This window comes from Enterobacter sp. R-1.6.2 (assembly GCF_035064085.1).
Lineage (GTDB): Bacteria > Pseudomonadota > Gammaproteobacteria > Enterobacterales > Enterobacteriaceae > Enterobacter > Enterobacter asburiae_B.
In genome coordinates this window covers 296,264-353,934 of record NZ_JASEYI010000001.1, presented here as the reverse complement: position 1 = coordinate 353,934, position 57,671 = coordinate 296,264, and the positions used below count along the sequence as shown (strand labels likewise).

Annotated in this window: 52 protein-coding genes (2 of these 52 running past the window's edge); 35 read left to right on the top strand and 17 right to left on the bottom strand. The window is 57.6% G+C overall.

The window, feature by feature from the left end:
• The 3 genes from QMN93_RS01610 to rnd form a co-directional block, all read left to right on the top strand.
• Positions 1-569, top strand: partial view of a Slp family lipoprotein gene (locus QMN93_RS01610; RefSeq protein ID WP_033145820.1) — the 3' portion only. It extends 13 nt beyond the left edge of the window; 569 of the gene's 582 nt are visible here — the last part of the coding sequence; the start codon falls outside the window, past its left edge; its stop codon occupies positions 567-569.
• A gap of 203 nt (positions 570-772) precedes the next feature.
• Positions 773-2,458: a long-chain-fatty-acid--CoA ligase FadD gene (gene fadD / locus QMN93_RS01605; protein ID WP_023312189.1), complete on the top strand. Its 1,686-nt coding sequence runs from the start codon at positions 773-775 to the stop codon at positions 2,456-2,458.
• 71 nt (positions 2,459-2,529) lie between these two features.
• Positions 2,530-3,657 carry a ribonuclease D gene (gene rnd, locus QMN93_RS01600; RefSeq protein ID WP_182383715.1) on the top strand — a complete coding sequence of 376 codons (1,128 nt, stop codon included), beginning with the start codon at positions 2,530-2,532 and terminating at the stop codon, positions 3,655-3,657.
• Positions 3,658-3,733: 76 nt separating this feature from the next.
• On the opposite strand, the gene minE is transcribed toward rnd, so the two are convergent.
• Genes minE through minC form a run of 3 tightly spaced genes read right to left on the bottom strand, consistent with a single transcriptional unit; the run spans position 3,734 to position 5,550 of the window.
• Positions 3,734-4,003, bottom strand: coding sequence for a cell division topological specificity factor MinE (gene minE / locus QMN93_RS01595; RefSeq protein ID WP_008500504.1), 270 nt, complete (start codon positions 4,001-4,003; stop codon positions 3,734-3,736).
• A gap of 3 nt (positions 4,004-4,006) precedes the next feature.
• On the bottom strand, positions 4,007-4,819 hold the full coding sequence (minD, locus tag QMN93_RS01590) for a septum site-determining protein MinD (protein WP_029742160.1): 813 nt from the start codon (positions 4,817-4,819) through the stop codon (positions 4,007-4,009).
• A gap of 23 nt (positions 4,820-4,842) precedes the next feature.
• Positions 4,843-5,550 (bottom strand): septum site-determining protein MinC, encoded by a 708-nt coding sequence (minC, locus tag QMN93_RS01585; protein ID WP_023312186.1) that lies wholly within the window; start codon positions 5,548-5,550, stop codon positions 4,843-4,845.
• A 123-nt stretch (positions 5,551-5,673) separates the two neighbouring features.
• Here minC and QMN93_RS01580 point away from each other — a divergent pair, with 123 nt between their 5' ends.
• The 3 genes from QMN93_RS01580 to QMN93_RS01570 all read left to right on the top strand — a co-directional run bounded on the left by QMN93_RS01580 (position 5,674) and on the right by QMN93_RS01570 (position 7,190).
• Complete coding sequence (locus QMN93_RS01580; RefSeq protein WP_029742143.1) at positions 5,674-5,949, top strand: YcgL domain-containing protein; 276 nt, start codon at positions 5,674-5,676, stop codon at positions 5,947-5,949.
• A 47-nt stretch (positions 5,950-5,996) separates the two neighbouring features.
• Positions 5,997-6,656, top strand: coding sequence for a fumarylacetoacetate hydrolase family protein (locus QMN93_RS01575; protein WP_029742142.1), 660 nt, complete (start codon positions 5,997-5,999; stop codon positions 6,654-6,656).
• 93 nt (positions 6,657-6,749) lie between these two features.
• The gene (locus QMN93_RS01570; RefSeq protein WP_033145818.1) at positions 6,750-7,190 is read left to right on the top strand and encodes a YcgN family cysteine cluster protein; all 441 of its coding nucleotides are present in this window, start codon (positions 6,750-6,752) and stop codon (positions 7,188-7,190) included.
• A 115-nt stretch (positions 7,191-7,305) separates the two neighbouring features.
• Here QMN93_RS01570 and dsbB read toward each other — a convergent pair whose 3' ends face one another.
• Complete coding sequence (dsbB, locus tag QMN93_RS01565) at positions 7,306-7,836, bottom strand: disulfide bond formation protein DsbB (protein ID WP_023312182.1); 531 nt, start codon at positions 7,834-7,836, stop codon at positions 7,306-7,308.
• Between the two features lie 143 nt (positions 7,837-7,979).
• A complete protein-coding gene (gene nhaB / locus QMN93_RS01560; protein WP_193139463.1) occupies positions 7,980-9,518 on the bottom strand; it encodes a Na(+)/H(+) antiporter NhaB in 1,539 nt (512 codons plus the stop codon).
• Positions 9,519-9,718: 200 nt separating this feature from the next.
• On the opposite strand from nhaB, the gene fadR reads away from it, so the two are divergent.
• On the top strand, positions 9,719-10,438 hold the full coding sequence (gene fadR / locus QMN93_RS01555; RefSeq protein ID WP_023336056.1) for a fatty acid metabolism transcriptional regulator FadR: 720 nt from the start codon (positions 9,719-9,721) through the stop codon (positions 10,436-10,438).
• A 112-nt stretch (positions 10,439-10,550) separates the two neighbouring features.
• Here fadR and QMN93_RS01550 read toward each other — a convergent pair whose 3' ends face one another.
• Positions 10,551-12,083, bottom strand: coding sequence for a SpoVR family protein (locus QMN93_RS01550; RefSeq protein ID WP_023293929.1), 1,533 nt, complete (start codon positions 12,081-12,083; stop codon positions 10,551-10,553).
• Positions 12,084-12,404: 321 nt separating this feature from the next.
• Between QMN93_RS01550 and QMN93_RS01545 the strand changes: the two genes are divergently transcribed.
• Entirely contained in the window at positions 12,405-13,703 is a 1,299-nt protein-coding gene (locus QMN93_RS01545) for a D-amino acid dehydrogenase (protein ID WP_033145816.1), read from the top strand.
• A gap of 9 nt (positions 13,704-13,712) precedes the next feature.
• Positions 13,713-14,783: a catabolic alanine racemase DadX gene (dadX, locus tag QMN93_RS01540; protein WP_193139461.1), complete on the top strand. Its 1,071-nt coding sequence runs from the start codon at positions 13,713-13,715 to the stop codon at positions 14,781-14,783.
• 97 nt (positions 14,784-14,880) lie between these two features.
• Here the strand turns inward: dadX and QMN93_RS01535 are convergent, their stop codons facing one another.
• Both QMN93_RS01535 and ldcA read right to left on the bottom strand, forming a co-directional pair.
• Positions 14,881-16,614, bottom strand: a complete 1,734-nt coding sequence (locus tag QMN93_RS01535) for a potassium/proton antiporter (protein ID WP_045887993.1) — start codon at positions 16,612-16,614, stop codon at positions 14,881-14,883.
• A gap of 97 nt (positions 16,615-16,711) precedes the next feature.
• Positions 16,712-17,626 carry a muramoyltetrapeptide carboxypeptidase gene (gene ldcA, locus QMN93_RS01530; protein WP_063930921.1) on the bottom strand — a complete coding sequence of 305 codons (915 nt, stop codon included), beginning with the start codon at positions 17,624-17,626 and terminating at the stop codon, positions 16,712-16,714.
• Positions 17,627-17,733: 107 nt separating this feature from the next.
• On the opposite strand from ldcA, the gene emtA reads away from it, so the two are divergent.
• Positions 17,734-18,345: a membrane-bound lytic murein transglycosylase EmtA gene (emtA, locus tag QMN93_RS01525; protein ID WP_033145813.1), complete on the top strand. Its 612-nt coding sequence runs from the start codon at positions 17,734-17,736 to the stop codon at positions 18,343-18,345.
• Between the two features lie 37 nt (positions 18,346-18,382).
• Here the strand turns inward: emtA and QMN93_RS01520 are convergent, their stop codons facing one another.
• Positions 18,383-19,114 carry a flagellar brake protein gene (locus QMN93_RS01520; protein WP_023312174.1) on the bottom strand — a complete coding sequence of 244 codons (732 nt, stop codon included), beginning with the start codon at positions 19,112-19,114 and terminating at the stop codon, positions 18,383-18,385.
• Between the two features lie 208 nt (positions 19,115-19,322).
• Here QMN93_RS01520 and QMN93_RS01515 point away from each other — a divergent pair, with 208 nt between their 5' ends.
• Both QMN93_RS01515 and QMN93_RS01510 read left to right on the top strand, forming a co-directional pair.
• Positions 19,323-19,577 (top strand): GlsB/YeaQ/YmgE family stress response membrane protein, encoded by a 255-nt coding sequence (locus tag QMN93_RS01515; protein ID WP_008502662.1) that lies wholly within the window; start codon positions 19,323-19,325, stop codon positions 19,575-19,577.
• A 113-nt stretch (positions 19,578-19,690) separates the two neighbouring features.
• Positions 19,691-21,793: a TonB-dependent siderophore receptor gene (locus tag QMN93_RS01510; protein WP_193139459.1), complete on the top strand. Its 2,103-nt coding sequence runs from the start codon at positions 19,691-19,693 to the stop codon at positions 21,791-21,793.
• Positions 21,794-22,289: 496 nt separating this feature from the next.
• On the opposite strand, the gene QMN93_RS01505 is transcribed toward QMN93_RS01510, so the two are convergent.
• Both QMN93_RS01505 and QMN93_RS01500 read right to left on the bottom strand, forming a co-directional pair.
• Positions 22,290-23,975, bottom strand: a complete 1,686-nt coding sequence (locus tag QMN93_RS01505; RefSeq protein WP_058841376.1) for an alpha,alpha-trehalase — start codon at positions 23,973-23,975, stop codon at positions 22,290-22,292.
• A 102-nt stretch (positions 23,976-24,077) separates the two neighbouring features.
• Positions 24,078-25,034, bottom strand: a complete 957-nt coding sequence (locus QMN93_RS01500; protein ID WP_193139456.1) for an AraC family transcriptional regulator — start codon at positions 25,032-25,034, stop codon at positions 24,078-24,080.
• A 115-nt stretch (positions 25,035-25,149) separates the two neighbouring features.
• On the opposite strand from QMN93_RS01500, the gene QMN93_RS01495 reads away from it, so the two are divergent.
• Complete coding sequence (locus tag QMN93_RS01495) at positions 25,150-26,337, top strand: MFS transporter (protein WP_029740089.1); 1,188 nt, start codon at positions 25,150-25,152, stop codon at positions 26,335-26,337.
• A 48-nt stretch (positions 26,338-26,385) separates the two neighbouring features.
• Here QMN93_RS01495 and QMN93_RS01490 read toward each other — a convergent pair whose 3' ends face one another.
• From QMN93_RS01490 to QMN93_RS01475, 4 genes are all read right to left on the bottom strand, one after another.
• Positions 26,386-26,865: a type VI secretion system tube protein TssD gene (locus tag QMN93_RS01490; protein WP_048977923.1), complete on the bottom strand. Its 480-nt coding sequence runs from the start codon at positions 26,863-26,865 to the stop codon at positions 26,386-26,388.
• Between the two features lie 209 nt (positions 26,866-27,074).
• Positions 27,075-27,779, bottom strand: coding sequence for a hypothetical protein (locus QMN93_RS01485; RefSeq protein WP_193139454.1), 705 nt, complete (start codon positions 27,777-27,779; stop codon positions 27,075-27,077).
• 281 nt (positions 27,780-28,060) lie between these two features.
• A complete protein-coding gene (gene gap / locus QMN93_RS01480; protein ID WP_193139452.1) occupies positions 28,061-29,071 on the bottom strand; it encodes a type I glyceraldehyde-3-phosphate dehydrogenase in 1,011 nt (336 codons plus the stop codon).
• Positions 29,072-29,149: 78 nt separating this feature from the next.
• Complete coding sequence (locus tag QMN93_RS01475; RefSeq protein ID WP_193139449.1) at positions 29,150-30,130, bottom strand: GlxA family transcriptional regulator; 981 nt, start codon at positions 30,128-30,130, stop codon at positions 29,150-29,152.
• 149 nt (positions 30,131-30,279) lie between these two features.
• Between QMN93_RS01475 and QMN93_RS01470 the strand changes: the two genes are divergently transcribed.
• Positions 30,280-31,251, top strand: a complete 972-nt coding sequence (locus QMN93_RS01470) for a fatty acid desaturase (protein ID WP_193139447.1) — start codon at positions 30,280-30,282, stop codon at positions 31,249-31,251.
• Complete coding sequence (locus tag QMN93_RS01465; RefSeq protein ID WP_193139445.1) at positions 31,244-32,002, top strand: phosphate/phosphite/phosphonate ABC transporter substrate-binding protein; 759 nt, start codon at positions 31,244-31,246, stop codon at positions 32,000-32,002. Before QMN93_RS01470 ends, QMN93_RS01465 begins: the two co-directional genes overlap by 8 nt.
• Here QMN93_RS01465 and QMN93_RS01460 read toward each other — a convergent pair.
• Positions 31,981-32,877, bottom strand: a complete 897-nt coding sequence (locus tag QMN93_RS01460; RefSeq protein ID WP_193139988.1) for a LysR family transcriptional regulator — start codon at positions 32,875-32,877, stop codon at positions 31,981-31,983. The genes QMN93_RS01465 and QMN93_RS01460 overlap by 22 nt on opposite strands.
• Before the next feature lie 22 nt (positions 32,878-32,899).
• Positions 32,900-35,188 carry an FdhF/YdeP family oxidoreductase gene (locus QMN93_RS01455; RefSeq protein WP_193139442.1) on the bottom strand — a complete coding sequence of 763 codons (2,289 nt, stop codon included), beginning with the start codon at positions 35,186-35,188 and terminating at the stop codon, positions 32,900-32,902.
• Positions 35,189-36,189: 1,001 nt separating this feature from the next.
• On the opposite strand from QMN93_RS01455, the gene QMN93_RS01450 reads away from it, so the two are divergent.
• The 20 genes from QMN93_RS01450 to tssH all read left to right on the top strand — a co-directional run.
• Positions 36,190-36,684, top strand: a complete 495-nt coding sequence (locus QMN93_RS01450; RefSeq protein WP_033145802.1) for a hypothetical protein — start codon at positions 36,190-36,192, stop codon at positions 36,682-36,684.
• 23 nt (positions 36,685-36,707) lie between these two features.
• Complete coding sequence (gene tssJ / locus QMN93_RS01445) at positions 36,708-37,211, top strand: type VI secretion system lipoprotein TssJ (RefSeq protein ID WP_023312162.1); 504 nt, start codon at positions 36,708-36,710, stop codon at positions 37,209-37,211.
• A gap of 28 nt (positions 37,212-37,239) precedes the next feature.
• Positions 37,240-38,583: a type VI secretion system baseplate subunit TssK gene (tssK, locus tag QMN93_RS01440; RefSeq protein ID WP_193139440.1), complete on the top strand. Its 1,344-nt coding sequence runs from the start codon at positions 37,240-37,242 to the stop codon at positions 38,581-38,583.
• Positions 38,584-38,600: 17 nt separating this feature from the next.
• Positions 38,601-39,839, top strand: a complete 1,239-nt coding sequence (locus QMN93_RS01435; RefSeq protein ID WP_033145801.1) for a DotU family type VI secretion system protein — start codon at positions 38,601-38,603, stop codon at positions 39,837-39,839.
• A 2-nt stretch (positions 39,840-39,841) separates the two neighbouring features.
• Positions 39,842-43,462: a type VI secretion system membrane subunit TssM gene (gene tssM / locus QMN93_RS01430; RefSeq protein ID WP_193139438.1), complete on the top strand. Its 3,621-nt coding sequence runs from the start codon at positions 39,842-39,844 to the stop codon at positions 43,460-43,462.
• 16 nt (positions 43,463-43,478) lie between these two features.
• The gene (gene tagF, locus QMN93_RS01425; RefSeq protein WP_023312158.1) at positions 43,479-44,195 is read left to right on the top strand and encodes a type VI secretion system-associated protein TagF; all 717 of its coding nucleotides are present in this window, start codon (positions 43,479-43,481) and stop codon (positions 44,193-44,195) included.
• Positions 44,196-44,206: 11 nt separating this feature from the next.
• Positions 44,207-45,223 carry a type VI secretion system protein TssA gene (tssA, locus tag QMN93_RS01420; protein WP_323619144.1) on the top strand — a complete coding sequence of 339 codons (1,017 nt, stop codon included), beginning with the start codon at positions 44,207-44,209 and terminating at the stop codon, positions 45,221-45,223.
• A 75-nt stretch (positions 45,224-45,298) separates the two neighbouring features.
• Positions 45,299-45,823 carry a type VI secretion system contractile sheath small subunit gene (gene tssB / locus QMN93_RS01415; RefSeq protein WP_182383702.1) on the top strand — a complete coding sequence of 175 codons (525 nt, stop codon included), beginning with the start codon at positions 45,299-45,301 and terminating at the stop codon, positions 45,821-45,823.
• A gap of 3 nt (positions 45,824-45,826) precedes the next feature.
• Positions 45,827-47,326 (top strand): type VI secretion system contractile sheath large subunit, encoded by a 1,500-nt coding sequence (gene tssC, locus QMN93_RS01410; RefSeq protein WP_014884232.1) that lies wholly within the window; start codon positions 45,827-45,829, stop codon positions 47,324-47,326.
• Between the two features lie 345 nt (positions 47,327-47,671).
• Positions 47,672-48,154: a type VI secretion system tube protein Hcp gene (locus QMN93_RS01405; RefSeq protein WP_008502640.1), complete on the top strand. Its 483-nt coding sequence runs from the start codon at positions 47,672-47,674 to the stop codon at positions 48,152-48,154.
• 58 nt (positions 48,155-48,212) lie between these two features.
• Positions 48,213-48,704, top strand: a complete 492-nt coding sequence (locus QMN93_RS01400; RefSeq protein ID WP_121424099.1) for a type VI secretion system amidase effector protein Tae4 — start codon at positions 48,213-48,215, stop codon at positions 48,702-48,704.
• Entirely contained in the window at positions 48,701-49,054 is a 354-nt protein-coding gene (locus tag QMN93_RS01395; RefSeq protein WP_182383701.1) for a T6SS amidase immunity protein Tai4 family protein, read from the top strand. The genes QMN93_RS01400 and QMN93_RS01395 overlap by 4 nt, the downstream gene beginning before the upstream one ends.
• Positions 49,055-49,141: 87 nt before the next feature.
• Positions 49,142-50,905 (top strand): type VI secretion system-associated FHA domain protein TagH, encoded by a 1,764-nt coding sequence (tagH, locus tag QMN93_RS01390; RefSeq protein ID WP_182383700.1) that lies wholly within the window; start codon positions 49,142-49,144, stop codon positions 50,903-50,905.
• Positions 50,902-51,699: a PP2C family serine/threonine-protein phosphatase gene (locus tag QMN93_RS01385; protein WP_014884226.1), complete on the top strand. Its 798-nt coding sequence runs from the start codon at positions 50,902-50,904 to the stop codon at positions 51,697-51,699. Before tagH ends, QMN93_RS01385 begins: the two co-directional genes overlap by 4 nt.
• 16 nt (positions 51,700-51,715) lie before the next feature.
• Positions 51,716-52,714 carry a hypothetical protein gene (locus tag QMN93_RS01380; protein WP_033145791.1) on the top strand — a complete coding sequence of 333 codons (999 nt, stop codon included), beginning with the start codon at positions 51,716-51,718 and terminating at the stop codon, positions 52,712-52,714.
• A gap of 9 nt (positions 52,715-52,723) precedes the next feature.
• Positions 52,724-53,536, top strand: a complete 813-nt coding sequence (locus QMN93_RS01375) for a type VI secretion system accessory protein TagJ (protein ID WP_193139434.1) — start codon at positions 52,724-52,726, stop codon at positions 53,534-53,536.
• Positions 53,529-54,092, top strand: a complete 564-nt coding sequence (tssE, locus tag QMN93_RS01370; RefSeq protein WP_182383699.1) for a type VI secretion system baseplate subunit TssE — start codon at positions 53,529-53,531, stop codon at positions 54,090-54,092. The genes QMN93_RS01375 and tssE overlap by 8 nt, the downstream gene beginning before the upstream one ends.
• Before the next feature lie 2 nt (positions 54,093-54,094).
• A complete protein-coding gene (gene tssF, locus QMN93_RS01365; RefSeq protein WP_039263601.1) occupies positions 54,095-55,966 on the top strand; it encodes a type VI secretion system baseplate subunit TssF in 1,872 nt (623 codons plus the stop codon).
• Complete coding sequence (tssG, locus tag QMN93_RS01360; protein WP_193139432.1) at positions 55,963-57,006, top strand: type VI secretion system baseplate subunit TssG; 1,044 nt, start codon at positions 55,963-55,965, stop codon at positions 57,004-57,006. Before tssF ends, tssG begins: the two co-directional genes overlap by 4 nt.
• Before the next feature lie 38 nt (positions 57,007-57,044).
• Positions 57,045-57,671, top strand: partial view of a type VI secretion system ATPase TssH gene (gene tssH, locus QMN93_RS01355; RefSeq protein ID WP_193139430.1) — the 5' portion only. The gene runs 1,989 nt beyond the window's last position; the window shows 627 of its 2,616 coding nt (coding positions 1-627); the start codon lies at positions 57,045-57,047; the stop codon falls past the right edge of the window.

The window sequence follows — 57,671 nt, the reverse complement described above, 5'->3', positions numbered from 1 at the left end:
CTAAAGTAGTACGCCTTATTATGGCAGGCGCAGTTGCCATAGCACTGAGCGGATGCGTTTCCGTTCCTGATGCGATTAAGGGCAGCAGCCCGACGCCACAGCAGGATCTGGTTCGGGTGATGAATGCGCCTGAGCTTTACGTCGGCCAGGAAGCGCGCTTTGGCGGTAAGGTCATAGACGTACAAAACCAGCAGGGGAAAACCCGCCTCGAGATCGCGACCGTTCCGCTGGACAGCGGCGCGCGGCCGGTACTGGGTGAGGCCTCTCGCGGGCGTATCTATGCGGACGTCAGCGGTTTCCTCGATCCGGTCGATTTTCGCGGGCAGCTGGTGACCGTCGTCGGGCCGATTACCGGCGCCGTGCAGGGCAAAATCGGCAGCACGCCGTATAAATTTATGACCATGCAGGTCAACGGGTATAAACGCTGGCGGCTGGCACAGCAGGTGATCATGCCGCCTCAGCCGATGGATCCGTGGATGTGGGGTCCACATCCTTATCGTTACGGCTACCCTGGCTGGGGCTGGTATAACCCGGGTCCTGCACAGGTTCAGACGATCGTTACTGAGTAACTTACTGTTATTGTTAGAAAAGAGACAGCGGCTCAGCCGCTGTCTCTGTTTTTTTACGGATAAAACGAAAAAAAAGAGTGACGCGCTTCGCAACCTTAAATCTGAACAATTAATAAACTGGTACGCTGAGTTAATATAATGTTAACAAACTGTTTATTATCGGGGTTGTGATGACGACGAACACTCATTTCAGAGGTGATGCATTGAAGAAGGTTTGGCTTAACCGTTATCCCGCAGATGTTCCTGCTGAGATCAATCCTGACCGTTATCAATCCCTGGTGGAATTATTTGAGCACTCGGTAAGGCGCTACGCGGACCAGCCCGCATTCGTGAATATGGGCGAGGTCATGACGTTCCGTAAGCTTGAGGAGCGTAGCCGGGCGTTTGCGGCGTATCTTCAGGAAGGGCTGGGGCTGCAAAAAGGGGACCGCGTCGCGCTGATGATGCCGAACCTGCTGCAATACCCGGTGGCGTTGTTCGGTATCCTGCGAGCCGGGATGATTGTCGTCAACGTCAACCCGCTGTACACCCCGCGCGAGCTGGAGCATCAGCTGAACGACAGCGGCGCGGCCGCGATTGTCATTGTGTCCAACTTCGCCCATACGCTGGAAAAAGTGGTCGACAAAACCCAGGTTAAACACGTCATCCTGACGCGCATGGGGGATCAACTCTCCACCGCCAAAGGCACGCTGGTTAACTTTGTCGTTAAATACGTCAAGCGCCTGGTGCCAAAATACCACCTGCCGGACGCCATCTCCTTCCGCCGCGCGCTGCATGCGGGCTACCGTATGCAGTATGTGAAACCCGAAGTGGTCGCGGAAGATCTTGCGTTTCTGCAATACACGGGCGGGACTACCGGCGTCGCCAAAGGGGCCATGCTTACCCACCGCAATATGCTGGCAAACCTTGAACAGGTGAACGCCACCTACGGGCCGCTTCTGCATCCGGGCAAAGAGGTGGTGATCACCGCGCTTCCGCTGTATCACATCTTTGCGCTGACCATGAACTGCCTGCTGTTTATTGAACTGGGTGGCCAGAACATCCTCATCACCAACCCTCGCGATATCCCGGGCCTGGTGAAAGAGCTGGCGAAATATCCGTTCACCGCCATGACCGGGGTGAACACCCTGTTTAACGCGCTGCTTAATAACAAAGAGTTCCAGCAGCTGGATTTCTCCACGCTGCATCTCTCTGCGGGCGGTGGCATGCCGGTTCAGCAGGCGGTCGCCGAGCGCTGGGTGAAGCTCACCGGTCAGTATTTGCTGGAAGGCTATGGGCTGACGGAATGTGCTCCGCTGGTCAGCGTGAACCCACACGATATCGACTATCACAGTGGAAGCATTGGTCTGCCGGTTCCTTCCACCGAGGCCAAACTGGTCGATGATAACGATAACGAAGTCGCGCCGGGCGAGCCGGGTGAGCTTTGCGTCAGAGGTCCGCAGGTGATGCTGGGTTACTGGCAGCGTCCCGATGCGACCGACGAAATCATTAAAGACGGCTGGCTGCACACCGGTGATATCGCGGTAATGGATGACGAGGGCTTCCTGCGCATCGTCGATCGCAAGAAAGACATGATCCTGGTCTCCGGCTTCAACGTCTATCCGAATGAGATCGAAGACGTGGTTATGCAGCACAGCGGCGTACTTGAAGTGGCGGCTGTCGGCGTCCCTTCCGGCAGCAGCGGTGAAGCGGTTAAGATATTTGTGGTCAAGAAAGATCCTTCCCTGACGGAGGAGGCGCTGGTAACGTTCTGCCGTCGTCAGCTGACGGGCTACAAGGTGCCGAAGCTGGTTGAATTCCGCGATGAGCTGCCGAAATCCAACGTCGGAAAGATATTACGACGAGAATTACGTGACGAAGCCCGTGGCAAAGTAGACAATAAGGCCTGAGCTTCACGCTAATCGCCCAGACGCCGGTTAAGCCGGCGTTTTTTATGGGCGCAAACAAAAGAGAACCCGTTTTGAATTACCAGATGATCACGACCAACGACGAGCTGGCTTCGCTGTGCGAAGTGACGCGCGACTTTCCTGCCATTGCCCTGGATACCGAGTTTGTCCGTACCCGGACCTATTATCCGCAGCTGGGTTTGATTCAGATGTATGACGGTAAACACGTGTCGCTGATTGACCCGCTCGGCATTACCGACTGGACGCCGATGCGTGACCTGCTGCTCGATACCGCCGTGACGAAATACCTGCACGCAGGCAGTGAGGATCTGGAAGTCTTTCTGAACACCTTTGGCATCATGCCCCAGCCGCTGATTGACACGCAGATCCTCGCGGCATTCAGCAATCGTCCGCTCTCATGGGGCTTTGCTGCCATGGTGGAGGAGTATACGGGCCTGACGCTGGATAAAAGCGAATCCCGTACCGACTGGCTGGCGCGCCCGCTTACAGAGCGTCAGCTGGAGTATGCGGCGGCAGACGTGTTTTACCTGCTGCCGATTGCGGGACAGCTGATGAAAGAGGCAGAAGCCTCCGGCTGGCTCGCTGCTGCGCTGGACGAGTGCCGTATGACCCAGCAGCGTCGTCAGGAAGTGGTTGACCCGAAAGAGGCCTGGCGCGATATCAGCAACGCCTGGCAGCTGCGCACGCGTCAGCTGGCATGCCTGCAGCTGCTGGCAGACTGGCGCTTGCGTAAAGCGCGCGAGCGCGATCTGGCCGTTAACTTTGTGGTTCGCGAAGAGCATCTCTGGGCGGTCGCGCGCTATATGCCAGGCAGCCTGGGCGAGCTGGACAGCATTGGGCTTTCGGGCAGCGAGATCCGCTTCCACGGTAAAACCCTGCTGGCGCTGGTCGCCAAAGCGCAGGAGCTGCCGGAAGATGCGCTGCCGGAACCGCAGCTGAACCTGATGGACATGCCGGGCTATCGCAAAGCGTTTAAGGATATCAAAGCGCTGGTGCAGGCGGTTGCAACGGAAAGCAAGCTGAGCGCGGAACTGCTCGCCTCACGTCGTCAGATTAACCAGCTGCTGAACTGGCACTGGAAGCTGAAGCCGCAGAATGGCGTGCCGGAGATGATGGCGGGATGGCGCGGGGAATTGATGGCCGATCGCCTGAATACGCTGCTGGACGGTTACCCGCGATAAAAAAAATATGCCGGGCGATATACCCGGCATATTTCCCCGGTGGCGCTGCGCTTACCGGGGCGGCGAAAACACAAACCTACGGACGCGACTCTTCCGCTTCCGGGAGCGTAACGTTCAGCTCCAGAATCGAAATATCCCCGTCTTTTTGTTCCAGCTGCACCGTGACCATCTCCGGGTCAATCTGCACATACTTACAGATCACTTCCAGGATGTCCTTACGCAGCTGCGGCAGGTAGTGAGGCTCGGCGTCGCTACGACGACGCTCCGCAACGATAATTTGCAGACGTTCTTTTGCGATGTTGGCGGTGTTCTTTTTCCGCGAGAGAAAAAAGTCCAGTAATGCCATAACTTATCCTCCGAACAGGCGTTTGAGGAAACCTTTCTTCTCTTCTTCAATGAAGCGGAAAGGACGTTCTTCTCCCAGCAGACGGTCAACGGTATCGGCGTAAGCTTTACCTGCATCTGCCAATGTATCAAGGATCACTGGCTCGCCCTGGTTAGAGGCGCGTAACACGGACTGATCTTCCGGGATAACGCCCACCAGCTTAATGCGCAGGATCTCCAGCACGTCTTCCATGCTCAGCATGTCACCTTTGTTCACGCGGCCCGGATTGTAGCGGGTGAGCAGCAGGTGTTCTTTAATCGGGTCTTCGCCATTTTCCGCACGACGGGATTTAGAAGCGAGGATGCCCAGAATGCGGTCTGAGTCACGCACGGATGAAACTTCAGGGTTGGTGGTGATGATCGCTTCATCAGCGAAGTAGAGCGCCATCAGGGCACCGGTTTCGATGCCCGCAGGGGAGTCGCAGACAATGAAGTCGAAATCCATTTTTTTCAGATCGTCGAGCACCTTTTCCACGCCTTCACGGGTCAGGGCGTCTTTGTCACGCGTCTGAGAAGCCGGGAGAATGTAGAGGTTCTCGGTGCGCTTGTCTTTGATCATCGCCTGGTTAAGCGTGGCATCGCCCTGAATGACGTTTACGAAGTCATACACGACGCGACGCTCACATCCCATGATGAGGTCGAGGTTACGCAGACCGATATCGAAGTCGATAACGATGGTTTTCTTTCCCTTCTGGGCCAAACCAGTAGCGATGGCCGCGCTGGAGGTGGTCTTGCCAACGCCTCCTTTACCCGAAGTAACAACAATAATGCGTGCCATAGAAATTCCTTGTTAAAAAGGGATCAATTCAACGGTTGAACGGTCAACGCGTCGTCTGCCAGAAGCAGGCGAGCCGCTTTGCCATAAAATTCGGCTGGGATCTTGTCGCTCAGCCAATATTCACCTGCGATGGACACCAGTTCCGCCGTCAGGTGAGTACAAAATATTTGCGCATCTCGATCGCCACTTGCACCTGCGAGCGCACGTCCACGCATCATACCGTATACGTGAATATTGCCATCTGCAATCAGCTCAGCGCCAGCACTGACGTGGCTTGTAACAATCAGATCACAGTTTGGTGCATAAATGCGCTGACCGGAACGAACCGGCACATCAATCATTCGCGTTTTTGTGACGGTAGTAACGTTTTGCACCGCAGGAGGGGGCGTTTGCACGGCAACGGGTGCCGCACGCGAGGCTTTTTCTTTGCCCTCATTCAGAAGAGGCAGCCCCGCACGCTCAATTTCCGCTTTCAGCTCAGTATCTTTGCAGCCGCTGATGCCCACGATACGCAGTCCGGTCGAGGAGACGGCCTGCTGGAGAAGTTTCCAGTTAACCGGAGCCTCAAGACCGCTGACGTTGATAACAACAGGGGCGTGCTTCAGAAAGGCGGGAGCCTGGGCGATTTTGTCTTCTAACGCCTGACGAATAACCTCGGGTTTTGCATCATGCAAATGTACCACTGATAAGGTGAAGCTACTGCCTTTAAGCTCGATGGGCGTGTTTGACATCCTGGCCTTACTCAATTTGCTATTAACCGCAACCACTCGCTGCGATATTCCGAAGAGTATCAGGCATGTTATAGTCAGGAGTATATTGAGGCAAGCAACCACCCATTAATTCAGAGTAAAAACATGTTTTGTGTGATCTACAGAAGTACAAGCCGTGACCAGACCTATCTTTATGTCGAAAAGAAAGACGATTTTTCACGCGTGCCTGAAGAATTAATGAAGAACTTTGGCCGACCACAGCTGGCGATGCTGCTGCCGCTTGATGGTCGTAAGAAACTGATTAATGCCGATCTGGATAAAGTGAAAACGGCCTTAGCCGAGCAAGGCTATTATTTACAGCTTCCACCGCCACCCGAGAATTTATTAAAACAGCATCTTGAGGCGAACGGTAAAAAATAGTCTCAACTGTTTTTGGGCACAACACATCAACCGTTTAGGGGTCGACCATGTATCAACATCATAACTGGCAAGGTGCATTACTGGATTATCCCGTCAGCAAAGTGGTTTGCGTGGGCAGCAACTACGCAAAACATATTCAGGAGATGGGCAGCGCGACGCCAGAAGAACCGGTCCTGTTTATTAAGCCTGAAACGGCGCTGTGCGATATCCGCCAGCCGCTGGCGCTGCCGCAGGGGCTGGGCTCGGTGCATCACGAAGTTGAACTTGCCGTGCTGATCGGCGCGACGCTGCGCCAGGCCTCAGAAGAACATGTTAAAAAAGCGATTGCCGGATACGGTGTGGCGCTGGATCTGACCCTGCGTGACGTTCAAGGCAAAATGAAGAAAGCAGGGCAGCCGTGGGAAAAAGCCAAAGGGTTTGATAATTCCTGCCCGATTTCGGCGTTTGTGCCGGTGAGCGAATTTACCGGCGATCCGCAGGACACGCCGCTCAGCCTCAAGGTTAACGGTGAGATCCGCCAGCAGGGCACCACGGCAGACATGATCCATAAGATTGTGCCGCTGATCGCCTACATGAGTCGCTTCTTTACCCTGAAGCCGGGCGATGTGATCCTGACCGGAACCCCAGAAGGCGTTGGCCCGCTACTCAGCGGTGACGAGCTTGAGGTCGGTTTCAACGGCCTGTCGCTTAAAACCCGCGTGCTGTAACCCCATCTTGCCGCCTGAAGAGGGCGGCAAAACTTGCAACAACGTGCCAGACTCGTTATAAGGTGCGCTTTCTTTTGACGTGTGGACATCCTGATGAACGACATCCCTTTCTGGCAAAGCAAAACTCTCGACGACATGACTGACGCGGAATGGGAATCATTGTGCGACGGCTGCGGGCAGTGCTGCCTGCACAAGCTGATGGATGAAGATACGGATGAAATCTACTTCACCAACGTTGCCTGCAAGCAGTTAAACATTAAAACCTGCCAGTGCCGCAACTATGAGCGCCGGTTTGAATTTGAGCCTGACTGCATCAAGTTAACCCGGGATAATCTGCCGACGTTTGAATGGCTGCCGCATACCTGCGCGTATCGCCTGCTGGCGGAAGGGAAAGGTCTGCCTGACTGGCATCCGCTGTTAACCGGTTCAAAAGCGGCGATGCACGGTGAACGTATTTCTGTGCGCCACATTGCGGTGAAAGAGTCCGAGGTGCAGGACTGGGAAGATCACATCATGAACCACCCGACCCGTTGAGATTAAAAAACCCGCCGAGGCGGGTTTTTTATTGTGCGCTGTTGTGTCGGGTGGCGCTGCGCTTACCCGACCTACAAAACCGTAGGCCCGCGCAAGCGAAGCGCTGCCGGGCAACTTAGCGCCCGAACAAATCGCGTTTCTTCGGTTTGAACGGCTGAGCAATCAGCACCAGCAGCGCCACGACGAAGTAGGCGGCAAAAATGCCCACCAGCCACTGCGGCATCTCCAGCGTCAGGAATTCCCACTGGCGAACGGAGCAGTCACCGGATGCGACAAACACCTGCGGCAGCCATTTGTCCAGCGGCAGCCAGCTTGGGAAGCGGGCGGCAAAATCACAGGTCATAAACGGTGACGGATGCAATTGCATCATGGTGTGCTGCCAGGAGAGTTCAATTCCTTTCCAGGCGCTGTAGATCCAGATGGCAATACCGGCATAGCGAAGCGGCGATTTTGGGGCAATCGCACCCACCAGGCCCGCACCCATAATGCCGAACAGCGCGCTGCGTTCGTAAATACACAGTACGCAAGGTTTCAGTCCCATTACATGCTGGAACCACAGCGCGACCATTTCCAGCGCAAAGGCGGTCAGGGCCATTAACAACCACGCTCCGCGACCGCGGGAGCACTGGTTTAAAAATCTCAACATAATCATTTCCCTGGAACATGCTTAGAAAGCGCAGTGTAAACGAATTCGTTTTTCGCGCCACCTGTACCTGGCGAAATAAAACGTAATTGGATGTTTATCGTGCGAAAAGGCAAACGGGCAGCGAACTGCCCGAGATGCATAGTTTACTGCGCCGCAAGTATACCCGCTTGTACCAGCCATTGCGTACAGGGAATGAGGGTAATTTTGACGCAAAGCAATCCGACGATCGTGAGCACCAGCGTATAGGGCAGCGCCATCCATACCATCCTGCCATAAGAAAGACGTATGAGCGGCGCGAGGGCGGAGGTCAGCAGGAACAGGAAGGCGGCCTGGCCATTTGGCGTCGCCACCGACGGCAGGTTGGTTCCGGTATTGATCGCCACGGCCAGCAGCTCAAACTGTCCGGCGCTGATAACGCCTTGCTCCATAGCGGCTTTGGCCTCGTTGATGTAGACCGTCCCGACGAAGACGTTATCTGAGATCGACGAGAGCAGGCCGTTAAACAGGTAAAACAGCGAGAGCTGAGCATCCGGTGAGGCCTGTAATACAAAGGCAATAATCGGCGCGAACAGGTGCTGGTCGATAATCACCGCCACGACGGCAAAGAACACCGCCAGCAGGGCGGTAAACGGCAGGGCTTCGGTAAACGCCTTGCCGATGGCATGTTCGTCCGTCACGCCGGTAAAGGTGGTGGCGAGAATAATGACTGACAGGCCAATCAGCCCCACTTCGGCAAGATGGAACGCCAGCGCCGCGATAAGCCAGACGCCGATGATCCCCTGAGCAATCAGTCGTAGCGTCTCCTGGCGTGTCCGCTGGCTTCGGCTCTGCACATCGAATTTATGCAGCTCCTGACGAACCGGCTCCGGGAGCTGCGCCCCGTAGCCAAAGAGGTGAAACTTCTCCACCAGCAGACAGGTCGCCAGCCCGCAGATCAGCACCGGTACGCTCACCGGTGCCATTCTCAGGAAGAAATCACCGAAGTTCCAGCCCGCCGCTTTGGCAATGATCAGGTTTTGCGGCTCGCCGACCATGGTCATCACGCCGCCCAGCGCGGTACCCACGCCGGCATGCATCATCAGGCTGCGCAGAAACGCGCGGAACTGTTCCAGCACGTCACGGTTATGCGCCTCGACGTGGCTGTCATCCTGCAGGTCCTCATTTGGGCGAGAGGAGGCCACGCGGTGATAAATTCCGTAAAACCCAACCGCGACGCTGATCACTACCGCAACGACCGTCAGCGCATCCAGGAACGCCGACAGGAAGGCGGCGGCAAGGCAAAACGCCAGCGAGAGGAACATTTTCGACGGAATGCTGAGCAGCAGGCGCGTGAAGATGAACAGCAGCAGCTGTTTCATAAAGTAGATACCCGCCACCATAAAGATCAGCAGCAGAAGCACTTCGAGATTAGACGCCAGCTCTGCTTTGACATGCCCGGCGCTGGTCATACCGACGACGACGGCTTCAAACGCCAGCAATCCGCCCGGCAGAAGGGGATAACATTTCAGCGCCATGGCCAGGGTGAAGATAAACTCCGCCACCAGCAGCCAGCCGGCGATAAAGGGATTCACGCTAAAAATGATGGGATTAACGACCAGGAAAACCAGCAGTATCAGCTTATACCAGTCAGGAGACTGACCTAAAAAATTGCGCCATAGCGCGCGCCCAAAAGAAATTTCCACAACAGACGTCCTTCCCGTCAAGTAAGACAAAACATCAGTATACGCAAAAATCGCGGCCTGGAGGCGGATAAGGCTGCATTGTAAATTTCACAAAAATGAAACGGCGATCCCTCTTTTCTCTCTTTGCCGCGCTACCTGCCACTGCGTGCCTCTGGTATGATGAGTCCAATTTGCTAAAGCTGTGTAATGGAAATCTCACTATGGTCATTAAGGCGCAGAGCCCGGCGGGTTTCGCGGAAGAGTACATCATCGAAAGCATCTGGAATAATCGTTTCCCTGCGGGGTCCATTCTTCCGGCTGAACGCGAACTCTCTGAACTGATTGGCGTCACTCGCACCACGCTGCGTGAAGTGCTTCAGCGGCTGGCGCGCGATGGCTGGTTGACGATCCAGCACGGTAAGCCTACGAAAGTGAACAACTTCTGGGAAACGTCCGGGCTGAACATTCTTGAAACGCTGGCGCGTCTTGACCATGAAAGCGTGCCGCAGCTCATTGATAATCTCCTCTCCGTTCGCACCAACATCGCGACGATCTTTATTCGTACCGCTTTCCGTCAGCATCCGGAAGACGCCCTTGCGGTGCTGGCCAGCGCGAACGAGGTGGAAGATCACGCCGATGCTTTTGCCACTCTCGATTACAACGTGTTCCGCGGCCTGGCGTTTGCCTCCGGCAACCCGGTGTATGGCTTGATCCTCAACGGTATGAAAGGGCTTTACACCCGCATTGGCCGCCACTACTTTGCCAATCCGGAAGCGCGTAGCCTGGCGCTGGGCTTCTACCACAAGCTGAGCAAGCTCTGTACCGAAGGTCTGCACGATCAGGTTTATGAGACGGTGCGCCGCTACGGTCACGATTCCGGTGAAATCTGGCACCGTATGCAGAAAACGCTGCCGGGTGATTTAGCGATTCAGACTCGCTAAAAGAAAAAACCTCTCATACGAGAGGTTTTTTTTCGCCCGGTGGCGCTTCGCTTACCGGGCCTACAAAACCCGTAGGCCGGGTAAGGCGTAGCCGCCACCCGGCAAAAAAACGCTACAGCGTATTCAACCGCGCCGGGCAACGTTCCAGCAGCTCGACGCTCCCGTCTTCATTCTGCTGCTCCAGCTGCACGTCAAAGCCCCACAGGCGATGCACGTGCTTCAGCACCTCTTTACGCCCTTTATCCAGCGGCGCGCGATTGTGCGGAATATAGCGCAGCGTCAGGGAGCGGTCGCCGCGCAAATCGACGTTCCATACCTGAATATTTGGCTCAAGATTGCTCAGGTTGTACTGGGAAGAGAGGCGAGAGCGGATCTCACGGTATCCCTCTTCGTTATGGATCGCGGAAATCTCCAGATAGTTGTTGCGATCGTCGTCCAGCACGGTGAAGAAGCGGAAGTCACGCATGATCTTCGGCGACATAAACTGGCTGATGAAGCTCTCATCCTTAAAGTCGCGCATCGCAAAGTGCAGCGTTTCCAGCCAGTCAGAACCGGCGATGTCCGGGAACCAGTACTTGTCTTCTTCCGTCGGCGACTGGCAGATACGCTTAATGTCCTGGAACATGGCGAAGCCAAGCGCATACGGGTTAATCCCGCTGTACCACGGGCTGTTGTAGGGCGGCTGGAACACCACGTTGGTATGGCTGTGGAGGAATTCCATCATGAACCGCTCGGTCACTTTTCCCTCGTCGTACAGATGGTTAAGAATGGTGTAGTGCCAGAAGGTCGCCCAGCCTTCGTTCATGACCTGCGTCTGCTTTTGCGGGTAAAAATACTGGCTCACCTTGCGCACGATGCGCAGGATCTCACGCTGCCACGGCTCCAGCAGCGGGGCGTTCTTCTCCATAAAATAGAGCAGGTTTTCCTGCGGCTCGGACGGGTAACGACGCGCTTCGGCGATCGTTTTTTCCTCCTCACGCTTCGGCAGGGTTCGCCACAGCATGTTCACCTGGCTTTGCAGGTACTCTTCGCGACTCTTCTGCCGGGCTTTCTCCTCCTGCAGGGAGATTTTCTGCGGGCGTTTGTAGCGGTCCACGCCGTAGTTCATCAGCGCGTGGCAGGAGTCGAGCAGTTTTTCCACTTCGTCCACGCCGTAGCGCTCTTCGCAGTCGGTAATGTATTTACGGGCGAAGATCAGGTAATCGACGATGGAGCTGGCATCCGTCCAGCTGCGGAACAGGTAGTTATTCTTGAAAAATGAGTTGTGCCCGTAGCAGGCATGCGCCATCACCAGCGCCTGCATGGTAATGGTGTTCTCTTCCATTAAATAGGCAATACACGGATTGGAGTTAATCACAATCTCATACGCCAGCCCCTGCTGGCCGTGCTTATACAGCCGTTCCGTTTCAATAAATTTTTTACCAAACGACCAGTGCGGATAGTTAATCGGCATCCCGACGCTGGAGTAGGCGTCCATCATCTGTTCGGACGTAATGACTTCAATCTGATGGGGATAGGTATCCAGACGATACAGCTTTGCGACCCGGTCGATTTCGGCGAGGTAAACATCCAGCAGCTCGAAGGTCCAGTCGGGTCCATCGCTCAGACGTGTGTTGTCCTTGTTCAGGGAATCAATAGTAGCCATTAGCGCGCCCTCGTTGTGGGTGCTCTCTCTGTCTGGAGAGCCTCCTTTCAAGCATAGATCAACGTGTTAAAAAGCGTGCTGGGGCAGAAATTTTTTCTTTGCGATTTCGCGTTTTTGATACGGCAAAAAAACGGTATGCCGCAGCATATTATGCTGGTTAAAAATAACGCGCAGCAGGAGATCCCAAATTAGCACTATCCCCTGATGCTGGGGGATGTGTGAGGTAAGTCACCATAAAAAAGTCGTATGTTGAATAATATTTTCAACTAGGTTATCAATCCGTAATTAGAAGATTGTTCTTTTGCACATAATGGAGTGGCTATGCGTGTTGTCATACTGGGAAGTGGTGTCGTTGGGGTAACCAGCGCCTGGTATTTAAGTCAGGCGGGACATGACGTAACCGTTATCGATCGTGAATCCGGTCCGGCGCTTGAAACCAGCGCGGCGAACGCCGGGCAAATCTCTCCGGGGTATGCGGCGCCGTGGGCTGCGCCGGGCGTTCCGCTGAAAGCGATTAAATGGATGTTCCAGCGCCATGCGCCGCTGGCCATCAGCCTTGACGGCACGCAGTTCCAGCTGAAGTGGATGTGGCAGATGCTGCGCAACTGCGACACCCGCCACTACATGGAGAACAAAGGGCGCATGGTGCGCCTGGCGGAATACAGCCGCGACTGTCTGAAAGCGCTGCGCGCGTCGACGGGGATTGAGTACGAAGGCCGCCAGGGCGGGACGCTGCAGCTGTTCCGCACCGAGCAACAGTACGAGAATGCCACCCGCGATATCGCCGTGCTGGAAGATGCCGGCGTACCGTACCAGCTGCTGGAAGCCAGCCAGCTTGGCCAGGTTGAACCGGCGCTGGCGGAAGTGGCGCACAAGCTGACCGGCGGCCTGCGCCTGCCAAATGACGAAACCGGCGACTGCCAGCTCTTTACGCAACGTCTTGCGCAAATGTGCGAGCAGGCGGGGGTGAAGTTCCGCTTTAACACCTCCGTCGACAAGCTGCTGTCGGAAGGCGAAAAAATTTACGGCGTGAAGTGCGGCGACGAGGTAATCAAAGCCGATGCCTACGTGATGGCGTTTGGTTCGTACTCCACCGCCATGCTGAAAGGCATTCTCGACATTCCGGTCTATCCGCTGAAGGGCTACTCGCTGACCATTCCGGTGAAAGAAGAGAGCGGCGCCCCGGTGTCGACCATTCTGGACGAAACCTACAAAATCGCCATTACCCGCTTCGACAACCGCATTCGTGTGGGCGGCATGGCGGAAATTGTTGGCTTCAACACCGAACTGCTGCAGCCGCGTCGTGAAACGCTGGAGATGGTCGTGGGCGATCTCTTCCCGCGCGGCGGTTTTGTTGAGCAGGCGACGTTCTGGACCGGCCTGCGTCCGATGACCCCTGACGGCACGCCGATCGTAGGCCGCACGCCTTACAAAAACCTGTGGACCAATACCGGACACGGCACGCTCGGCTGGACGATGGCCTGCGGATCGGGCCAGCTGCTGAGCGACCTGATTTCCGGGCGCACGCCGGCAATTCCGTTTGACGATTTAAGCGCCGCGCGCTATCAATCGGGGTTTACGCCTTCGCGTCCACAGCACCTGCACGGCGCGCATAGCTAAGGAGTTGTCATGTCCCGTCCTGTTCTGGCCCAGCTGAACCTGCAGGCCCTCAAGGATAATCTGCAAATTGTTCGTCGGGCGGCCCCGGGTTCGCGCGTCTGGTCGGTGGTGAAAGCGAATGCCTACGGCCACGGTATTGACCGTATCTGGAGCGCGCTGAGCGCGACCGACGGTTTTGCGCTCCTGAATCTGGAAGAGGCCATTCTGCTGCGCGAGCGCGGCTGGAAAGGGCCGATTCTACTGCTGGAAGGGTTCTTCCATGCGGACGATCTGCCGCTGCTGGATAAGTACCGGCTGACCACCAGCGTTCACAGCAACTGGCAGATTAAGGCGTTCCAGGATGCGAAGCTCCATGCTCCGCTGGATATCTATCTCAAGGTGAACAGCGGCATGAACCGCCTGGGCTTCCAGCCTGAGCGGGTGCATACGGTCTGGCAGCAGCTGCGCGCCATGAAAAACGTGGGCGAAATGACGCTGATGGCGCATTTTGCCGACGCGGAAAAACCCGACGGTATTGCCGATGCCATGGTCCGCATTGAGCAGGCGGCTGAAGGGCTGGATTGCCCGCGCTCGCTGTCGAACTCGGCGGCCACGCTGTGGCATCCCGAGGCGCACTATAACTGGGTGCGCCCGGGGATCGTTCTCTACGGCGCGTCTCCCTCCGGTCAGTGGCAGGATATCGCCAACAGCGGCCTGAAGCCGGTCATGACCCTGCGCAGTGAAATCATTGGCGTGCAGACGCTGAAGGCCGGGGACACGGTGGGCTACGGCAGCCGCTACCGGGCAAAGGGCGAGCAGCGGATTGGCATCGTGGCGGGCGGTTATGCCGACGGCTACCCGCGCATCGCGCCGACCGGCACGCCGGTCTGGGTCGATGGGGTTCGCACGGGAACGGTGGGCACCGTATCTATGGATATGCTGGCCGTTGACCTGACGCCATGCCCGCAGGCGGGCATTGGCTCACCCGTCGAGCTGTGGGGTAACGAAATCAAAATTGACGACGTGGCTGCCGCGGCGGGCACGGTGGGGTACGAATTGATGTGCGCGCTGGCACCGAGAGTGCCGGTTGTGACGGTGTAACATATATTTATGTCGGGTGGCGGCTTCGCCTTACCCGACCTACAAAACCCTCGAACGTAGGCCGGGTAAGCGTTAGCGCCACCCGGCAAAAAAACAACTACTCGGTTTCCTCTTCCATCGGCCTGACGCCGACTTTTCTGACCGCGTTATCTTCTTTCTCCGCAACCGTCCAGATCATCCCGGCGAATTCTACCTGGTCGCCGACGACGGGGGCCGCTCCCAGCAGTTGCTGAATGATTTCCCCTAACGTTTGCTGCTTGTCGCGGTACTCCAGCCCTTCATCCAGGCCGTAAATCAGCGCTACATCCGCAAATTTGGCGCTCGCTTCCAGAATAAAATCGCCGAAGAAGCGCTGGTCCAGGGCCACCGGAGGCGACTGGCTGAACAGCTTGCCCAGCGCGGGCAGGTCGCGCTCGCGACCAATCACGCAGAGAATATCCCCCTCGCGCAGGCGGGTGCTGCCGGTAGGGTGCAGCAGGACATTATCGCGGAACAGGGCGGCAATGCGCGTTTCGGTCGGCATGTGCAAATCGCGCAGCGAGGCTCCCACGCACCATTTGTCGGCGCTCAGCTGATAGACAAACTGTTCCCACGGGTTCTCCGGATGAATATCGAGCCCCACGCGGGAGACCGGCCAGCCCACGGGCGGGACCACCACTTTGGCTTTTTTCGCCGCCCACCCGAGCGAGGTTCCCTGGAACAGCAGGGAAATCAGCACCACGAAGAACGCCACGTTAAAGAACAGCCGCGCGTTATCCAGACCGGCCATCATCGGGAACACCGCAAGGATAATCGGCACCGCGCCGCGCAGGCCAACCCAGCTGATAAAGACCCGCTCGCGCAGGTTGAAGCCGCGAAACGGCAGCAGGCCTGCAAATACCGACAGCGGACGGGCGAAGAAGATCATCCACGCGGAAAGCAGCAGCGCCGGAACGGCGATCGGCAGCAGGTCCGATGGCGTAACCAGCAGGCCCAGCACCAGGAACATGCCGATTTGCGCCAGCCACGCCAGGCCGTCAAAGTTCTGCAAAATGGCATGGCGGTTGCGAATAGGGCGGTTGCCCATCAGGAACCCGCAGAGATAGACCGCGAGAATGCCGCTGCCGTCCACTGCCGTGGTGACGGCAAAAATAAGAATGCCGCCGCTCAGCGCCAGCAGGGGGTAAAGCCCCGCGGGCAGCGAGATGCGGTTGATCGTCTGCTGTAGCAGATAGCCCCCCGCCAGGCCGATGACAATCCCCAGACCGAACTGCTGCAGGATATGTAACGCAAACATCCAGCTCAGCCCGCTTTCATGCTGCTGAATCATCTCGATAAGCGTAATGGTAAGAAATACCGCCATCGGATCGTTACTGCCGGATTCAATCTCAAGCGTGGAGCCAACGCGTTCGTTAAGCCCTTTTCCGCCGAGCAGGGAAAATACCGCTGCCGCATCGGTTGAGCCCACGATGGCGCCAATCAGCAAACCTTCCATGATATTGAGATGGAAAAGCCACGCGGCCATCATCCCGGTGAGGCCAGAGGTAATCAACACGCCGACCGTGGCGAGCGACAGCGCAGGCCCTAAGGCCACGCGGAAGGAGCTCGCCTGGGTGCGCATCCCGCCGTCCAGCAGGATCACCGCCAGCGCGAGGTTACTCACCATGTAGGCGAAGGGGTAGTTATCGAATGGGATACCGCCAATGCCATCAATGCCGGCCAGCATGCCGATGGCGAGGAAAATGACAAGAATAGGTATGCCGAGACGCGATGAAAATGAACTTAATAAAATACTGCTGGTTACAAGGACGGAACCCAAAATGAAAAGGCTGATTATCGCTGCGGCATCCAATGTTCTCTTACTCCCACCTCAATGTTAACGCTGTTACTAAAACCCTAACATATTAACAACGGCAACAGCGTTTTATTAAGGGGGTATAACGGCTTTTTTATGCCTTTATGACAGGATGACCGCTGATGGTCAGCCGGCTGCCAGAATCATTATGGATCAGGGTGGCGTGCGCCCCCAGCGCCAGGGTCACGGTTTGCTGCTCGTGGCCGAAATCCAGACCGGTGATGACTGGAATATCCAGCCGCGAGCGAACGAAGTCGACCATGGTCTCCAGGGAGTAACCCGCGTCATAGTCATTCGGAGCAGAGCCGCTGAAGCTGCCCAGCACAACCGCGGACTGGCGTTCAAGAATGCCGGCATGATAAAGCTGCAAGAGCATGCGTTCGACGCGGAACGGATGTTCGTTGATATCTTCCAGCACCAGAATGCCGTCCTCGATTTGCGGCATCCACGGCGTGCCGATGAGCGAGACCAGCATCGCCAGGTTGCCGCCCCAGAGCTGGCCTTCACATTCCCAGTGCGGCCCATTGCCTTGCCACTCCACGCTGTAGGTAGAATTGCGCAGCGCGCGCCAGAAATGTTCCACGGTAAACGCATCCAGCTCCGGTGCGCCGAAGTTACCGGCCAGCATCGGACCGCTGAAGGTGATGACGTTATGCAGGGCCAGCAGCCCAAGCTGGATGACGGTGAAATCGCTGTGGCCGCAGATCAGCAGCGGATCCTGCTGCTGGCGCAGTGCCAGCCCCTGCCAGTCAATGCTCTCCAGCAGCCGGCTCGCGCCATATCCGCCGCGCACCGCAAGCACAACCCGGTTTTCGCCCGTCAGGTTCACCAGACTATTGATATCATTCAGCCTCTGCGCTTCGGTACCGGCAAAACGCTGCTGGCGGCGGGGGATAATCGTCTGATTTTCTACCTGATGGCCAGATTCCAGCAAACGCTGAACGCCCCGCTGCGCCGCGTCCTGGTTAATGCAGTAGCCCGACGGCGCGATGAGATGAAACTGAGACATGGCAATTCCTTGCTGAATGAGAAACTAATTGTCTATATCATGCCGCTTATACGCTGCCTGCTTCAAGAGGCGGCGCACCGCGATGACCGGCTATAAGGATAGATGACGTGAAATTGAGATGGTTTGCTTTTTTGATTGTGTTGCTTGCTGGCTGTAGTTCAAAACATGATTATCAAAACCCGCCCTGGAACCCGGAAGTGCCGGTGAAACGGGCCATGCAGTGGATGCCGATCAGTGAGCAAGCCGGGAAGGCCTGGGGCGTCAGCCCGCGTCTCATCACGGCGATTATTGCGGTGGAGTCCGGCGGTAATCCCACGCTTGTCAGCAAGTCCAACGCGGTGGGGCTGATGCAGCTTAAAGCGTCAACGGCGGGGAGAGAGGTTTATCGCTACATGGGCTGGAGCGGCCAGCCGTCGACCAGCGAGCTGAAGAACCCGGAACGCAACATTTCAATGGGCACGGCCTACCTGAGCATCATGGAGCATGGCGTGCTGAAGGGGATTAAGGATCCAGAGGTGATGCAGTACGCGCTGGTGGTGTCTTACGTTAACGGTGCCGGCGCGTTGCTCAGAACCTTCTCCTCTGACCGCAAAGAGGCGATAGAAGAGATTAACGGCATGGACAAAGACGAATTCTTTGAACATGTGGCGAAAAATCACCCGGCACCACAGGCGCCTCGTTATATCTGGAAAGTACAGAAAGCGATGGATGCCATGTAATGCCGCAGACGGGCGGCGGTCACGCTGCCCGATTTCTTCACAGAACTTTATTTGCGCGTTCCCGCGCCTCTCGCTCCAGGGAATAGATAATACGCTGAAGCTCACGCTCTGCTCCAGGCCCGACGTTGAGGAAACGAAAGCTCAGACGCGGCGTGGTAATGGTTTCATTTTTGCTGTCCACGACGGTGCGGTCGCTGATCGCAATCAGCTGTGCATCGAAATAAAAGCGACCCCAGCCTCCCATATCCAGTTCGATTTGCGTAAACCGCATGCCCTCTACCAGCCCGTCCGGTTTCGGCGTGTCCATCAGCGCGCCCATGCCGCCCAGCGACAGATCGAAGAGGCGGAAGCGGATCTCTTTTTTGTCCGGCATTTTGGCCTTACAAAAATAGGCGGGATGGAGCGGGGCGCTGATGCGGAAATATTCACGACGCTGAACAAACCAGAGATTGGTCGGAAGCGGGGTAACAAAAGCCGGCAGTCCCTGGTATTCGCTCAGTTCCAGCCGCGACAGGACAAACTCCACTTTGGCGCCCTGCGTTTCGGCCATCACCGCGATATTCTCCGCTTTCAGCGCCGCGCGGTTTTCATACTCCTGACTGCCTAAATCAATCACCAGCCGATCCTGCGAGGCGTCAAGGATCTTGCTGATGAACTGATTATTCGACCAGCTGATGCGCAGCGGCACTTCACCTTTTTGCAGGTCGCGTAATACCCCTAATACAGCCAGCGGATTTTGCTTGAGGAACTGCTCACTGTAATGACTCACGCCGGATGGCTCCTTGATTGATGACAGACTGTCTTAGCGTTATCGGCAATCTGCAATGAAACTTAATACAAACCGGTGAGTTTTTTTTGCCTGTTTAACCAAAGATAAGTCGGTGAGATGAAAATGGTTTTCCGGCGATGACCTATACTTAAGTTAGCTGCGCAGAAGGTTTTCTGCGCACGCGTTAAACCTGCAAGAGGGCATCGCTATGGGTATCATCGCCTGGATTATCTTTGGTCTTATTGCTGGCGCTATCGCTAAACTGATCATGCCGGGAAACGATGGCGGCGGCTTTATTTTGACCTGTGTACTCGGGGTCGTTGGTGCGGTTGTGGGCGGCTGGCTGGCGACGATGTTTGGCTTTGGAGGCAACATAAGTGGTTTCGACCTGCACAGTTTTCTGGTCGCTGTCGTGGGTGCCATTGTGGTGCTGGGCATATTCAGGTTACTGCGACGAGCATAAATTGACGTAAACGGCTCTCTGCGGAGGGCCGTTTTTTTTGCCTGAGTATTGATTTGTTAATCTAAATGATAATAATTGTCGTTCCGTATTGCATCTAACAACAAGACGACATTATGAATACCTCACGTTTTACGCTTTGCGCTCTGGCAGGGGCCGTCACGCTGGCATTGCAGGTCCCGGCGTTTGCCGAAGAATCCACCATCGTCGTCACGGGCTCAGAGCAGGGCAGCGCGCTGCCGGCCTGGACGAACAGCGCCACGAAATCGGCCGTTGCCGAAAGTAAAACGCCGCAGGTCATCACGACCCTCTCTGCGCCGGAAATTGAAAAGCGTCACGCGAATTCGGTGAATGAAATCCTGCGCTATGCCCCGGGCGTCTCAACCGAGGTGCGGGGGAATACCTCCTACATGAGCGAATATAAAATTCGTGGCTTTACCGTTGACCAGGAGTTCTACAACGGGCTGCAGCTGCCCTATAACGTCACCGGCAATACCAAAGCGCGCATCGATCCGCTGCTGATCGACAGCGTTGATATCCTGAAAGGCCCCTCATCGGTCCTTTACGGCGGCGGTTCGCCGGGCGGGCTGGTGAATATTCAAAGTAAAAAACCGCAGCGGGAAGCCCGAACCGAAATCGGCGTTAACACCGGAAACCGTAATCTGAAAGAGGGCTATCTCGATTCAACCGGGCAGATTGCCGACAGCGACTGGAACTACCGTCTGCTGGGCAAAGCCACGGAAAACGACGATCAGCCGCACACTACCCGGTATGAAAACTACCTGGTTGCGCCGTCCGTCACCTGGCAGCCCGACAGCAAAACCCGCCTCACCCTGGACGCGCTGGCGCAAAACACCCCGAGCCTGACGCCGTCTAACCCGCTGCCGCTCGCCTACCTGCACTCGAAATATGCGGGCAAGCGCGATTATGCCGGAGACGAATGGAGCGGGTTTAAGCAGCGTCAGTGGATGCTGGGCTACAGATTTGAACATGAGTTTGACAGCGGCTGGGGCTTTAATCAGAAAGCGCGCTATTTCGACGTCGATACCCACCAGCGCAGCGTCTACGCGACAGGGACGGGAAGCGAGGCGTATCAGCTCAACCGCTTTGCCTACACCACCGATGAAGACCTTAAGAGCTTCAACATCGACAACCAGGTGACCAAAACCGTTGCGCTGGGCGAGTGGAAACACCATCTGCTGGCCGGGTTTGACTATCAGAAGCTGAACTCCCATTTCCACTATCGCTACGCGTCGGCCACGCCGGGCATCGATATGCGGCATCCTGACTATTCGCAGATCCAGGAAAGCGCGCTGGGGCTCTATACCGCCCAGAAAAACCGTCTCAGCTACCAGCAGAACGGCTATTACTTACAGGATCAGGTAGAGTTTGGCGGCCTCAACCTGCTGGGCAGCCTGCGCTACGACGATTACCGCTCCGTTACCACCAACTACCTGCAAAACGGTGATAAAGCCTGGGTATCGCAGGATCGCGTCACCAAACGCCTGGGCGCGCTTTACGCCTTCGATAACGGGATTTCGCCGTTTATCAGCTATTCAGAAGGTTTCGCGCCGGTGTCACCGCAGGGTACGCTCGTGGCGAAAGACGTCAAACCGACTACCAGCAAGCAGGTGGAAGGCGGGGTGAAATATCTGCTGGCCGACTACGCCACCACCTTTACCGCCTCGGTGTTTAACATCCGGCAGAAAAATGTCGTCACCTCCGATCCGGGCTTCCTGAACTATCGTCAGACCGGGGAAGTGGAATCCAAAGGGGCAGAGCTCTCCGCCATCAGCCGTCCGACGGACAACCTGACGCTGATTGCCAACTATGCGTACACCCACGCGATCAACCGGGAAGATGACAAATACAAAGGTAAACGTCCAACGCAGGTGCCGGAGAATGCCTTCAACCTCTGGGGGGATTACACCTTTGACAACACGCCGCTGAAAGGACTAATGCTGGGAGCGGGCGCACGCTACACCGGGCCGATGGAAATCTCTCCGGCAAACGATGCGGGTAAGCTGGGCGGCACCACGCAGTACGATCTGGCGGCTTCCTACCGGATGGGTGAAATCCTGCCCTCGCTGGCAGGGCTAACGCTTAAAGCCAGCGCGCAGAATATCACTAATAAAGAGACGCTGACCTGCTACGACGCGACCAACTGCTGGATTGGGCGTGACAGGACGTATCAGTTAGGGGCGAGTTATAGTTTCTGACGATCGTTTCCCTTTCCCGGTGCTGAGGGATCTCCAGTAAATTTTTAACCAGAAGCGATTCTGTTTTTTAAAGTGAAACGATTTATTCGCAGCGACGCCATGGTCCGGCTGTAAATCGCTGAGGCGTTTCCTGAAGGCCGGGGCGAGGCGCATGGATGCGCCGAGAGGGCGGGCTTTACAGGGACGTTACCTCCGCCCGTCCCCGATAAGCCGGAAGGAATAAGACGAGGGCACCGCGAAGCGGCGATTTACCGCCGGGAGCCCGGGTCGCCAGGGTGGTGGCGATTGAGCCACCCTGGCACGTTCACAGGCCATGTCGTTACAGAATAGCAAGGAACATAAAGTGAACGGAATGACCACCGCAGCCGTATGTTCCCCTCACCCTAACCCTCTCCCCAAAGGGGCGAGGGGATTGTTCGCTACTCGCATTAATTTGTGAGGATTAGAGCCAGCACGCGCAGGCCGGGTAAGGCGTAGCCGCCACCCGGCAATACCCTCACTGCGCCGCAGCTTTCACCGGCGCAGCCTCCTCATTCGCCGCAGGCTGATTCTCCGGCACGCTGTCGCACGGTTTTGCTTTCGGACAGACCCGATCCAGCATTTTCAGCGTTACGCCGTTACTCCAGCCGAAGCCGTCCTGCAGCGGATACTCGCCGCCGCCGCCACCCGTACCGGTTGTCGACACGTCATACTTCTCGACCAGTTTCTTTTCGCGGTCGTAAGTATGCTGGACGTTCTTCAGGAAGCGCCAGGTCACGTCCATCGAGACCTTTTCTTGCCCGTAATTCTGCAGCCCTTCCGCGGCCACCCACTGCAGCGGGGCCCAGCCGTTTGGCGCATCCCACTGCTGGCCGCTATTGACGGTGGTGGTCGCAATACCGCCCGGCTTCAACAGGCGCGATGAGGTTGCCGCAGCGACTTTATCGGCCCGGTCCTGCGCCGCCGCCTTCACGTAAAGCGGGAACAGGGCTGCCGCCGTGAGCTGATTGCGTACCTTCTTGCTTTTCAGATCGTAATCCGCGTACCAGCCCTCTTTATCATTCCACAGGTGGCTCTCGATGGCTTTCTGACGCGCCGTCGCCAGCGCCTCGTATTTACTTGCGCTGGCGGCGTCGCCACTCTCCTGGCTTGCCCGCGCCAGCAGTTTTTCCATCTTGAACATCAGGGCGTTCAGGTCCACGGGGACAATGCTGGTGGTCCGGATGGTGCCGAGCTTTTGCGGATCGTCCATCCAGCGCGAGCTAAAGTCCCAGCCCGAGGCCGCAGCGGAACGCAAATCACGGTAGATCTCGGTCGCAGGCCGGTTAGGGTTACTTTTGGCGGTATTCACGTCGTCAAGCCATGACTCCGGGCGCGGGGTATCGCGGTCGTCCCAGTAGCGGTTGAGGATAGCGCCGTCGTCCAGCTTCACCACGCGTTTGTTAGCCTGCCCCGGCTGAAGGGCGTCGACGCCGTCCATCCAGTAGGCATACTCTTTCTCCATCTGCGGGCGGTACTTCTTCAGCGCATCGCTGTCGTGGGTCGCCAGCAGTTCAACCATCATTGAGAAAAACGGCGGCTGGGAGCGGCTCAGGTAATAGCTGCGGTTGCCGTTGGGAATGTGGCCGAAGGTGTCAATCTCATACGCAAAGTTATCCACCATGTCGCTGATTTTGTCCCAGTGTTCGCTCTCCGCCAGGCCCAGCATGGTGAAATAGCTGTCCCAGTAGTAGACCTCGCGGAAACGGCCGCCGGGCACAACGTAAGGTTTGGGTAACGGCAGAAGGGAATCCCATTTGTTGCTGGCTTTATCCGTGGTGCGCGTCAGTACGGGCCAGAGATCGTCGATGTGCTCACGTAAACTTTGTCCAGCAGGCGGAACATATTTTTCCCCTTCCGCAGGGAGCGTAAAGTTCATCTCGACAAAGTGGCGTAAGTCAAAGCTGGACTGCGCGTGCTGCATCCGGTAATCCGCCAGAATCATCAGCGGGTCGCTTTTGGGGACGGCATCCGCGAAGGTTTTCTGATCGGGAAACAGTTTGGCGCTTTGCACATCGTTAAACAGAGGGCCCAGCAAAATATCGGGTGAGGTTGTCTGGGCTGCGGGGCTATCGTCGGCATAACCGCAAGTCGTGACGCCGAGCAGCGCGCCTCCTAACGCAAGGGGCAAGAACGCGGGGCGTAGTGTACGAGGTCTTATCATCAGTTCGTCTCCTGTCTTCACTAAACAGCGTGACCGCTGTTGTCAATCACCTGAAAACCTTAGACGAATATTGCCCGCTTCGCGTTAATAATTGCCTGCCCGTCAGACCTCTTCCGGCGTCTGTCTGGCTTCCCGCAGCGTGCCCGGCGCATGTCCAATGATGCGCTTAAATGCCCGGCTAAATGCCGCCAGAGAGCCGTACCCGAGCCGCAGTGCGACGGTTTCAATCGGCTGATTTTCGTGGCGAATGTACTGGATGGCCAGCCGCATCCTCAGCTCGCTGAGATATTTTGCCGGGGTGGTTCCCGTCGCGGCCAGGAATCGTTCGGCGAACACGGAACGGGACGTGCCCGCTTCTTTTGCCAGATCCGCCACGCTCCAGTTCAGGCCGGGCTGCTGGTGCATGGCGTAAATGGCCCGGCTCAGGCGCGGGTCGCGCAGAACCTGCACCCAGCCGGTGGCTTTACCACATCCGCCTTCAACCCAGCCGCGCACGATTAACGCGGCCACCACGTCGGCCAGACGCGCAAGGATCCCGGCGTACCCGGCCTGACGCGAAACGGATTCCCGCTCCATCGCCGCCAGCAGCGGGTGGATCTCCGGCCAGGTGGACATCAGCCGGCTGACCATCATCACTTCCGGCATCGCCTTGATCAGCGGCTGCATCCCGCCCAGCTCAAAATCCATGCATCCGCTAAAGATGATGGTGTTCTCGCTTTCCGGGCAGGGTTCGCAGGTGATGGCACACACCGAGCTGCAGATGGGCTCGCTGGGAAAGGCATTGATGGGCGTAATGGTTGCCCGCTCGTCAGAGAGCAGAGCATGGGAATCACCGCAAGGAATAAAGAGGGCATCGCCGCTGCTCAGTTCGAACGTCGCACCGCTTTCCATTCGCAGCAGGGCGCTACCGTGGCTCACAAAATGAAACTGCGCCCTACCGGGCGCCTGATGGAAGGCGACGCCAAACGGCGCGCTGGCCTGGATCCGCCGGTATTTCACACCTGACAGACGCATGCCGCGTAAAAGTTCGCTGATCAGATCGGGTGACTGTACGGTCATGGCGCAACTCCGGACGAATAATCAATAAGTGGAGATTATATGTCATAGATCGTCCAGGGTGAACCTTCTATGCTTTTGCGACAGTTGTCACATTTTTATAACGGGAGAAAAACAGATGAATTCATGTGTCGCGGCGAGCGAGGCGGTAGCGCCTGCAAAACCCGCCTGGCGGGCCGTCTATTCACTGGGGCTGGGGGTGTTTGGGTTGATTACGGCAGAATTTCTGCCCGCCAGTCTGTTAACGCCGATGGCCGCGAGCCTGGGCGTAAGTGAGGGAATGGCCGGACAGGCCGTCACCGCCACTGCGCTGGTGGCGCTGGTAACCGGACTGCTGATTACGCCGGCGACCAAAAGCATCGACCGCCGCTGGGTGCTGATGTTTTTCTCGGTCCTGCAAATTATCTCCAGCCTGCTGGTGGCCTTTGCGCCGACGCTGCACGTCCTGCTGATGGGGCGTTTGCTGCTCGGGGTAGCCATCGGGGGATTCTGGGCGATGTCGACGGCGACCACGATGCGCCTGGTTCCGGCGGATAAAGTGCCGAAGGCGCTGGCGGTGATCTTCTCCAGCGTATCGATAGCCACGGTGGTCGCGGCGCCGCTCGGCAGCTATCTGGGCAGCCTGATCGGCTGGCGCAACGTCTTTGTTCTCTGCATTCTGCCGAGCATGCTGGCGCTGCTGTGGCAGCTCTGGGTCCTGCCGTCCATGAAGCCGGAGAGCAGCGGCAGCCTGAGTACGCTGTTCCGCGTGCTGCGTCGTCCGGGGATGATCGGCGGCATGCTGGCGACCATCCTGATTTTCAGCGGCCATTTCGCCTTCTTTACCTACCTGCGCCCGTTCCTGGAAACGGTGGGGCAGGCGAGCGTGGAGACCATTTCGCTGATCCTGCTGGGCTTTGGGCTGGCCAACTTTGTCGGCACCTCGGTTGCCGGGCATCTGCTGGCGCGTAATCTGCGCCTGACGCTGGCGCTGGTGCCGTTCGCAATGGGCGTTCTTGCGCTCACGATGGTGGCATTTGGTCATCTGGCGATGCTGGACGGGTTCCTGGTCGCGCTGTGGGGCTTTGCATTTGGTCTGGTTCCGGTGGGCTGGTCAACCTGGCTTGCCACTACCGTTCCGGATGAAGCCGAAAGTGCAGGCGGGCTGCTGGTGGCCTCAATTCAACTGGCGATAAGTGCCGGTGCGGCCGGGGGCGGCGCGGTATTTGACCTCAACGGCGCCAGCGGGGTATTCGCGGGCAGCGGTCTTTTGCTGGTAACGGCAATGGTAATTGTGTTTATGGGCGTGAAAGTGAAAGCAGAGTGAGTCTTTTCCCTCTCCTTGGGGAGAGGGACTTAACGGTTGTTCATTGTTCTATGCTGTTGCTCTTTCATTCCAGGTGTCTTTAAACATGATATTCCCGTCGCAATATTTCCATTCAATCGATTCATAACGGAGTTCGACTTCTTCCATATGCGCACTTGCGATACCGAGCGGGTGCAATACTGGCGAGATCCTGGTTATTTTGACGTTTTCCAGAGTGATATTGAAGTATTCGCGCTCAATACCGGCGTCATCAATTTTATACATTTTGATTAATGCAGATTTGAAGGTTTTGCCTGTACATACAGCACGAAATAAATAGGGTGTGATGCGGTCTATTTCTTTTTCAAAGGTGATTGGAACATGAAGGCGCGTTCCTGTCAGTTTTCCCGTGTTGGAACTGGTGGGGATCCAGACGGAGTGATTAAACGATTTGAGTTCGGTAGAGCCCAATCTTGTAGGCATTAAACACTCGCCTGAAACGGGCGCGTTATTTTCATCAGTAAACCATATATGTGCTGGCGTAGACATGTTTCATCCTTTTGGCTCGTAGAAGTACGCTATATAAAAAACAATCACAACAATAGCCCCAATGATAAGCATTGCGGTTTGGTCATCCTCGATGAAGGTAGCTGGTATCGTTGATAAAGTCACAATGACAAAAATTGTGCCATATGCTTTCAAATCATTCTTCCAGTCTTCGATAATAAGTTTAATGATGCTCTTAATGAATTCTCGCATTATTGGGCCATTTTTATAAATGCCTTCGTAATATCATTGTCTGATGCTGTATAAATATTCAGGTAGCCAGCTTTCATTATTACGGGTTCGATGAGAAAGAACATCATTTCAATATTTTCCATATATAATGCATGGTAAAATAACGGAAGGTTTTTTTTAAGATTATTGGCACTGTCGGCAGCGTGTTGAATCATTGCATAACCGTTTAACACTAAAAATACGCCACCCGTTCTCCCAGCAACTTTTGTCATTAACACCCTTTGCACTGCGGTATTCATTTGATTGCTATAACATATGTACTTTGTAACAGCATAAATTAAGCCGAATTTCGAAGCTTGTTTAACTGAATAATTGGTTGTGAAGGGTATGACTTTCTGGAGTATGCTTTTTTTCTCATCTTCACTTCTGTTTTTAAGCATTGTTTCTAAATATATCTTAACCATGCGGAAGATTAAATCTCTGTGTTTAACTAATTCTACAACACCAAAAATGAACCTCTTGTCTTCTGAGCGCAATTGTGTACAGACATCCTGATAATTGTCTGTAAAGCAAGACGTATAATAAAGCAATCGCGTGGTGGCATCACCAAGATTGTTTAAATATTCTATGGCACCATCTTTTACCCCCGCGACGGCACGATCGAGCCTTACTGCGAGATCTTTATCGGATCCAATTCTTTCTATAATTTCCTTGCTGTAATACATAATATGTCCCTGTTGTGTGCAGGGTGTATCATGGTCTACGTTATCGACTAAGGACAGTGATCGGACTCGCAATTTTAAACGTAAAATAAAGAATAAATATTAACCTATTTTCTAAGTTAATTGGTGCGTTTTTATAATTGATGCGATGAATTAGAAAGAGTTAAATAATCTTGAGATTATTGAGAATTATATATTCAGCGAGGAAGGGGGAGATATTACTGAATGATGACATAATGTGTAGGCCGGGTAAGCGCAAGAGCCACCCGGCACCACGGTAAGACTTACAGCCCTTTCTTATCCATCAGCACCGCCAAATCCACCAGACGGTTAGAGAAGCCCCACTCGTTGTCGTACCACGCCAGGATCTTCACCATGTTCCCGCCAATCACCAGCGTGGAAAGCCCGTCGATAATTGAGGAACGTGGGTCACCCTGGTAATCGCTGGAGACCAGCGGTTCATCGCTGTAGCCCAGAATGCCTTTCAGAGGTCCGCTGGCGGCCGCGTTGCGGAACGCGTCATTCACCTCTTCGGCTGTTACGTTACGGCTCAGCGTTACCGTTAAATCCACAATCGACACCACCGGCACCGGCACGCGCAGGGAGTACCCGGTCAGTTTGCCGTCCAGAGAGGGGATCACTTTCCCCAGCGCTTTTGCCGCGCCGCTGGAGTAAGGCACAATCGACAGCGCCGCCGCGCGCGCGCCGCGCAGATCTTTCTCAGGCTGATCGTGCAGCGCCTGGCTGTTGGTGTAGGCGTGCGTGGTATTCATCAGGCCATGCTCAATCCCGAACTGCTGATGCAGAACCTGAGCGGCCGGCGCCAGGCCGTTCGTGGTGCAGCTCCCGTTACTCACCACCGCGTGACGGGCGGGATCGTACTGCTCGTGATTAACCCCCATCACAATCGTCAGGTCGTCGTTCTTCCCGGGGGCGGAAATGATGACGCGCTTAGCGCCGCCGTGGGTGATATACACCGCCGCTTTTTCCCGCTCGGTAAAGAAGCCGGTGGCCTCAATCACCACGTCAACGCCGACGTCACGCCACGGGATATTCGCCGGATCGCGTTCGCTAAATACGGCGATCCGCTGCCCGTCTACCTGCAGCGCGCCGTCTGCCGCTTCAACCGGGGCGGGAAGCTTGCCCAGAAGGGAATCATGTTTCAGCAGGTGGGCGAGGGTTTTACTGTCCGTCAGATCGTTAATGGCCACAATCTGCAGATCCGGGTTACCCAGCGCCGCGCGCAGGAAATTACGTCCGATACGGCCGAAACCGTTAATACCGACCTTAACCATGGTGCACTCCTTATCTCTGTTGTCTGGAGTCACTGTAGGCGTCGGGCCGGTTGGCGTAAACGACAAAAAAGGATCAGATTACGCCATTTTGCGGCAGTGGAAGCGCTGGCGGTACTCGCCGGGCGTGAGGTGAAGCTGTTTCTCAAAGATGCGGCGCAGGTTAATGCTGGTGCCAAACCCGCTTTGCTCGGCAACGCGTTCAAGGGAGTCATGGGTCTGCTCAAGCAGCTGGCGGGCCGCGGCAAGCCGCGCTTCGGTCACGTAGCGGGCCGGAGAAACTCCCGCGTCGCGGGTAAACACGCGGGTGAAATTACGCGGGCTCATTGCCGCTTTCTCGGCCAGATTTTCCACGCACAGGTCGGCGGTGAGGTTTTGCAGGATCCAGGTTTGCAGTTCGCTTATCGGGCCCGATGTGCCGGGCTGCTGCAGGCTGTAACGGCTGAACTGCAGCTGGCCGCCGGGACGGCGCAGATACATCACCATGTCCTGCGCCACGTCGCGGGCGAGGGTAAATCCGTAGTCGTCTTCCACCAGCGCCAGGGTCAGATCGAACCCGGAACTCACGCCGCCGGAGGTCCAGATGGGGCCATCCTGAATATACAGCGGACCGCCTTCGACGTGGATAGCCGGATACTGGACTTGCATCGTCTCCAGCAGCCGCCAGTGGGTGGTCGCACGGCGACCGTCCAGCAGGCCGGTCTGGGCCAGCAGCATCGCGCCGCCGCAGATGGAGGCTACCCGCCGGGCGTGCGGCGCAGCGAGGTGCAGCCAGTCCACCACCGCCGTGCTCTCCTGCTCGTTCATGCCGCGTCCGGTGATGATAATGGTGTCCAGCGGTTCACGCGGGTCCAGCTCCGGCAGGGGATAGTCCGCCAGCAGATTCAGGCCGGACTGGCCGTGGATCACCTGGTGAGGCTGGGTGGTGGCGATGATAATCCGGTAGCGCGGCTGCGCAAGCCCTTCCGGATGCAGCCGGTTGGCCTGCATCAGAATGTCGGCGATACCGGCGGCTTCAAACAGCATGCCGCCGTCGGGAACAATAATCAGGATCTTCTTCATGTCCTGAAAAGTACCTTTATCACAGAATAAGTCAAGCAGCGCGTGCGCCCCACGTTTCTGGCAAAGCAATGCGATTTAAGTTCTTTGTTATTTCAGGCGTTATCCCCGATCGTCAGAGAATTATCTCTGGCGAAACGGCGTCTGAAGGAATGAGTCAACGAAGCTCCCTCTATTTACATCCGCAACAACGCGAACAAATCCGCCACCTTGCATCGGGTTTTTTATGGCGCAGCGAACTGCCCACGTGGCTGTTGATTATCACTATTTATGCAGGCTGGTTTGCCACGCTGGCGTTCTGGCAAACGCTCGGCCTGCTGCCCGCCACGCTCCTGCTCATCGGGTTTACCGCCTGGTACATGTCCCTGCAGCATGAGCTGATCCACGGGCACCCCACGCGTTTTGCCTGGCTCAACCAGCTGTTTGGCACGCTCCCGCTGGCGGTCTGGTATCCGTATGGCCTGTACCGGGACTCCCATCTCGCCCATCATCGGCACCATAGCCTGACCCATCCGGTGGATGACCCGGAGTCGTACTATTTTACCGACGAGAGCTGGGCGCGCTTTTCCCCCTGGCAGAAACGTATGATTCGGGCGCGGAATACCTTCGCCGGGCGGCTGGTGCTGGCCCCGCTGCTGGATATCCTTCAGACGCTGGGCAGCGCTGCGGCGGCGTTTCGTCACCTTCAGCTGCGGGCAATGTCAATGTGGCTGATTCACGTTTTGCTGCTGGTGGCGCTCTTCGCCTGGATGACGCATACCGGCTTTTCACCCGTCTGGTTCGTGCTGGCGGTCAGCTATCCGGCGCTGGCGCTGACCAAGATCCGATCGTTTTTCGAACATCGCGCGGCGGACGACCCGCTGGCGCGCTCCGTTATTAATGAGGCGGGGCTGTTCTGGCGGGTGCTGTTTTTGAATCTCAACTACCATTCAGTACATCACGATCTGCCGGGCGTTCCCTGGTACGGGCTGAAGGCCATCTACGAGCAAAACCGGGAGGCGTACCAGCAGCGAAACCACGGTTTTCTCGTCAGGGGCTATGGTGAATGGCTGCGTCAGTTCTGGGTGAGACCCGTCGACGTCACCGTTCATCCCGCAAAACAACAGGGGGAAGGTTATGAGTAACCTGCTGGCGTTGCCCATGTATGCCGTGGATCGCGCCAATACCCGCGCGCTCTGGCTGGCGGTAAAGGGGCTGTTGGCCGCGCGCGGTGTGTCCGTCGATCGTGACCCCGGCTGGCCGGAGTCCGATCTGCTGAGGCACTGGCAACAGCCTGCGCTTATCCTCAGCCAGACCTGCGGTTATCCGCTGGTCACGCAGCTCCCGGACGTGCAGGTGGTCGGCTGTTTTCACTACGCGGCGCCGGGCTGCGAAGGGATCCAGTACCGCAGCTTTCTGGCGGTGCGCGAGGAGGATCGGCACCTCACGCTGGCGGGTTTTCGCGGACGTCGGGCGGTCTGTAATTCCCCGGATTCCCAGTCCGGCTACAATGCGCTGCGAAAAATAGTGGCTCCCCTTGCGAACGACGGTCCCTTTTTCGCGCAAACGTCCTTCAGCGGCAGCCATCGCCAGTCGCTGATTGATGTGAAACGCGGGGCGGGGGATATTGCGGCCATCGACTGCGTGACCTGGGCACTGCTGCAGCGCCATGAGCCGGAACGCCTTGCGGGACTGGCGGTCATTGGCCGCACCCCGCTGACGCCGGGACTGCCGCTGATCACCTCGCATGACACCTCGCCTGAAACGCTTAACGCCATTCGCGATGCGCTTCACGAGCTGGTGGATGCGCCGGAATACCGGGAGGTGCGCGACGCGGTGCTGATCGGCGGTTTTAGCGTGGTGACGCGGGAGGCCTACGCCTCATTGACCGCGTGATAAATCTCCTGCGCGTCGGTAAAACAGCGCAGCGCCAGCGAGGAGACGGGCTTCTGCCTGCGCATAATCAGGCCGACGGGAGCCTCAATGTTCGCGTCGGCGATGGGGACAATCCTGAAGTTGCCGTTCAGTGCCTCCAGCCCGTTGTTCAGCGGCATGACGGCGCAGCACACGCCGCTCTGAACCGCCTGAATGATCTGAAACGTTGAGTCGCTTTCGAAAACGGACGTGGGTTCGATGCCTGCAGATTTAAAGCTGGCCTCCATATGCGCCCGGTAGTGCATCCCTTTAGTCAGGAACCCCAGAGGAAAATCCGTCAGGTCGTGCCACGTCAGCGCTGCCTGGCCGAGCTTGAAATGGCGAGTGTCGTGCAGCAGGCCCATCTTCGTTTTTGGCAGCTGGATAACGTCAAACAGGCTGGTGTCGATGCTGTTGAGGTAGCAAATTCCCAGCTCAAGCTGATTGCGGCTGACGCCGTCGGCAATCTGCGCTGAGGACATGGAATAGAGGCTGTAGGTCAGCTCCGGGTATTTTTGCGTTAGCTGGCGAATAAAGATCATCGGATCCACGCTCGCCAGCGGCACCATCCCCAGACGTAATTCGCCCACCACCTGGCCTTTGCACAGCGCGGCTTCCGCCTGTAACCCGTCGTGTGCGGCAAGCAGGGCGCGGGCCCACGCGAGGATGCGTTCCCCCTCCGGCGTAAACCCTTCAAAGCGCTGCCCGCGCACGATCAGCACCAGCCCCAGCTCCTCTTCCAGGCTGCGGATGCGCATGGAGAGGGTCGGCTGGGTGACGTTGCACTGCGAGGCCGCTTTACCAAAGTGCCGGGTCTCGTCGAGTGCGATTAAATATTTTAACTGTTTAATATCCATCATTATCTCTGCGCGAGCAGCCTTACAGCATGCGGATCTCTTTCGAGCGCAGGGTGATGCGAACCGGAACGGATTTATACGACGGCGTACCGCTGTCCTTATCCAGATAATCAAGCGGTACCAGCACGTTGGCCTCCGGGTAATAGGCGCCGACGGTGCCCGGCGCGATGCTGTACGCCACCACGGTAATGTCCTTCAAACGCTGGACGCTGCCGGGGAGGGCGGTTTCGATATCCACGCGGTCGCCGTGTTCCAGGCCTGACTGCGCCATATCGTCTTCGTTCATAAACAGCACGTCGCGGCGGCCAAACACGCCGCGGTAGCGGTCGTCCAGCGCGTAAATGGTGGTGTTGTACTGGTCGTGGCTGCGCAGCGTGATTAACCGCAGAACGTGCTCACCTTCGCCGCTGGCATTCTCGTGAACGCCGTCGAACACCGAGAAGATCGCTTTTCCCGTCGCCGTTGGCCAGATGCGTTGCGTCGGCGGCAGCGGCATGCGGAAGCCCCCGGGAACGCGGATCCGCGCGTTGTAGTTCTCAAAGCCCGGAATGGTCTGCTCGATCAGATCGCGGATCCGGTCGTAATCTTCTACCAGCGTCAGCCAGTCCACGCGGGTTTCCGGCAGCGTGGCTTTCGCCATGCCGGCGACGATAGCCGGCTCCGAACGGAGCAACGGCGAGGCGGGCTTCAGCTTGCCGGACGAGGCATGCACCATCGACATGGAGTCTTCGACGGTAATGGACTGACGGCCGGTGGCCTGGAGATCCAGCTCGGTGCGGCCGAGGCACGGAAAGATAAAGGTCTCTTTGCCCACCAGCAGATGGGTACGGTTGAGCTTGGTCCCGACGTGCACGCTCAAATCCAGGTTACCCATCGCCGGAAAACCCCGCTCGTGATCGGGCATCGCGACGGCAAAATTACCCCCGAGGCAGATGAGCGCCTTCGCGCGGCCGTCGATCATCGCCTGCGTGGCCTGCACCGCATCGTGTCCGTGGTGAGACGGCGGCTCAAAGCCGAAAACGTCCTTCAGACGGTTCAGGAAGGCCGGGGTAGGCTTCTCGCTGATCCCGACGGTGCGGTTACCCTGAACGTTAGAGTGGCCGCGCAGGGGGCAGATTCCCGCGCCGGGCTTGCCGATGTTTCCGCGCAGCAGCAGCAGGTCAGCGATCAGGCGGACGTTCGCCGTACCTTTATTGTGCTGGGTAATACCCATCCCGTAGGTAATGATGGTGGCATTTGATTTCGCATAGGCGTCGGCCACCTTTTTGAGCGCCGCCCGGTTCAGGCCCGACTCGCGCTCGATCTCGTCCCAGCGGGTTTGCGCGATATCGGCGGCGAAGTCCTCACTGCCCTGGGTGTGTTCGGCAATAAACGCATGGTCGAGCACGTCACCGCGTTCGGCCTCCATTTCCAGCAGATGTTTGGCAATGCCTTTCAGCGCGGCGGCATCGCCCCCGGCCTTCACCTGGAAATAGGTCGAGGCGATATCCGTTGAGCCGTAGGTCGCCATTTCAATCACGCTTTGCGGGTCGGCGAAGCGTTCTAGGGCGCGCTCGCGCAGCGGGTTAAAGACGATAATCGGCACGTTGCGACGGGCCAGCTCATGGAGGGTCCCCATCATTCGCGGATGGTTGGTGCCGGGGTTGTGGCCGATAGAGATCACCAGCTCGGTCTTATCAAAGTCGTCCAGCGAGACGGTGCCTTTCCCGATGCCAATCGAACGCGGCAAACCGACGCTGGTGGCCTCGTGACACATATTCGAGCAGTCGGGGAAGTTATTGGTGCCGTATTCGCGGGCGAACAGCTGGAACAGATACGCCGCTTCGTTAGAGGCGCGTCCGGAGGTATAGAACTCGACCTGGTCCGGTTCGAGCCCGCGCAATACTGCGCCGATGCGTTGAAACGCCTCTTCCCAGTCGACGGGCCGGAAGGTATCGCTTGCCCGGTCGTAGCGCAGGGGATGCGTCAGTCGACCGTAGCCTTCCAGTTCAAAGTCCGATTTTGCCAGCAGCGAGGAGACGCTGTTTTCGGCCAGAAACGCGGGGGTAACGCGTTTGCTGGTCGCTTCCCAGGTCACAGCTTTTGCGCCGTTCTCGCAGAACTGGAACGTCGACTTGTGTTCTTTATCCGGCCACGCGCAGCCCGGGCAGTCGAAACCGTCAGGCTGGTTGGTGCGCAGCAGCGTCGCGGGAGCGTCCAGGGTATCCATTTGGGTACGTACCGCGATGGCCGTCGCTTTTAACGCGCCCCAGCCTCCGGCAGGACCGTCATAGTGTCTGATACCCGGCACCGAGCGTCTTTTCTTATTCATACCCACTCCTGATTTCTTCGGTCACACAACGTCTGAACACATATAAGCGCTGTATAAGACAATAAGCGAAAGCAATGACGACCGGATGGCTACGCGCATACGGTGCGGAAAAGTGCCTTATCTTAAATTCTTTTTATTACAGCGATTTATCGGATCTGATGCTTAAATATTTAAAGAAATTATAACGAAATTTTATCATTTTAATAATAAATCTTATCTATCACACGGTAGGCAAGATAGATGGGGCGAGCAGGAGAGGATGTAGCAGCAATAAAATTTCGAATGAAGGCTGCGGGCGGCAGCAATAAACACGGGGCGCTGCTGGCGGGCTATTGCGAGCATTTTTGGCTGCGATAATGTCAGGATGGTTAACTCAGGCTTAATGATTAAAGGATAAATTTCAGGCCTGGTCGGATAATTGTCGCAACGCGAAATATAAAGTTATTTTGAGGCGTAAAATTAACGTCGTGCAACATAAGTGAAATAGTCACATTCACGTTAACGCGTGCATTCAATATTAAAGTTACCCTGATAGTGCAACAAATAATTCATCTTTCATATATTCTGCTGACCTCACCAATACGCGAATTCTACTAATTATGGTAGTGGCGATAATAGCCGTATTGCGTTAATGAAAGTGGTTCTCTTTTGTGTTTTTTGTATATAAAACAAATGATTGCAATGTTGTGTGGCTAAGAAATAAAAGGGCGTAGGTCATATCGGGTTTTTTCATAGGATTAATCCTATAATTTTCCGACTGCTTCATTTACCAACAGTTACGTACCGGTAAATATTGAATTGAGACGAAGCTCATGTAAACTTGTTTACCGTTTGTCAAAATATGTCAGGAAGACACTGGGCCTTATTCTGAAGGGCTCGTGCGGTAGCTATGCCCTTAAAATAGTAACGCCCCGAAAATATCCTGGCTATTTTAACAATAGCACCTAAGTCAAACTTCACTCCCTTATCTTCATCATCGAAATATCGCTACGGAAAAGCATATGAAAATGCGCGTACTGTTTTCACTTCTGTTTGTAATGGCGGTGGCGGGCTGTAAAGCGCCGCAGAAACCTGTGATCAACGACGATACGATCGAGACCAGCCAGGTCAACGGCGTGACCTTAACCCACCGTCACGCTGTGACGCCGCCGGCGGAGTTCAACCCGGTCAACGAACCGTATCGCGCCATGTATCCAGCCTCCCTGATGAGCCGTCCTGACTTCGGCGGCAAAGTTATCCGCACTCTCGACACCGGAAAAACGTACGTGGTGCTGGGTCAGGTTGAACATTACTGGATGGCGCTTGCCGATGAAGGCAACGATCAGCTGATTGGTTACGTCCCGATGCGCGCCGTGATCAAGGCCGACCTGTACGACGCCGCCGTGCGTAAACAGGCCATTCGTCCGAAGGCGCGTAAAAAAGCGACCTGTGTCGACGTCGATGGCAACAGCAAAGCCTGCAAAGACAGCGCTAACGGTACCTGGATCCTGAACTAAACGGCTTGCATGAGCGCATTTTTATGAATAATAAAAATTTTCATAAGCTGTGGTTATTCTTTTACGCGGTGATTTTCGCCCTGGTCAGTGGTTGTACGTCGTCTTCACACAGCGACCCCTCCCGCTACAATCTGCAGTTTCAGGCTCATCCACAAATCAACGAATCTGCGCCGCTTAAGGTCCGGGTGTTGTTGCTGAAATCCGATGCGGATTTCATGTCCAGCGACTTCTACTCCCTGCAGAACAACGCGTCAGCCACGCTTGGCGCGAATCTGCTGAACAGCGACGTGTTCTTCCTGATGCCGGGACAGCTGTCCAAAACCCTCAGCGGGCAAAGCTCTCCGGAGGCCCGCTACATCGGCGTGATGGCGGAGTATCAGATGCTGGATGGCAAAAAATGGCGCGTTTCACTCCCTCTGCCTGTGCCTGGCGAAAATCATATCTACCAGTTCTGGAAATGGTCCGCGGATGAACTTCAGGCCAACGTTTTTCTCGACGTGAACGGCATTCGGGTCATCAGCCAGTAACGCGCTTCAACACAGGAAACACATCATCATGACGAAAGCAGAAAAGGTCGTCTGGACCGAAGGCATGTTCCTGCGTCCACACCATTTTCAGCGGACTGAAAGCTATCTGCTCAACCATGTTCGTGAATGGGGCGCGCTACAGCGGTCATATCTCTGGGGCTTTCTTGACGTGGAACTGGATGAAGCGATGCTTCGTCAGGGATGCATTGCCCTGAGCTACTGCAGTGGCTTGCTGCCGGACGGCACCTTTTTCCAGGTGCTTAACGGGCGCAACGGTCCTGCACCGCTGAAAATTCCTGACAATCTCACCAAAGAAAAGGTGGTGCTCGCGCTGCCGGTTCGTCGTGGCGAGAGAGAAGAGGTGATTTTTAGCGAAGAGCCGGCCTCGCTGGCGCGCTTCATCGCTTTCGAGCAAGAGGTGGAAGACGACAACGCCATGTCGGTGGGGGATGCCACCGTCCAGTTTGGCCGTCTGCGTCTGACCCTGATGCTGGAAAAAGACCTCACGGCGGAATGGACCGCCATCGGCGTGGCGTTTGTGACGGAGAAACGTAACGACAACCACGTGCGGCTCGATAACAGCTACATCCCGCCGATGCTCAACGCCAACAACAGCCCGCAGATCTACAGCATGATCAACGATCTGCACGGTCTGCTGGTCCAGCGCAGCCAGCAAATTGGCGGTCGTCTGCGCCAGCCTGGCCGCTTTAACACCTCCGAACTGATTGAGTTCACGCTGCTGTCGCTGGTTAACCGTCATCTGGGCGAGGTTTCGCATTTAAAAACCCTCCCGCTGCTGCATCCGGAAACGCTCTGGCGCAGCTGGCTGCCCTTTGCGACCGAGCTCGCCACCTGGACGTCGCAGCGTACCGCCGAAAGCGTGCTGCCGATTTACGATCATGACGATCTGGCTAACTGCTTCAGCAAACTGATGCTGATGCTGCGTCAGGGGCTGTCGCTGGTGATGGAAGACCACGCGATTCAGCTGCCGCTTAACGAACGCTCTCACGGCCTGAACATCGCCACGGTGCCTGAAACCAGCATGGTGCGCGAGTTCGGCTTCGTGCTGGCGGTAAAAGCCAACGTGCCGGGCGAACACCTGCAAACCCATTTCCCGGCGCAGATGAAGGTCGCGCCGGTCTCGAAAATCCGCGATCTGGTTCAGCTTCAGCTGCCGGGCATTATGCTGCGCGCCATGCCGGTCGCGCCGCCGCAGATCCCGTGGCATGCCGGCTACAGCTACTTTGAACTGGAGAAGGGCAGCGAGCTGTGGCACGAGATGGATAAGTCCGGCGCATTTGCCCTGCATCTTGCAGGGGAATTCCCGGGGCTGGATATGGAGTTTTGGGCCATCCGTAGCCCGACAGAATAATAAAGCGAGCGCTTAATATGCAGGAACGACAGGACACCGGCAGTGATGCCGCGTTTACCGGAGCCAGTAGCAACAATCAGCTGGTGGCGGCCGCCAATCCGCTGCTCAACGCGATTCCGCAGATCCGTCATTCGGTCTCCCATGACGATCAGGTGGCGTTACGCCAGCGTCTGATCGATGAGATTCGCCGTTTCGAAGTCCGCTGTCAGCAGGCGGGGCTGCCCTACGAAGTGATCGTCGGGGCACGTTACTGCCTGTGTACGGCGCTCGATGAGGCCGCCGCGCTCACCCCCTGGGGCAGCAGCGGCGTCTGGTCAAGCAACGGTCTGCTGGTGACCTTCCACAACGAAACCTGGGGCGGCGAGAAGTTCTTCCAGCTGCTGGCGCGCCTGTCGCAGAACCCGCGCGAGCATATCCTGCTGCTGGAGATGATCAACTACTGCCTGCTGCTGGGCTTCGAAGGACGCTATCGGGTGCTGGATAATGGCCGCACGCAGCTTGAAACCATCAAGCAGCGGCTGTGGCAGATGATCCGCGGCGTGCGCGGCAGCTATCCGCCGCCGCTTTCTCCCCATCCGGAAGATCGTCCGGTACTGCGCAAGCTCTGGCGGCCGATGGTTCCTCTGTGGGCCTGCGTGGCGCTGGCCGGGTTTATCGCCTGCCTGTTTTATATCGTGCTTAACTGGCGCCTTGGCGATAACACCAACCCGGTGCTGGCGAAGATTTACCAGTCCCAGCTGCCGGAAACCACTATTCAGCAACCGGCCCGTCAGCTTCCGGCGGTGCTGAACCTGCGCGGCTTCCTGAAGCCTGAAATCGAGGCGGGCCTGGTCGCGGTGAAAGACGAAGCGGATCGCAGCGTCGTTATCCTGAAGGGCGACGGGCTGTTTGCCTCTGCCTCTACCGTCGTGCGTGACCGCTATGAACCGGTCATCAACCGCATTGCGCAGGCGATGAATAACGTCAGCGGCAAAATTCTGGTGGTGGGCTACAGCGACAACGTGCCGATCCGCAGCGCGCGCTTTGCCTCGAACTATGAACTCTCTCTGGAACGCGCCCGCTCGGTACAGAAAATGCTGCAGGGAAGCCTCTCTCAGCCTGGCCGCGTGAAAGCGGAAGGGCGGGGCGAGATTAACCCGGTGGCGCCGAACACGACGCCTGAAAACCGCGCCCGTAACCGCCGTGTGGAAATTACTCTGCTGGTGTCGCCTGAAAACACTCAGGCTGAGCTGAACGGATTGCCGCAAGGAAACTAAGGATGCTGACTACACTTCTTTCCATCTTGACCAACCGCATTCTGTGGAGCTTCCTCGGCGTAACGGCGCTTGCGGCGGTGATCTGGATGATTGGTCCCCTGTTGTCCATCGTGGACACCCGACCGCTTGAGTCTGAGCAGAACCGCATTATCAGCATTGCCGTGGTCTATCTGCTCTGGGCGCAGGGCCACATTCTGCCGCGCCTGTACAATGCCTGGCTGAACCGCAAGCTGATGGACAAGCTCAAAGAGAACACCGCCAGCCCGGAAGCGGCGGATCCGCAGAAGCGGCTGAACAGCGAGGAGCAGATCCTCGCCAGCCGCTTTGATGAAGCCGCGCAGATGCTTAAAAAAGCGCACTTCAGCAAAGCGGGCCAGGGCGCCCAGTGGACGCAGCGCTTCAGCACGCAATATCTCTATCAGCTGCCGTGGTACGTCATTATCGGCGCGCCGGGTTCCGGTAAAACCACGGCGCTGGTTAACTCCGGGCTGCAGTTCCCGCTGGCCGATCGCTTCGGTAAAACCGCGCTGCGGGGCATTGGCGGCACGCGTAACTGCGACTGGTGGTTTACCAATGAAGCGGTGCTGCTGGACACGGCGGGCCGCTACACCACCCAGGAGAGCGAGCAGGTGCAGGACGCCGGCGAATGGCTGGAGTTCATGGGGTTACTGCGCAAGTATCGCCGCCGCCAGCCGATCAACGGCGTCATCATCACCATCAGCATTTCTGACCTGCTCACCCAGTCCGCCGAGGCGTCCCGCCAGCAGGCGGTGAACCTGCGCCAGCGTCTGTCCGAGCTGCATGAACAGCTGGGTATCCGCTTCCCGGTGTACGTGATGGTGACCAAGGCCGACCTGCTTAAAGGTTTCCGCGCCTGGTTTGCCGACTACGACAAAGCGCAGCGCGACCAGATCTGGGGCTTTACGCTGCCGTGGGAGCAAACCAAACACGCCGATTACGACCTGATGGGCAACTTCCAGCAGGAGTTTTCTCTGCTCCAGCAGCGCCTTGATGCCGGGCTGCCGGAAACCATGCTGAAAGAGCATGACGCGAAAACCCGCGCTGAAGCGTATCTCTTCCCGCAGGAGTTCGCCGCGCTGCGTCCGCTGCTGGCGGACTACCTGAGCACGGTCTTCGCCCGCTCCAACTTCGAAACCGAGTTCTCCCCGCGCGGGATCTACTTCGCCAGCGGGACGCAGGAAGGCATGCCGTTCGACCGCGTGATGGGCGAACTGAACCGCGCGCTGTCGCTGCCGGAAGGGGGAGAGGCGGATAACTGGGATTCGGTCAGCAAAGAAGCGCCTATCCCGGGGGCAAAAGGTCAGAGTTTCTTCATTAAGAACCTGCTGCAAAACGTCATCTTCCAGGAAGCCGGGATCGCGGGCGAAAACCGCTGGTGGGAGCTGCGCAACCGGGCGGTGATCTGGTCTGGCTACGCGGCGCTGCTGGCCCTGCTGGTCATCCTCGGCGGTCTGTGGCTGACCAGCTATGCCAAAAACAAGGCCTATCTGGAAGAGGTGGATGCGAAGGTGCCGCTGCTGGACCAGCAGAGCAAAGCGCTGCAGAACCAGACCCAGCGTGACCTGTTCGATCTGCTGCCGCTGCTGAACGGTCTGGTGGACCTGCCGAAAAGCGACGCGTTTGATGTAAACGATCCGCCCGTCTCCCGCCGTATGGGGCTCTACCGCGGAGATGACGTCAGCGATGCCTCGCAGTCTCTGTACCAGAAAGCGCTGGATCAGATGCTGTTGCCTGCCGTCGCTATGCACATCACCACCTGGCTGCGCAACGACAACGGTAGCGATGTGGAATATAGCTATGAAGCGCTGAAAGCCTATCAGATGCTGTATCAGCCGAAGCACTACGACGGTAAATTCCTGCATTCGTGGGTGATGCTCAACCTGCAGCGAAATCTGCCGCAGAACGTCACGAAGGCGCAGCTGCAGCAGCTTGAATGGCACCTGACGCAGCTGCTGGAACCGAAAATCCAGGCCTCGCCGTACGCGCAGGATGAATCTCTGGTGGCCCGCGAAAGAGCGATGATCGGCCAGCAGCCGCTCTCCACGCGCGTTTACGGTCGTCTCAAACGCCTGCTTGAACATGATGACAACCTCAAGCCGGTCTCCCTTTCCGATCTGGGCGGACCGCAGAGCGAGCTGGTGTTTTCACGCAAAAGCGGCAAGCCGGTGAGCGAAGGCGTGCCGGGTCTGTATACGCCGGACGGCTACTGGAAAAGCTTTAACGGCCAGATTGACAGCGTAACCACCGCCCTGCACGAGGACGATGCCTGGGTGCTGGGGGCCGCGACGGCGCAGGAAGATAAACAGCAGATCGATAACGCCGTGCGCCAGCTCTACATGCGCGATTTTATCGCGAACTGGGATCGCTTCCTCGCCGACATCCAGCTCAATAACAGCGCCGATCTTTCCCAGCGCATCAACACCGCGCGCCTGCTCTCCGGCGCAAACTCGCCTCTGCGCCGTCTGGTGCAGAACCTGAGCCAGGTCCTGAGGCTGTCACGCAATGCGCCAGCGCCGGAAGATGCGGATAAAGCGCAGGCGCAGAGCAACCGCGCCACCCGCACGCTGGAAGCGCTGTTCAGCAACAATGACGCTGCGCCGACCCAGGCCGCCGTGGTCACCCAGGCACCGGAACAGCTGGTCACCGACCACTACGCGCCGATGATTGAGCTGGCGCAGCCGCTGGAGAAGGGCGGGAAGACCATCGTGTTTGATGATTTTCTCAAGCAGGTGGATGAGCTCTACCGCTACCTGACCGCCGTCCAGGACGCGGCCAACAGCGGCATGCCGGCACCGGGCGGCGAGGCGATCAGCCGCCTGCAGGCCAGCGCCGGTCGCCTGCCGGGCGGGCTGCAAACCATGTTCAGCAATATGGCGGTGGGCGCCAGCAGCGATACCCAGCGCCGCGACCTCGAAAACGTGCGTAAGCGGATTAACGTTGAGGTGGGCGGATTCTGCCGTCAGGCGATCGCCGGCCGTTACCCGCTGGTGCGCAGCGCCAGCGCCGAGGTCACCCCTGACGATCTCGCGCGCATGTTTGCGCCGGGAACCGGGCTGATGGACGCTTTCTTCCGCGACAATCTGACCAATAAAGTGGATACCACGCAGGCAAACTGGCGCTTTATGCCGGGCATCGACGGGAAAACGCTGCCGGGAAGTGAAGGGCTGCTGAGACCGTTCCAGCAGGCCCAGTCGATTCGCGACGCCTTCTTTGCTAATGGCGCCACGACGCCGTCCTTCAAGGTGACGGTTCGCACCGTGCGAATGGATAACACCATTCTGAACCTGACGCTGGACGTTGACGGCCAGCTGCTGCGCTACAGCCACGGTCCGCAGGCCGTACAGATCATGAACTGGCCGGGGCCGGGCGGCACCAACCAGGTACGCATGCAGCTGGGGCTGGCTAACGGCAGCACGGCGACGCTGGTCACCAACGGCGCCTGGGCGCTCAACCGCTTCTTCGATAAAGCGAGCACCAGCCCGGGCGCGGGTAGCCTGAGCCGTCAGGCCACCTTCAACGTCGACGGACATCAGGTCACGCTGGAGTTTGCGCCAAACAGCATTCGTAACCCGTTCCAGCTTCCCCGTTTCTCATGCCCATAACCGCAAGGACAGCCGTATGACGAATACCCCTGCGATGAACCGCTACAGCTGGTATGGCAAATTACCCAGCGCCGGAGATTTTTTGCAGCGTCGCTTTCCTGACACTTTACAGCGCCAGTGGTCACACTGGTTCCAGGTCGGCCTGCTGGCCTGGCAGCAGGAAGAGCAGCGCAGCGGCGAGCGCCAGTTTCACAAAGCGCCAGTCTGGAATTTTGTGGTACCGCCCATGCTGGGCAGCCAGATGATCCAGATGGGCTGTCTGCTGCCCGGCCGTGACAGCGTTGGCCGACAGTATCCGGTTTGCCTGCAGCTGAGCTTCGCCCCGTCAGAGTGGTCGACCAGCCTGCTCAGCCAGGCCGAAAGCTGGTACCAGCAGATTGGGCGCCTGGGGCTGCACGCGGTGCGCAACAGTTTTTCCGCCTCGCAGCTGGATGAGATGCTGATGACCATTCCGGCGCCGCAGCCCGTCGAGCCGCAAAAGCGTTCCGACATCCTTGATGTGATTGGCTATGACGAGGACGGCCAGAGCACGCTGGGCTGGCCTCAGGCGGCCGAGTGTTTTGATCCGCTGCGTCAGACCAGCTACTGGTGGACCAACCGCTGCGACGGCTACCCGCTGTACACCCACGTGCACAGCGGGAACTTTACCGGGCAGCTTTTCACCCTGCTGTTCGACCCGGCAGGGGGCGCCCGTCCGGGGCGTCACGGTCTCTATCCGCCCATGTTTGAATAAGCAGGGATCTCATGAATATCGAAGAATTTCTCGCGCCAATCAGTCCCGAAAAACCCTGCGGCGAAAACCTGGAGTACGACGCCGACTTCCAGATCATGAATCAGGCAAGTCTTGGGAAAGCGGAACAGCAGTTTGGCGACACCATTATCCCGGCAGAGCCCGCTGACTGGAACACGGTGGAAAAATACGCCACCAGCCTGCTGACCCGCACCAAAGATCTTCGCGTACTGCTGGCGTTAACCCATGCCTGGACGCGCCGCCGCGGGCTGGCGGGCTACGCGGACGGATTGTTGCTGGTGCAGGAGGCGGTCGCCCGTTACTGGGAGACGCTCTATCCGCTGCTGGAAGAGTATGGCGAAACCGACCCGTTCTACCGCATTAACGCCCTGGCAGGGTTGAGCGATAAATCCGACCTCACCGTCGCCGTGCGAAACGCCTCGCTTCTGCGTTCAAACGGCGATGAAATTTCGCTCCGGGATGCCCAGGCCCTGCTGGACGGCAGCAAGACGGAATGCCCGGACTATCCCGGCGGCCGTCCACGGCTGATTGACGAGCTGGCCCGCGGCGACCAGCCCGGCACCGCCGCGGTTATCGTCATTAACGAACGTCTGCTGGCGATTCGCGAGCTGCTCTCCGGGCATCTCGGTGAAAGCGGCGTGCCCGAGATGGAACAGCTGCTGAAAACCGTCGGGCTGGTCGCCAGCGCGTGTCAGGTAACCGACATCAGCAAGCTGCTGCCGAACCGTGAGGCGCAGGCAGAACCCCAGGCCGAGCAGCAGTCGACGGCAGCGCAGCCCGTTCAGCCGGTCACCGACTGGCGCAGCGTGCAGATCACCAGCCGCGCCGACGCGCAGCTGATGCTTGAAAAAGCGAAGCAGTATTTTGCGCAGTACGAACCGAGCCACCCCGCACCGCTGATGATTGAACGGGTGCAGCGGCTGTCAGAACTTAACTTTATGGACATTATTCGCGACCTGGCGCCAGACGGCGTTAACCAACTTGAAAACATCTTTGGGCGCCGCGAATAACGCGTCCAGGCATTATGACGACAGGCATGGAGCCTGCCGTTTCACCTTCACCGCGCATCTTTGATGGAGAACATCATGGCAATGAGTAACAGTGGGCAGAAATTCATCGCACGTAACCGTGCCCCCCGCGTGCAGATCGAGTATGACGTAGAGATCTACGGTGCAGAACGTAAGATTCAGCTGCCGTTTGTGATGGGCGTCATGGCCGATTTGGTCGGCAAACCGGTTGAAAATCTGCCGGCCGTCGACGAGCGTAAATTCCTCGAAATCGACATCGACAACTTTGACGAACGCATGAAGGCGCTGAAGCCGCGCGTGGCGTTCCAGGTGGATAACACCCTGACCGGCGAAGGCAAGCTCAACGTGGATCTGACCTTTGACAGCATGGACGACTTCCTGCCGGATGCGGTGGCCCGCAAGGTCGAGCCGCTGAGCAAGCTGCTGGAAGCGCGTACCCAGCTCTCCAACCTGCTGACCTATATGGACGGCAAAAACGGTGCGGAAGAGCTGATCGCTAAAATTCTGCAGGATCCGACGCTGCTCAAATCCCTGAGCCAGTTGCCGAAAAATGACGAAAGCGCGAAAGGTAGCGAGGAATAATCGATGAGCAACCAGACTCAACAACACGAGCAGCAGGCGGGTCAGGCGTTCAGCCAGGATGAATTCAGCGCGCTGCTGAACAAAGAGTTCCGCCCGAAAACCGATCAGGCCCGTTCAGCCGTCGAAAGCGCGGTCAAAACGCTGGCGCAGCAGGCGCTGGAAAATACCGTCACTTTCTCCAACGACACCTACCGCACCATTCAGAACCTGATCGCCGGTATCGACGAGCAGCTATCGCAGCAGGTAAACCAGATCATTCACCACGAAGAGTTTCAGAAGCTGGAGAGCGCCTGGCGCGGTCTGAGCTACCTGGTGAACAACACTGAAACTGACGAGATGCTGAAGATCCGCTTTATGAGCATCTCCAAGCAGGAGCTGGGCCGCACCCTGAAGCGCTTCAAGGGCGTGGGCTGGGACCAGAGCCCGATCTTCAAGAAAATCTACGAGCAGGAGTACGGTCAGTTCGGCGGCGAGCCGTTTGGCTGCATCGTGGGCGACTACTACTTCGACCATAGCCCGCAGGACGTTGAGCTGCTGGGCGAAATGGCGCGCATCGGCTCTGCGGCGCACTGTCCGTTTATCACCGGTACCGCGCCGGGCGTGATGCAGATGGAGTCCTGGCAGGAGCTGGCTAACCCGCGCGACCTGACCAAGATCTTCCAGAACACCGAATACGCGGCCTGGCGTTCGCTGCGTGAATCCGAAGATGCCCGCTATCTGGGCCTGGTGATGCCACGCTTCCTGTCGCGCCTGCCGTACGGCATTCGCACCAACCCGGTCGACAGCTTTGATTTCGAAGAACAGACCGACGGCGCGAACCACAACAGCTACTCCTGGGCGAACGCCGCGTATGCGATGGCCGCCAACATCAACCGCTCCTTCAAAGAGTACGGCTGGTGCACCTCGATTCGCGGCGTGGAGTCCGGCGGGGCGGTGGAAAACCTGCCGTGCCACACCTTCCCGAGCGATGACGGCGGCGTGGACATGAAGTGCCCAACCGAAATCGCCATCAGCGATCGTCGTGAAGCTGAGCTGGCGAAAAACGGCTTTATGCCGCTGGTTCACCGCAAAAACTCCGACTTTGCCGCCTTCATCGGCGCGCAGTCGCTGCAGAAACCGGCCGAGTACCACGACCCGGATGCCACCGCCAACGCGCGTCTGGCCTCTCGTCTGCCTTACCTGTTCGCCTGCTGCCGCTTTGCGCACTACCTGAAGTGCATCGTGCGCGACAAAATCGGCTCCTTCCGCGAGCGCGAAGAGATGGAGCGCTGGCTGAACGACTGGGTCATGAACTACGTCGACGGTGACCCGGCGAACTCCTCTCAGGAGACCAAGTCCCGTAAACCGCTGGCGGCAGCGGAAGTGCAGGTGCAGGAGATTGAAGACAACCCGGGCTACTACGCCGCGAAGTTCTTCCTGCGTCCACACTACCAGCTGGAAGGTCTGACCGTTTCCCTGCGTCTGGTATCTAAACTGCCGTCGCTGAAGACGAAAGACGCGTGATAAAGACACGGACGCCCCCTCTCCCTTGAGGGAGAGGGCGGGGGTAAGGGGAAAATACCGCTGCGGTGGTTATTCATTTTTCCTCAAACGTCACGGTCCGTAAGAATTCAAAAAATTAATCCCCGGTAATGCCGGGCTTATTCGGTTCCAGAATAACGCCCGGTAGTAAAGGCTTCACATTCTTTCCGTTCATTCAGGGGGAATGTAAGACTGTCAAATGACACGGGTCATTTGATATGAGGCAGAGGTAAAATATGGACGGTTTTATTCAGCCCCATGCTTTCCTGTTTGCCATATAAGTGCTTTTTCGAAAGCAATATTGTTCATCCACGAAGAGTAGATATTATGGCTATTGATATGTTTCTGAAGGTCGAGGGTGTTACGGGCGAATCTAAAGATTCTAACCACACCGGCTGGACTGATATTACCTCCTTCTCCTGGGGCGCTTCCCAGCCAGGTAATATGAGCGTTGGCGGTGGCGGCGGTGCCGGTAAAGTTAACTTCAACGACCTGCACGTTAACGCGCTGATCGACAAATCCACCACCGCTATCCTGAAACACTGCGCCAGCGGCAAACACCTGACCAAAGTTGAGCTGTCCGTCTGTAAAGCCGGCGGCCAGCAGGTGGAATACTCCCGCATCACGCTGGAAGATGTGCTGGTCACCTCTGTTCAGTACACCGGTGCTGACAACGGCGATACCGTTGGTGTGACCTATGCATTCCAGGCTGCGAAAGTGAAACAGCAGTACTGGGAGCAGACCACGTCTGGTGGTAAAGGTGCTGAAAGCAGCGCTGGCTGGAACATCAAAGAAAACAAAGAAGCATAATAATAGTGGGCCCGAAAGGGCTCACTTTATCCTGAGCTTCTTATCAAGGAGAAACAAGATGTCTCAAATGCGTCCTGCTTTTGGCGCCGCCTGGAACCGATTCAGAGAAGTGAATGTAAACGTAGAACAGGTTGGTAAGTTATTGGGTGGAAAAGTTCAGCATAATATTGATGCCGGTATTTTTAAAAATGCCTGCCCAATTCGTATGAGCTACGTTTTAAATTACTGTGGTATCCCGATTCCTTCTAATAGCAAATATGCGACAGTGACCGGAAACGACAAAAAGCGCTATATGTTCCGCGTTAAAGATATGATTGCATTTCTACCCACGGTACTGGGCAATGCAGATATGTCAGTTTCTTCCCCAACGCCTGCCCAATTTGCTGGTAAGCAAGGCATTATCATCTTTACCGGGCACGGCTGGAGTGATGCAACCGGGCACGTAACACTTTGGAATGGAAATATTTGCTCTGATGACTGTCATTTCCTTGGTTCTCCAGGAAATGGTTCGTTTATTCCTACCAACGCAACGTTCTGGAGCCTGAAATGAAACGTTTACTGCTGCTCGTGTTGGCATTAAATGCCTCTTTTGTTTATGCCCAAACGCTGCCTGATATCAGTGCTTTTTCTCAGCAACAAATCTTTGAAAACTGGGTGCAAAACCGGTGTATCGGTAACATTGCGGACAGCAAAGCCCTGAAAGCTGATGCAGAGGCCAGCGCCGCCGCCTGGCTCGAAGCTAGCAATTTGCCTGCTGAGAATTTTGAAAAGGCAGACAAGGTGATTGCTTCTCTACTGAAAGAGAAAGTGGGTGGCACTCAGCCAGGTCATTATCAGGTTTTGAAGTGCAGCTTAATCGCCAATAGCGACGCGATTCGTCCGCTCAAAACGCCAGAATAGAACAGATGGAATCGGCCCCCAAACGCCGCCGTTCTCGCCCCGAGAGCGGCAGCGTTTGAGCGCTAATCATACCAGCAGGAATACGCCATGCGATTCACGATTATTTCTACGAAACCCGGTCATCAGCCGCCGCAAAGCAGCTGTGATTTTTACGCCCCGGGCGGCACCATTGGGCGCGGTACGGATAACAATCTGGTGTTGCCGGATAATGACCGCACCATCTCTCGTCTGCAGGCCATTGTTCACGTTGACGCCCAGGGCGAATGCCGCGTGACCAACCGTGGCAGCGTCACCCGCGTGGTATTAAATGACATTCCGCTGGAGCGAGGGCGTCAGGTTGAGCTGCAGGATGGCGACATTCTCGGTATTGATGACTACCGCATCGAAGTGACCGAACTGATCCACGATACCCAGCCCGTGAGCCGTATGGCGGCAAGCATGCATCAGCAGGCGCGTCCGGCAGCCGCGTCCGCGCCCGCTCCGCAACCGAAGCCGGCGAGTGCCGCACCGCGCGGGAAGGCCGAGCCAACCGCCGTGCCAACGGAGATCTGGGATAGCCTGATGCAGGAGTTCTCCATCTCCGACAGCATCTCCAGCAACCGTACAAAACCGCAGCCTGCTGCATCGCACGATCCGTTCTCCCAGCCTGCGGCCCCGGAGCGTAACGCGGAAGATCCGCTGGCGCTGTTTAACGACAGCGATCCAAAGCTCGAGCGTAAGAATGTCGACCCGGACACGCTGTTCAGCGACGAAGCGTTGTTCAAAAAAGAGAGTATTTTTGACGACGTCACCCCGTCAACACTGGTGCCGCCGGGCGAGAATAGCCCCGTGAAGTCAGAAGATGAGGCGACGGATGAGCTCGATCCGCTGGCCCTGTTTGGCGGTAAGGCCAGCGCGCCAGCCGCGCGTAATGACGACCCGCTCGGGCTGATGGGCGGCGCGCCATTAACCCATCCGGATGACATCATTGACGAAAAGCCTGCGCCAGTGCCGGAACCCGAGCAGGAAGAGGACGTGCTGGCCGATTCTCCGCTGTTCGCGCCTGAGCCGCAGGAAGAACCGCGAGCTGAAGAAGAGCCCGCGCGACCGGATTACGCAGGCTTCACCATGCCTACGCCACAGGCCGTTGCGCGCAGCAGCGCTCAGGCCCCGAAGGGCCGTCTGCGCATCGACCCGGTCAATAACGCTGCCGCCCCAACCGCTACGGCGAACAGCGGTGAGAAGGGCGAAGTGCTGCAGGGCGAGCTGCTGGAGGCTCTGCTGGAGGGGATGGGGCTGAGCGAAATGCAGCCCGTCCCGCAGTTTGATCGTGAAAATATGCGTCAGCTCGGGCAGATCCTCGGCATGTTCTCTCAGGGGACCGTGGCGCTGCTCTCCTCGCGCTCCATCCTCAAGCGGGGCGTGAAGGCCGATATGACCATGGTGCTGGACGATGCCAACAACCCCTTCAAGCTGCTGCCGACCGGCAAAACCGTGCTGATCCAGATGTTCGGCACCCCGATGCCGGGCTTTATGCCGCCGACCAAATCCGTGCGCGACGCGCTGATCGACCTACAGGCGCACCAGCTGGGCATGATCTCCGGTATCCGCGCCATCATTGCCGCGATGCTGCAGTCCTTTAACCCGGAACAGCTGGAAGAGCAGGCGAAGCAGAACGGGATGACCTCTCGTCTGGCGCTGCCGGGCAGCCGCAAAGCCGCCCTGTGGGACTATTTTGTGCGCAGCTATGGCGAAACGGCTGGCGAGATTGAGGATGACTTCCACACCCTGTTCGGCGAGGCCTTCCTTCATGCGTACGACATGGAGGTGAATCAGTACAAAGACTCACAGAGCGGATCGGAAGACAAATGAATATCGCAACGGCTTCTCTCTCCCGCCAGGGGACGCGCGCCAGCAACCAGGATCAGACGGGAGAAACCATAGGGGAACGTTCAGCCTGCTTTGTCGTCTGCGACGGCATCGCGGGCCTGCCGGGCGGTGAGGTGGCTGCAGAGCTGGCCCGCAACAGCATTATCTCCCGCTTCGATGGCGACAAACATCTTAATGCGCAGCATATCCGCGACTACGTGCAGACGGCTAACCGCACCATCCTCAGCGAACAGCAGGCCGTTCAGGACTATCGCCGGATGGGCACGACGCTGGTCAGCCTGTTCATTGACCGCGATTACGGCCTGGCCTACTGGGCGCACGCCGGAGACAGCCGCCTGTACCTGTTTCGCCGGGGATGGCTGTGGCATGTGACCACCGACCACAGCCTGGTGCAGCAGATGAAAGATGCCGGTCACCAGACCGACAACCTGAACAGCAACCTGCTCTATCTGGCGCTGGGAATTGAAAACGGCGGGCCGGAAGCGAGCTACAGCGACGTGGTGCAGGTTGAAGACGGCGATGCATTCTTACTCTGCACCGACGGGTTCTGGCACGGCGTTAGCGAAGAGCAAATGAAGCAGTCGCTGCATATGGTCAATACGCCGCAGGAGTGGCTGACCTTAATGAACCAAATCATTCAAAAGAATGGCGAACAGGAGGGGAATGCTCAGGATAACTATACTGCCCTGGCGGTATGGATGGGCAACCCTCAGGACACCACTTTGCTGCACACCCTCTCTGACGCAGCGCAATTTCTTCCCTGCGGAACTGATTAGACACACAAGGAACGATATGAAACTTTGGCTATCGGGTTTGGCACTTCTGGCGGTCACCTCCACCGCGCAGGCTGAGAATTTCCGCATCGTGCAGTCGCCTGCGCAGAAGCTGGATATCTGGATCGACAACATTAAAGACAACACGCCGCAGAGCTGGTGTAAGCCTGAGGTGGCGCTGCGCATTGTGGCGAACGGCAAGAAAGACGTCTCCGTGCTGGAGAACTTTGTGCCGCGTCTTGGCTCCCTGCTGGAACACCAGTGCAGCAAAGTGAATAAGCTTAGCTGGACGCTAAACGATCCGGCGGGTACCACGCTGGCGCAGGGTACGGCAGGCAAAGCGCAGGACTGGGCGCTGGTGGTGAAACAGGACCAGGCCGCGCCTGCTGCGACCGTCACCGCAACCCCAACCAGCGGCGCGCTGCTGCCGCCGGACCAGAACGTGGCTTCCCGCACCGTCGCGGCTGACCGCACGCCGTGGCAGGAATTCACCCTGCAGGACGGCTGCCACCTGCGCACCTTCTGGGAAGGAGGCGCTTCCGCTCCGGCGCTCTTTATTCCGGATTCTGACACCACCCGCTGCGGTAACGGCAGCTGGCTGAGTGGACACACCGTGGTTTCACAGTCCCGCAACGGCGGACAGAAAGAGATGGCGGTGACGTATATCCACGGCTTCCCGGTGACGGGTCTGAATCAAAGCGCCGATCCTGAAAACGCGCTGATCACCTCCGTCAACAAAGAGCGCATGGTGTTCAGCACCCCAAACAGCGACCAGAGCTGGATGATCCTGCCTTACGATAGCGCCCTGAACAGCTGGAAAAGCAACGGCACCGTAGCGGTGGAGATTTCCCGTGAAATCGCCAGCGACGATGCAAAACTGCAGGCGCGTATTGCGGCGGTGAAAAAAACCTGGAGCGCCTGGGTTGCACCCGGCACTCCGCTCAATATCGTCCTGATTGACACCCTGCGTCCTCAGCTGCGCGACCCGGCCGTCGGCGCATGGCGCGCGGCGAATTAAGGAGTGGCTATGAATACGCTCTATCAACACCTGGCGGGCGAGTCGCTCAGCGATGCGCTGGCGCGCCTTGAAGCTGAAATCAAAGCCCGTCCGGCGGATGCCGACCTCCGCGCCGCGTTCGTGCAGTTTTTAACCCTCAGCGGCAACTGGACGCGCGCGCTGACCCAGCTGAAAAGCTGGCTGGCGCTGAAGCCTCAGGCGAAGCCCACCGTCACGCTGCTGGAGCAATCCATTCAGGGCGAGCTGCAGCGCGCGCAGGTGATGGCGGGACAGGCGCGTCCGGCTATGCCTGAAACCCAGTGGCCGTGGCTGACGACCCTGGCCGCGGCGCTGAGCGAGGAGGGCGAGCGCGCCCGGGCGCTGCGTCTGGACGCCCTCGATCGGGCTGAAGCCATCCCCGGCCAGATTATCCTCGAAAACGAGGAGACGCAGGCGTTTGACTGGCTGATGGACGGCGATGCCCGTCTCGGCCCGGTCTGCGAAACCATCGTGAACGGCCGTTATTTCTGGCTGCCGTTCAGCGCCATCGCGGAGATCCGTTTCCAGGCGCCCGCCAGCGTGACCGATCTGGTCTGGCGTCACGCGCTGGTGCGCCTGACCTACGGTACGGAGCAGGTGTGTCAGATCCCGGCGCGTTACCCGTTTGCTGCCGATGCCACTGATGCGGTCAGGCTGGGCCGCACCACCGAATGGCAGCCGCTCGACGAAGACGGCACTCTTTACGAAGGCAGGGGCCAGAAGGCCTGGCTGAGCGAGCAAAGCGAATACCCGCTGCTGTCCTTAAGCCTCGTGACGTTTGCGACGGATGGAGCCGATGAGTAATCCCGCTGGCGAAGGCGATCTGCTGCGCAGCGGCTGGCAAGCCCGCAGCAAGCAGGAGAAGGTGGGGGCGCGCGACAAAATGCAGCCCTCGCTGCTGGATCGTCTCACCGATAACGACCCGGAAAAAAAACGCGAGTCGGCCAACAGCAATCTGATCACCCACGCCGCCCTGCGCCGCAACGTCCTGCGCGATCTGCAGTGGCTGTTTAACACCATCAACCACGATGCCTCTGGCGATTTGAGCGCCTTGCCGCACGTGAAGCGCTCGGTGGTCAACTTCGGCGTCGCGCCGCTGGCCGGGAAAAGAATGTCGGATATCGAATGGCACGATATTCAGCGCAAGCTCACCGAGGCCATCATCAATTTTGAGCCGCGCATTTTACCGCAGGGGCTGCAGGTCCGCTGCGTGTCGGATACCTCCTCGCTGGATCTGCACAACGTGCTCTCCATCGAGATCAAAGGGCGTTTATGGTGTGTGCCGTACCCGCTGGAGTTTCTGTTTCGTACCGATGTCGATCTGGAAAACGGCCATTTTGAACTGAAAGATGCGGGGTAATCATGGAAAGTAAACTGCTCGAATACTACAACCGCGAGCTGGCCTACCTGCGCGAAATGGGGGCCGAGTTTGCCGAACGCTATCCTAAGGTCGCCGGACGGCTGGGCATGCGCGGCATCGAAGTGGCGGACCCGTATACCGAACGTCTGATGGAGGGCTTCGCCTTCCTGACCTCCCGCGTGCAGATGAAAATGGACGCGGAGTTTCCGCGCTTCTCCCAGCGTCTGCTGGAGATGATTGCCCCTAACTATCTCGCGCCCACGCCGTCGATGGCGATTGCGGAGATTGAGCCCGACAGCAGCCGGGGCGACCTGAGCAAGGGCTTTATCGTGCCGCGCGGTACCATGATGGACAGCCTGGCGCTGAAAAAAACCGGCGTGACCTGCAGCTATACCACGGCGCACGAGGTCAACCTGCTGCCGCTGAAAATCGATAAGGTCGAGCTGGGCGGAGTGCCCGCCGATCTGCCGCTGGCGCAGCTGGGGCTGAGCCAGCGGGGGATCGGCAGCGCCTTGCGGATCCGCATCGCCTGCGACGGCCCGCAAAACCTCGGGCACCTGGATTTCGACCGTCTGGAATTTTTCCTCGGCGGTCCGGACATTGAAGCGCTGAAGCTGCTGGAGCTGGTGATGGAGCATCACGCCGGGATCGTCTGCCAGACGGTAAGCCCGCAGCCGCAGCGACAGCTGCTGGCCTCGGACGCGCTGCGTCAGGAGGGATTTGAACCTGACCAGGCCCTGCTTCCGGACGATCTGCGCAACTTTGACGGCTATCGCCTGCTGCAGGAGTATTTCGCGTTTCCGGCCCGCTTCCGCTTCATTAGCCTGAGCGGTCTGGGCAAGCTTATCGAGCGCTGTGAGGGCGAAAAAGCCTTCGACATCTTCATTCTGCTGGATAAGTCGGATGAACAGCTGGAGCGCGTGGTTGATGCCAGCCATCTGGCGCTGCACTGTACGCCGGTCATCAACCTGTTCCCAAAGGTCGCGGCGCGTCAGAAGCTGAATGAAGGCCAGCATGAATACCATCTGGTGGTGGATAACATTCGTCCGCTGGATTATGAAATTTACGCGGTCAAAAAAATCTATGGCAGCGCGGACGGCCAGCGCGATGACCAGACGTTTCGTCCATTCTGGAGCACCTGGAGCGGCGATGCGGGCAACTACGGGGCCTATTTTTCCCTGCGCCGCGAACAGCGCGTGCTGTCCGAGCACGCCCTGCGCTACGGCACGCGCACCGGCTATATCGGCTCGGAGGTGTTTGTTTCGCTGGTGGATGAACAGCACGCCCCGTGGCAGGAAAACCTGCGCTATATCTCTGCCGAGGTGCTCTGCACCAGCCGCGATCTGCCGCTGATGCTGCAGCAGGAACTCGGGCAGTTCATTATGGCCGACTCCATGCCGGTGAAATCCCTCACCCTGCGCAAAGGCCCAACGCCGCCGCGCCCGGCGCTGGCGGAAGGGTTCAGCACCTGGCGGCTCATCAGCCAGCTGCAGATGAACTACCTCAGCCTGATGGACAGCGAAAACGAAGACGGCGCGGCCGCGCTGCGCCAGCTGTTAGGGCTGTACGCCAACCTGGCAGAAACGCCCGTTGCGCGTCAGGTGGAGGGGGTACGCCACTGCGTGCTGGAGCCGGTTCACCGCCGCGTGCCTGAACCCGGCCCGGTCGTTTTCGCCCGCGGGATCGGCATTACCCTGACGGTGGACGAGCGAGCCTTTTCCGGCGCCAGTCCGTGGCTCTTTGGCAGCGTGATGGAGCGTCTCTTTGCCCGTCTGGTGTCCATCAACAGCTTTACGGAATTCACCCTGAAGAGTCAGCAGCGCGGCGAGATTGGCTACTGGGCGCCGCGTATGGGTAAAAGGGCGCTGATATGAGTGACGCTGCCACCGCACCGCTGCGCGTGCATCGCCTGACCCGGCTGCCGGATGCGTTCTGGCACGGCGTCCGCGAGACGCCCTGGCGCTACGATCTGTTTCAGCTGCTAAGGCGCATTGATGCCCAGGGCGGCGAGCGCTACCCGCTGGGACGCGCGCCGCTGCCGAAATTTGAGCCGCTGCGCATCGGCCAGCAGCCGTCGATGAGTTTTGCGCCGTCGACGCTGGCTCAGGTACGTCAGCGGGAGGAAAGCGGGCTGCACGAGGTGTCTATCCTCAGCTTCGGCCTGTTTGGCCCGAACGGCCCGCTGCCGGTCCACATGACCGAATACGCCCGCGAGCGTATTTATCATCATCAGGACACCAGCCTCAGCGCGTTTGCCGATCTGTTCCATCACCGCCTTGCGCTGCTGTTTTACCGCGCCTGGGCGGATGCGCAGCCGGCCGTCTCTCTGGATCGCGCCGATAACAGGCGCTTTGAGGGTTACCTGGCGTCGCTGATTGGCATGGGGCAGCCGGGGCAGATGAACAAAGGCAGCCTGAGCTCGCATGCCCGCTTTACCCACGCCGGACACCTGACCCGTCACGGGCGGGATCCGGAGGGGCTGGAGAAGATCCTGCGCAGCTATTTTAAAGCGCCGGTTAAGCTGGTGAGCAACGTGCCGCAGTGGATGCCGCTTTCCACGCGCGAGCAGGCGCAGCTGGGAGCAGGGCGCCGCATGCCGCGCATGGGGGAATCCGCCTTTCTCGGCGTTGCCGTCCGCGACGTGCAGCATAAGTTTCGCATCGAAATTGGCCCGCTGAGCGCGGAGGAGTACAACCGTTTTCTGCCGGGTGAAGCGTGGGTCACCGAGCTGCGCGACTGGGTGCGTCAGTACGCCGGGGTGGAGTTTGAATGGGAAACGCGGGTGATCCTGCGTGAAGACGCGGTGCAGGGCACCACGCTCGGCAGCAATGGGCGATTAGGCTATAACACCTGGCTGGGCCTTCAGCCGCAGCCTGTCCCGCGTGGCGATCTGGTGTATCGCGCAGAGCGGTAATCCTTCCGTATACCGAATCATTGTTAATGGAAACTAACATGTCAGAAATTAGCCGTGCCGTGCTTTTCGGCAAACTGGATACGCTGTTATTTACCTCTCTGGAAAGCGCCACTGCGTTCTGCAAGCTGCGCGGCAACCCCTATGTTGAGCTGGTGCACTGGCTGCATCAGCTGATGCAGCAGCAGGATGGCGATCTGCAGCAGCTCATCCGCCACTTTGCCCTCGATGAACAGCAGCTGACCCGCGATATCGTGGCCGCGCTGGATGTCCTTCCGCGTGGCGCCAGTTCCGTTTCCGATCTCTCCGAGCATATCGACAGCGCCGTGGAGCGCGCCTGGGTGTTTGGATCGCTGAAGTTTGGCGTCAGCCGTATTCGCGGCGGTCATTTGCTGATCGGCATGCTGAAAACCTGGAATCTGGCCAACGTGCTGAAAAGCATCTCGTCGCAGTTCACCCGCCTGAACGTCGAGGTGCTGATTGAGCAGTTCGACGCGATTTGCGCCAACAGCAAAGAGACGCAGCAGGCCGCTGCCGCCGCAGACGCACCGGCGGGTACGGTACCGGCGGCGCAGGGGACGCTGGCCCAGTACGGCCAGGACCTGACCGCCCGCGCCCGCGAAGGAAAGATTGACCCGGTTGTCGGGCGCGACGAGGAGATCCGCCAG

Coding starts and splice junctions, on each gene's coding strand:
- tssG (WP_193139432.1), top strand. CDS start 55,963: ATGAGTGACGCTGCCACCGCACCGCTGCGCGTGCATCGCCTGACCCGG.
- dadX (WP_193139461.1), top strand. CDS start 13,713: ATGTCCCGTCCTGTTCTGGCCCAGCTGAACCTGCAGGCCCTCAAGGAT.
- QMN93_RS01465 (WP_193139445.1), top strand. CDS start 31,244: ATGAGTAACCTGCTGGCGTTGCCCATGTATGCCGTGGATCGCGCCAAT.
- QMN93_RS01500 (WP_193139456.1), bottom strand. CDS start 25,034: ATGACCGTACAGTCACCCGATCTGATCAGCGAACTTTTACGCGGCATG.
- minC (WP_023312186.1), bottom strand. CDS start 5,550: ATGTCAAACACGCCCATCGAGCTTAAAGGCAGTAGCTTCACCTTATCA.
- tagH (WP_182383700.1), top strand. CDS start 49,142: ATGCGATTCACGATTATTTCTACGAAACCCGGTCATCAGCCGCCGCAA.
- QMN93_RS01515 (WP_008502662.1), top strand. CDS start 19,323: ATGGGTATCATCGCCTGGATTATCTTTGGTCTTATTGCTGGCGCTATC.
- tssB (WP_182383702.1), top strand. CDS start 45,299: ATGGCAATGAGTAACAGTGGGCAGAAATTCATCGCACGTAACCGTGCC.
- QMN93_RS01460 (WP_193139988.1), bottom strand. CDS start 32,877: ATGGATATTAAACAGTTAAAATATTTAATCGCACTCGACGAGACCCGG.
- QMN93_RS01570 (WP_033145818.1), top strand. CDS start 6,750: ATGAACGACATCCCTTTCTGGCAAAGCAAAACTCTCGACGACATGACT.
- tssK (WP_193139440.1), top strand. CDS start 37,240: ATGACGAAAGCAGAAAAGGTCGTCTGGACCGAAGGCATGTTCCTGCGT.
- dsbB (WP_023312182.1), bottom strand. CDS start 7,836: ATGTTGAGATTTTTAAACCAGTGCTCCCGCGGTCGCGGAGCGTGGTTG.
- QMN93_RS01375 (WP_193139434.1), top strand. CDS start 52,724: ATGAATACGCTCTATCAACACCTGGCGGGCGAGTCGCTCAGCGATGCG.
- QMN93_RS01450 (WP_033145802.1), top strand. CDS start 36,190: ATGAAAATGCGCGTACTGTTTTCACTTCTGTTTGTAATGGCGGTGGCG.
- QMN93_RS01490 (WP_048977923.1), bottom strand. CDS start 26,865: ATGTCTACGCCAGCACATATATGGTTTACTGATGAAAATAACGCGCCC.
- tssC (WP_014884232.1), top strand. CDS start 45,827: ATGAGCAACCAGACTCAACAACACGAGCAGCAGGCGGGTCAGGCGTTC.
- QMN93_RS01455 (WP_193139442.1), bottom strand. CDS start 35,188: ATGAATAAGAAAAGACGCTCGGTGCCGGGTATCAGACACTATGACGGT.
- tssJ (WP_023312162.1), top strand. CDS start 36,708: ATGAATAATAAAAATTTTCATAAGCTGTGGTTATTCTTTTACGCGGTG.
- QMN93_RS01495 (WP_029740089.1), top strand. CDS start 25,150: ATGAATTCATGTGTCGCGGCGAGCGAGGCGGTAGCGCCTGCAAAACCC.
- QMN93_RS01475 (WP_193139449.1), bottom strand. CDS start 30,130: ATGAAGAAGATCCTGATTATTGTTCCCGACGGCGGCATGCTGTTTGAA.
- QMN93_RS01385 (WP_014884226.1), top strand. CDS start 50,902: ATGAATATCGCAACGGCTTCTCTCTCCCGCCAGGGGACGCGCGCCAGC.
- QMN93_RS01435 (WP_033145801.1), top strand. CDS start 38,601: ATGCAGGAACGACAGGACACCGGCAGTGATGCCGCGTTTACCGGAGCC.
- tssM (WP_193139438.1), top strand. CDS start 39,842: ATGCTGACTACACTTCTTTCCATCTTGACCAACCGCATTCTGTGGAGC.
- gap (WP_193139452.1), bottom strand. CDS start 29,071: ATGGTTAAGGTCGGTATTAACGGTTTCGGCCGTATCGGACGTAATTTC.
- QMN93_RS01550 (WP_023293929.1), bottom strand. CDS start 12,083: ATGGCTACTATTGATTCCCTGAACAAGGACAACACACGTCTGAGCGAT.
- tagF (WP_023312158.1), top strand. CDS start 43,479: ATGACGAATACCCCTGCGATGAACCGCTACAGCTGGTATGGCAAATTA.
- QMN93_RS01405 (WP_008502640.1), top strand. CDS start 47,672: ATGGCTATTGATATGTTTCTGAAGGTCGAGGGTGTTACGGGCGAATCT.
- minD (WP_029742160.1), bottom strand. CDS start 4,819: ATGGCACGCATTATTGTTGTTACTTCGGGTAAAGGAGGCGTTGGCAAG.
- QMN93_RS01395 (WP_182383701.1), top strand. CDS start 48,701: ATGAAACGTTTACTGCTGCTCGTGTTGGCATTAAATGCCTCTTTTGTT.
- ldcA (WP_063930921.1), bottom strand. CDS start 17,626: ATGTCTCAGTTTCATCTCATCGCGCCGTCGGGCTACTGCATTAACCAG.
- QMN93_RS01580 (WP_029742143.1), top strand. CDS start 5,674: ATGTTTTGTGTGATCTACAGAAGTACAAGCCGTGACCAGACCTATCTT.
- QMN93_RS01380 (WP_033145791.1), top strand. CDS start 51,716: ATGAAACTTTGGCTATCGGGTTTGGCACTTCTGGCGGTCACCTCCACC.
- tssF (WP_039263601.1), top strand. CDS start 54,095: ATGGAAAGTAAACTGCTCGAATACTACAACCGCGAGCTGGCCTACCTG.
- minE (WP_008500504.1), bottom strand. CDS start 4,003: ATGGCATTACTGGACTTTTTTCTCTCGCGGAAAAAGAACACCGCCAAC.
- fadR (WP_023336056.1), top strand. CDS start 9,719: ATGGTCATTAAGGCGCAGAGCCCGGCGGGTTTCGCGGAAGAGTACATC.
- QMN93_RS01470 (WP_193139447.1), top strand. CDS start 30,280: ATGAGTCAACGAAGCTCCCTCTATTTACATCCGCAACAACGCGAACAA.
- QMN93_RS01545 (WP_033145816.1), top strand. CDS start 12,405: ATGCGTGTTGTCATACTGGGAAGTGGTGTCGTTGGGGTAACCAGCGCC.
- QMN93_RS01575 (WP_029742142.1), top strand. CDS start 5,997: ATGTATCAACATCATAACTGGCAAGGTGCATTACTGGATTATCCCGTC.
- QMN93_RS01485 (WP_193139454.1), bottom strand. CDS start 27,779: ATGTATTACAGCAAGGAAATTATAGAAAGAATTGGATCCGATAAAGAT.
- QMN93_RS01400 (WP_121424099.1), top strand. CDS start 48,213: ATGTCTCAAATGCGTCCTGCTTTTGGCGCCGCCTGGAACCGATTCAGA.
- tssE (WP_182383699.1), top strand. CDS start 53,529: ATGAGTAATCCCGCTGGCGAAGGCGATCTGCTGCGCAGCGGCTGGCAA.
- QMN93_RS01505 (WP_058841376.1), bottom strand. CDS start 23,975: ATGATAAGACCTCGTACACTACGCCCCGCGTTCTTGCCCCTTGCGTTA.
- tssA (WP_323619144.1), top strand. CDS start 44,207: ATGAATATCGAAGAATTTCTCGCGCCAATCAGTCCCGAAAAACCCTGC.
- QMN93_RS01510 (WP_193139459.1), top strand. CDS start 19,691: ATGAATACCTCACGTTTTACGCTTTGCGCTCTGGCAGGGGCCGTCACG.